This window comes from Xanthomonas cissicola (assembly GCF_008801575.1).
Taxonomy (GTDB): domain Bacteria; phylum Pseudomonadota; class Gammaproteobacteria; order Xanthomonadales; family Xanthomonadaceae; genus Xanthomonas; species Xanthomonas cissicola.
Map to the genome: position 1 here is coordinate 115,343 of NZ_VZPL01000004.1, position 46,568 is coordinate 161,910.

40 protein-coding genes (1 of these 40 cut by a window edge) are annotated in these 46,568 nt (G+C 64.8%); 35 read left to right on the forward strand and 5 right to left on the reverse strand.

The window, feature by feature from the left end:
* The 34 genes from F7R02_RS03170 to F7R02_RS03345 form a co-directional block, all read left to right on the forward strand.
* Positions 1-776 carry the 3' portion of a ketoacyl-ACP synthase III gene (locus F7R02_RS03170; protein WP_033483627.1) on the forward strand. Its footprint begins 262 nt before the window's first position, so only the last 776 of its 1,038 coding nucleotides appear in the window; its start codon lies off the left edge, out of view; the stop codon is at positions 774-776.
* Positions 773-1,537, forward strand: coding sequence for an SDR family NAD(P)-dependent oxidoreductase (locus F7R02_RS03175; RefSeq protein WP_033483629.1), 765 nt, complete (start codon positions 773-775; stop codon positions 1,535-1,537). Before F7R02_RS03170 ends, F7R02_RS03175 begins: the two co-directional genes overlap by 4 nt.
* Positions 1,534-2,268, forward strand: coding sequence for an SDR family NAD(P)-dependent oxidoreductase (locus F7R02_RS03180; protein WP_078590977.1), 735 nt, complete (start codon positions 1,534-1,536; stop codon positions 2,266-2,268). Before F7R02_RS03175 ends, F7R02_RS03180 begins: the two co-directional genes overlap by 4 nt.
* Positions 2,265-2,918 carry an acetyltransferase gene (locus F7R02_RS03185; protein ID WP_005914424.1) on the forward strand — a complete coding sequence of 218 codons (654 nt, stop codon included), beginning with the start codon at positions 2,265-2,267 and terminating at the stop codon, positions 2,916-2,918. Before F7R02_RS03180 ends, F7R02_RS03185 begins: the two co-directional genes overlap by 4 nt.
* 3 nt (positions 2,919-2,921) lie before the next feature.
* Entirely contained in the window at positions 2,922-4,067 is a 1,146-nt protein-coding gene (locus tag F7R02_RS03190) for an aromatic ring-hydroxylating oxygenase subunit alpha (RefSeq protein WP_078590978.1), read from the forward strand.
* Positions 4,057-4,680: an LbetaH domain-containing protein gene (locus tag F7R02_RS03195; protein ID WP_078590979.1), complete on the forward strand. Its 624-nt coding sequence runs from the start codon at positions 4,057-4,059 to the stop codon at positions 4,678-4,680. Before F7R02_RS03190 ends, F7R02_RS03195 begins: the two co-directional genes overlap by 11 nt.
* 14 nt (positions 4,681-4,694) lie before the next feature.
* The gene (locus tag F7R02_RS03200) at positions 4,695-5,912 is read left to right on the forward strand and encodes an FkbM family methyltransferase (protein WP_078590980.1); all 1,218 of its coding nucleotides are present in this window, start codon (positions 4,695-4,697) and stop codon (positions 5,910-5,912) included.
* A gap of 27 nt (positions 5,913-5,939) precedes the next feature.
* A complete protein-coding gene (locus F7R02_RS03205; protein WP_033483722.1) occupies positions 5,940-7,310 on the forward strand; it encodes a polysaccharide pyruvyl transferase family protein in 1,371 nt (456 codons plus the stop codon).
* Between the two features lie 23 nt (positions 7,311-7,333).
* Positions 7,334-10,831, forward strand: a complete 3,498-nt coding sequence (locus tag F7R02_RS03210) for a glycosyltransferase (RefSeq protein WP_078590981.1) — start codon at positions 7,334-7,336, stop codon at positions 10,829-10,831.
* A gap of 464 nt (positions 10,832-11,295) precedes the next feature.
* Entirely contained in the window at positions 11,296-11,667 is a 372-nt protein-coding gene (gene fliE, locus F7R02_RS03215; protein WP_005918157.1) for a flagellar hook-basal body complex protein FliE, read from the forward strand.
* Between the two features lie 13 nt (positions 11,668-11,680).
* Entirely contained in the window at positions 11,681-13,405 is a 1,725-nt protein-coding gene (gene fliF, locus F7R02_RS03220; protein ID WP_005921334.1) for a flagellar basal-body MS-ring/collar protein FliF, read from the forward strand.
* A 10-nt stretch (positions 13,406-13,415) separates the two neighbouring features.
* Entirely contained in the window at positions 13,416-14,405 is a 990-nt protein-coding gene (gene fliG, locus F7R02_RS03225) for a flagellar motor switch protein FliG (protein ID WP_005918162.1), read from the forward strand.
* Positions 14,402-15,022, forward strand: coding sequence for a FliH/SctL family protein (locus F7R02_RS03230; RefSeq protein WP_005918165.1), 621 nt, complete (start codon positions 14,402-14,404; stop codon positions 15,020-15,022). The genes fliG and F7R02_RS03230 overlap by 4 nt, the downstream gene beginning before the upstream one ends.
* Positions 15,019-16,395 (forward strand): flagellar protein export ATPase FliI, encoded by a 1,377-nt coding sequence (gene fliI / locus F7R02_RS03235; protein WP_078590982.1) that lies wholly within the window; start codon positions 15,019-15,021, stop codon positions 16,393-16,395. Before F7R02_RS03230 ends, fliI begins: the two co-directional genes overlap by 4 nt.
* A gap of 3 nt (positions 16,396-16,398) precedes the next feature.
* A complete protein-coding gene (gene fliJ / locus F7R02_RS03240) occupies positions 16,399-16,854 on the forward strand; it encodes a flagellar export protein FliJ (protein ID WP_039511884.1) in 456 nt (151 codons plus the stop codon).
* Positions 16,851-18,140, forward strand: a complete 1,290-nt coding sequence (locus F7R02_RS03245) for a flagellar hook-length control protein FliK (RefSeq protein WP_078590983.1) — start codon at positions 16,851-16,853, stop codon at positions 18,138-18,140. Before fliJ ends, F7R02_RS03245 begins: the two co-directional genes overlap by 4 nt.
* 165 nt (positions 18,141-18,305) lie before the next feature.
* Positions 18,306-18,857: a flagellar basal body-associated FliL family protein gene (locus F7R02_RS03250; RefSeq protein ID WP_172397277.1), complete on the forward strand. Its 552-nt coding sequence runs from the start codon at positions 18,306-18,308 to the stop codon at positions 18,855-18,857.
* Between the two features lie 10 nt (positions 18,858-18,867).
* The gene (gene fliM / locus F7R02_RS03255) at positions 18,868-19,881 is read left to right on the forward strand and encodes a flagellar motor switch protein FliM (RefSeq protein WP_008577203.1); all 1,014 of its coding nucleotides are present in this window, start codon (positions 18,868-18,870) and stop codon (positions 19,879-19,881) included.
* Complete coding sequence (fliN, locus tag F7R02_RS03260; protein ID WP_007969679.1) at positions 19,878-20,216, forward strand: flagellar motor switch protein FliN; 339 nt, start codon at positions 19,878-19,880, stop codon at positions 20,214-20,216. Before fliM ends, fliN begins: the two co-directional genes overlap by 4 nt.
* Positions 20,213-20,620, forward strand: a complete 408-nt coding sequence (fliO, locus tag F7R02_RS03265) for a flagellar biosynthetic protein FliO (RefSeq protein WP_078590984.1) — start codon at positions 20,213-20,215, stop codon at positions 20,618-20,620. The genes fliN and fliO overlap by 4 nt, the downstream gene beginning before the upstream one ends.
* Position 20,621: 1 nt before the next feature.
* Positions 20,622-21,467, forward strand: coding sequence for a flagellar type III secretion system pore protein FliP (gene fliP, locus F7R02_RS03270; protein WP_005921349.1), 846 nt, complete (start codon positions 20,622-20,624; stop codon positions 21,465-21,467).
* A gap of 841 nt (positions 21,468-22,308) precedes the next feature.
* Positions 22,309-22,578 (forward strand): flagellar biosynthetic protein FliQ, encoded by a 270-nt coding sequence (locus tag F7R02_RS03275; RefSeq protein WP_005917968.1) that lies wholly within the window; start codon positions 22,309-22,311, stop codon positions 22,576-22,578.
* 13 nt (positions 22,579-22,591) lie between these two features.
* Positions 22,592-23,383: a flagellar biosynthetic protein FliR gene (fliR, locus tag F7R02_RS03280; RefSeq protein ID WP_005917965.1), complete on the forward strand. Its 792-nt coding sequence runs from the start codon at positions 22,592-22,594 to the stop codon at positions 23,381-23,383.
* Positions 23,384-23,584: 201 nt separating this feature from the next.
* The gene (locus F7R02_RS03285) at positions 23,585-26,536 is read left to right on the forward strand and encodes a diguanylate cyclase domain-containing protein (protein ID WP_439333405.1); all 2,952 of its coding nucleotides are present in this window, start codon (positions 23,585-23,587) and stop codon (positions 26,534-26,536) included.
* A 377-nt stretch (positions 26,537-26,913) separates the two neighbouring features.
* On the forward strand, positions 26,914-29,835 hold the full coding sequence (locus F7R02_RS03300; protein ID WP_078590987.1) for a diguanylate cyclase domain-containing protein: 2,922 nt from the start codon (positions 26,914-26,916) through the stop codon (positions 29,833-29,835).
* Positions 29,836-30,106: 271 nt separating this feature from the next.
* Positions 30,107-32,194 (forward strand): putative bifunctional diguanylate cyclase/phosphodiesterase, encoded by a 2,088-nt coding sequence (locus tag F7R02_RS03305; protein ID WP_078590988.1) that lies wholly within the window; start codon positions 30,107-30,109, stop codon positions 32,192-32,194.
* Positions 32,195-32,338: 144 nt separating this feature from the next.
* A complete protein-coding gene (gene flhB / locus F7R02_RS03310) occupies positions 32,339-33,469 on the forward strand; it encodes a flagellar biosynthesis protein FlhB (protein ID WP_078517093.1) in 1,131 nt (376 codons plus the stop codon).
* 17 nt (positions 33,470-33,486) lie between these two features.
* Positions 33,487-35,559: a flagellar biosynthesis protein FlhA gene (gene flhA, locus F7R02_RS03315; protein ID WP_029828960.1), complete on the forward strand. Its 2,073-nt coding sequence runs from the start codon at positions 33,487-33,489 to the stop codon at positions 35,557-35,559.
* Between the two features lie 664 nt (positions 35,560-36,223).
* Entirely contained in the window at positions 36,224-37,924 is a 1,701-nt protein-coding gene (gene flhF, locus F7R02_RS03320; protein ID WP_151210046.1) for a flagellar biosynthesis GTPase FlhF, read from the forward strand.
* Positions 37,911-38,795, forward strand: coding sequence for a MinD/ParA family protein (locus F7R02_RS03325; RefSeq protein WP_005918202.1), 885 nt, complete (start codon positions 37,911-37,913; stop codon positions 38,793-38,795). The genes flhF and F7R02_RS03325 overlap by 14 nt, the downstream gene beginning before the upstream one ends.
* The gene (locus F7R02_RS03330) at positions 38,792-39,559 is read left to right on the forward strand and encodes an RNA polymerase sigma factor FliA (protein WP_005918198.1); all 768 of its coding nucleotides are present in this window, start codon (positions 38,792-38,794) and stop codon (positions 39,557-39,559) included. Before F7R02_RS03325 ends, F7R02_RS03330 begins: the two co-directional genes overlap by 4 nt.
* Before the next feature lie 22 nt (positions 39,560-39,581).
* A complete protein-coding gene (cheY, locus tag F7R02_RS03335; RefSeq protein ID WP_002813536.1) occupies positions 39,582-39,974 on the forward strand; it encodes a chemotaxis response regulator CheY in 393 nt (130 codons plus the stop codon).
* On the forward strand, positions 39,974-40,600 hold the full coding sequence (locus tag F7R02_RS03340; protein ID WP_005918195.1) for a protein phosphatase CheZ: 627 nt from the start codon (positions 39,974-39,976) through the stop codon (positions 40,598-40,600). The genes cheY and F7R02_RS03340 overlap by 1 nt, the downstream gene beginning before the upstream one ends.
* Before the next feature lie 2 nt (positions 40,601-40,602).
* The gene (locus tag F7R02_RS03345) at positions 40,603-42,261 is read left to right on the forward strand and encodes a chemotaxis protein CheA (protein ID WP_011051239.1); all 1,659 of its coding nucleotides are present in this window, start codon (positions 40,603-40,605) and stop codon (positions 42,259-42,261) included.
* 259 nt (positions 42,262-42,520) lie between these two features.
* Here the strand turns inward: F7R02_RS03345 and F7R02_RS03355 are convergent, their stop codons facing one another.
* The 5 genes from F7R02_RS03355 to F7R02_RS26845 form a co-directional block, all read right to left on the reverse strand.
* Positions 42,521-43,423 carry an XVIPCD domain-containing protein gene (locus tag F7R02_RS03355; RefSeq protein WP_167520955.1) on the reverse strand — a complete coding sequence of 301 codons (903 nt, stop codon included), beginning with the start codon at positions 43,421-43,423 and terminating at the stop codon, positions 42,521-42,523.
* A gap of 104 nt (positions 43,424-43,527) precedes the next feature.
* On the reverse strand, positions 43,528-44,229 hold the full coding sequence (locus F7R02_RS03360) for a hypothetical protein (RefSeq protein WP_235857305.1): 702 nt from the start codon (positions 44,227-44,229) through the stop codon (positions 43,528-43,530).
* A gap of 101 nt (positions 44,230-44,330) precedes the next feature.
* Positions 44,331-44,948, reverse strand: coding sequence for a hypothetical protein (locus F7R02_RS03365; RefSeq protein ID WP_078589744.1), 618 nt, complete (start codon positions 44,946-44,948; stop codon positions 44,331-44,333).
* An 86-nt stretch (positions 44,949-45,034) separates the two neighbouring features.
* Positions 45,035-45,451, reverse strand: a complete 417-nt coding sequence (locus tag F7R02_RS03370) for a SymE family type I addiction module toxin (protein ID WP_078589745.1) — start codon at positions 45,449-45,451, stop codon at positions 45,035-45,037.
* Positions 45,448-45,717: a hypothetical protein gene (locus F7R02_RS26845; protein WP_139370917.1), complete on the reverse strand. Its 270-nt coding sequence runs from the start codon at positions 45,715-45,717 to the stop codon at positions 45,448-45,450. Before F7R02_RS26845 ends, F7R02_RS03370 begins: the two co-directional genes overlap by 4 nt.
* Positions 45,718-46,332: 615 nt before the next feature.
* On the opposite strand from F7R02_RS26845, the gene F7R02_RS03385 reads away from it, so the two are divergent.
* Positions 46,333-46,568, forward strand: a 236-nt coding sequence (locus tag F7R02_RS03385) for a transposase (protein WP_151210044.1), incomplete at its 3' end; no start/stop codon positions are given.

Genomic DNA, 46,568 nt, shown 5'->3' on the forward strand with positions numbered 1-46,568 from the left:
AATCACCCGACTACCCCATCCCAGCCACGGCCATCATCATGCAGCACCGGCTGCAATTGCCACAGACCGCTATCGCCTTCGATGTCAATCTCGGCTGCTCCGGCTATCCCTTTGGCCTGCACCTGGTGGGCAGCATGATTGCGGCGGGCACCATCAAAAAAGCGCTTCTGCTGGTCGGCGACCGCTCCGCCACACTTCTGGACCCATTGTTCTCCGACGCGGGCACCGCCACGGCGCTGGAGTTCGACAAAAATGCGCCACCAATGCATTTCGACTTGAACAGCGATGGCAGCGGCTACCGGGCCATCATGTTGCCCATAGGCGGACATCGCGAGCCTTACGGACCTCAGCATATCTCTCCTACACGTGACGAAAATGGTGTGCTGCACTGGCCAGGTGAGCTCATTCTGGATGGCCCGGCCGTATTGAGCTTCTCGACCCAGCGAGTGCCTCCAGCGGTGGAAAGATTGCTTGAGTATTCCGGTGCAGCTAAGGACAGCGTTGATTTCTTCGTTTTCCATCAGGCCAACAAAATGATCAACGAAACCATCCGCAAGAAGTTGGCGCTGCCTACAGAGAAAGTGCCGTCGACCCTGCGAGACTTCGGCAATACCAGCGGCGCTTCCCTGCCCATCACCATGACCGTCCGTCTGAACGACACGCTGATCAAGGCCAGGCACCGCCTGTTGCTTGCCGGCTTCGGCATTGGCCTGTCCTGGGGCACAGCCATCGTGGACGTCGAGAATGCAGTCTTTCCGGCACTGATCGAAGCATGAACGCCGAGCGCGATCCGTTTTCCCTGGAAGGCAGGCGCATCCTGGTGACTGGTGCTTCGTCAGGTATCGGTCGACAAATTGCCATCACTTGCTCACAAATGGGAGCCTGCGTCGTCATCACCGGGCGCAATACCGCGCGGTTGCAGGACACATTCAACCAACTGGAGGGCCAAGGCCACACGCAAGTGGTGGCGGACTTGGCGGAACAGGAAGGCATTGACCGGGTCGTTGGTGCAAGCGGCATCATCAATGGCTTGGCACACGCAGCTGGCATGTCCAAGCTGACTCCCTTTCGAATGATCGGTCATGCGCACCTGGACGAGACATTTGCAAGCAACACCTACGCACCCATGCTACTGACGCGAAACCTATTGGCGAAGAAGCAGATCGCGCCGGGCGGATCGCTCTTATTTATTGCCTCAATTGCCTCACATATCGGCCCGCTGGCGAGCAGCGCATACGCTGCCAGCAAAAGCGCCCTGCTGGGCATGATGCGCTCGCTGGGTATGGAAGTGGCCAAGCAAGGCATGCGCGCCAACTGCATCGCACCGGGTTACGTACGCACTCCTCTGCTGGATGGCTTGCAGGGAAGCGGCGGCAATATGGACAGCCTGTTTGACTTGACGCCACTTGGCATGGGCGAGCCGGAAGACGTGGCTTATGCAGCAGTGTTCTATCTTTCGGATGCCAGCCGCTGGATCACGCGCAACCACTTCATTCTTGATGGCGGTTTTTCTGTACCGATGGACATCTACGCATGAGTAACGCGGCGCAACGCGCTTTTTCACTGGATGGCAAGACCATTTTGGTCACAGGCGCTTCATCGGGCATCGGCAGGCAGATTGCCGTTTCCTGCGCGCGACGCGGGGCGTGCTTGGTCATTACCGGACGCGACGCAGATCGCCTTCAGGAAACCTACAATCTGCTAGAGGGGCAAGGGCATCTCCAGGTGCTGGCCGACCTGACCGACGCCGAAGGCCGTGACCGACTGGCACAGGGCGTTTCCAGCCTAGATGGCTTGGTCCACTGCGCTGGCAGGCAGCGCTTGAGCCCTATCAGGCAGTTGACCGAGAAGCTCATGACCGATGTCTATGCAGTCAATTTCCTGGCCCCTGTCATGCTCACCCAGCGGCTGTTGCAGGCCAACGCTCTTGCGCCTCAAAGTTCCATCGTCTTCATGCTTTCCACTGCGGCCCATATCGGCACACCTGGGGTAGGACCATATTCGGCCATGAAGTCAGCCCTGCTCGGCATCATCCGTTGCCTGTCCATGGAGCAGGCCAAACGCAAGATTCGGGTCAATGGCATGTCTCCCTCTGCAGTCGTGACGCCCATCTGGGACGCAACCCATCTAGAAGCACAGCGAAAACGCCATCCGCTCGGATTAGGTACCCCGGAGGACGTGGCAAACGCTGCAATCTATCTATTGTCCGATGCCAGCCGCTGGGTAACCGGGACCAGTTTGGTAATGGACGGTGGGGCTGTCCTGTGACCTATTCCGTGCTCATCGTCGGCGCGGGCGGCTGGGGCCGCGAGGTCCTGGAGCAAATGCAAGGTGATATTGCACATGGCAAGGAATGGGAAGTCACCGGATTCCTGGACAGCCGCGAGCATATTCTCGATGGCTTCGATACTGGGGTACCCATCGTCGGCGACCCTTTGACATACGTGCCGCGTGGCAACGAGGCTTTTGTCTGCGCGCAAGGCGACCCATTGGAACGGCGGAAGTACATTCAGCCGCTGCTTGCGAAGGGGGCCTCGTTCATCCCGATCTGCACCGAGGCGCACCTCAGTCGCCGCGTGCGTCTAGGCACAGGTTGCTTTCTCGGCAACCAGGTCCACGTTGGGCCCGATGTGTGGATCGGGGATTTTGCAAATCTGCTCACTTGGTCGGTGATTGGACACGATGTTCGCATTGGCAATTATGCTCATGTGGGCGCACAGGTTTTCATGGGCGGCGGCGTGCAGATAGGCGACTTCGCAGTCGTGCACCCGCGTGCCACCCTGGTGCCCGGTATCAAGGTAGGTGAGCACGCCGTCGTCGGCACCGGTGCAGTCGTGCTCAAGGATGTGCCAGCGGGCGCCACCGTGTTCGGCAATCCGGCCAAGATCGTATTCCACAAGAACATGACGATGGACTGATCCATGCGATCCAGGATGCACCCCAACTATTACTTGTCGCAGGAAATCTTTGATCGCGAGCGGCGCAAGATCTTCCGCAAGGTGTGGTTGTTCGCAGGGCTTAAGACGCTGCTGAAGGATCACAATTGCTTTATCACACGCAAGATCGCGGGTGTTCCTCTGGTGATCCAAAACTTCAACGGGCAAATCCGTGCGTTTGAGAACGTCTGCCTCCACCGCAGTGCACTGATTCAAACCGGTACTATCGGTTGCCGGCCTTTGGTGTGCCCCTACCACGCGTGGAGTTACGACGAACAAGGCCGGGTAAAGAACATCCCGGACTGCGATGCGATCTACCACCTGGACAATAGTGAAAAGGCCAACTTGAAGCTGCGCGAATTCTCACTGCGCGCCATCGGCAACCTGCTGTTTGTCAACCTCGATCCCAACCCAATGCCAATCGAGGAGCAGTTTTCGGCAGACTTCATCGCCTTGCTGGAAAGCAGCTCCAACGCCTATGACACCGAGGTCATGGTGACCACATGGCATGGCCGGTACAACTGGAAGCTGGCCTACGAGAATCTGCGGGACGCCAACCACCCGCGCTTTGTTCACCCCAAAACCTTGGCCAAAAGCGTCAACTTCACTCCACAGGTAAACGAGGAACAAGCCAAGGAGTCCATGGAGACCTTGCAGGATACATCGCCCGCAGCGCTGAGGCGCGAGATGCGCCGCTTCAGTTTCGGCGGCCCGGAAGCCACCATCCCCAACCTTAAGCACTTCGGCTGGCACGATAAAGTGGAACGCTGGGGCAATCAGGATGCCTACTTCAACTGGTTGGCTTTCCCGAACTTGCATATCGCAAGTGCGAACGGCGGCTACTCCTTCACGCTGGAACACCACATCCCGATCGCGCCGGACAGGACCGACTTGGAAATCTATTGGTTCAGCGCACGCAAGAAGCGGCCTTATGGGTTTTCCGGCCAGGTGTTACTGGCACAAATGCACGGCAGCAAAACGGTGGTGGGCGAGGACGTGGACATCATGGAGCGGGTGCAGGCCGCATTGCACACAGACGCTCCGCTGCCCACCCAGGGCGTCTACGAATCCATGAATCGCCTGGTCGAACGCTGGTATGAAACCCTGATGGAAACCGAACATGAAATCTAGGTGGATCATCGGGAGCAGCGAATACCTCGACCTGGCCTTTCATGCTTGGAAGCAGGCGCGTCGGGAAGAGAACGTCATCAGGATCGAGGTGCCACAAGACTCCGAACACGAATTCGATCTTGGCGTGCTGGATGGACTGAATCCCACCGACGGGGCCATGTTCGTGGCGTTCGACGAACGCTTCGGCAACTTCAAGCGCATGGAACTGATGCAGGCAGCGATGGAGCGTGGCTTCAAGCTGGAGCCGTTCATCCACTCCAGCGCAGCCATCGGCGCTGACACGGCCATTGGGCTCAACGCATTCGTGAGCGCCAATGCTGTCGTTGGGCACAGGTGCAGGATCGACTATAACACCGTCATCCATGCCGGCACGCACCTCGGACCCGCATGCCGCGTTAAATCTTCATGCTGGATAGAGAATGGTGTGCAAATCGGCGCGGGTGTGGAGATCGGCGGCAATAGCGTTCTGCGGACCGGCGTCATCGTGCGCGGGGGCGTCAAGGTCGGACGAAGCTGCGAACTTGGCTGGCCGCGTGTCTATTCCGAGGAAGTGCCTGCCAAAACCTATTTCGACGCCCGCTACGACACTCCAATCCATGTTTATGGAATTTAAGCCAGGGACAAATCATGCAAACCGGCATTCAATTCAAACTAGATATAGACCCGCAGGCAATGGAAGAAACGTTTCAGGTTGCAGCTGAGGGCCTGACTAGTGATCCGATGTTTGGTATTCCCGAGGACGTTCGCCATCTCATTGCCAAATTTGGCGACGAAGTCAAGGTGATTGTTTTAGGAACTCAGGGGTTCGGCTCGCATTTGCTGAACCTGAAACAGGAGCGGCATTGCAATGTGATCGCCTCGGTTGACGACTTCCGCTATCACTCTGGTGCACTATATTACGGCACTCCCATTATCTCGACGGACAAATTCATTGAACTGGCTAAGTCTGGCGACACCATCGCCCTCAACACCTGCCGATACGATGGACCCAAGCGATTTTTTGACCAGGTCTGCAGGCAGCACGGGATTGCTCATATCAACTTTGAACAGGCTGTTCGCGCTTTCGGTCTACAGGGGCGTGTAGATTTCCGGGTGGACGACTGGGGACGGGAGATCGTGCGTAACGTTCCCAGGTTTCAGCGCTTGGCAAACCGCTTTTCCGATGCCTACTCGGCACAAACCCTGTTCTCTGTCCTCAACTTCCACCTGACCTGTGACCCTGAGTACTACCACGAAATCGAGCGCCCCTACACCACTTTGTACTTCCGCTCCGGCCTTCTGCAATTTGGCAGCACGGAAAAGATGGTTGATTGCGGCGCCTCAATCGGCGAGTCACTCGCAGGCCTGATTGGTGTTACCAAGGGACAATTTTCGCGTTCGTGGATGATTGAACCAGATCGGATCAACATCGGCACACTTACGAACGTGTTACGCCGCTACGAAGGCACATCTCTGGCGTCGAGAATCAGTCTGCACGGCTGCGGCGTAGGCGAAGTACGAGACAGGGTTCCGTTCAACCACGAGGGCGGCCACGGTGGCTTCGTCAAGCCTTCAAGTGAAGTTTTCGAACCGGCGGACATCATCGATATATTCCCCATCGATGATGTCATCGACGATGCACCCACCTTCATCAAGATGGACATAGAGGGCTCGGAACTTTCGGCACTGAAAGGCGCGCAGGGTGCGATTGCTCAGTGCAAACCCAAAATGGCGATCTCTGCCTATCACAGGGCTACCGACCTGCTGGATCTAAGCGATTTCGCCCTATCTCTGAACCCGGATTACAGGATCGGCCTACGCCATCACACGCCAGATCGCTGGGATACCTGCCTTTATTTTTATTAACGCTCTGCCTTAAAAATGAGCGGATCGATGACTGACCCAAGCAAGATTTTCCTTTTCAACTCGGCCCTTCCTGAATCTCTGGAGATCTCGGATTTCCTGAAGGGCATGGGGCCGTCCCAAGACAATATCAGAGGCCAGAACATCGGCAACGGCTACATCGCCTATGGTTTTTTGAAGGCGCTGTTTGGGCGCCCGGTGAAGCTTGACCACATTTCCAATGCACTGGAAGCAACGCTATCCGATCAACTTGCAGAAGAGATCAATGCAAAGTACTCGCATCTCGTCTGGACCATGAAGGATGACATCCGGGAGGACTTCTCGGGCCTTCCCATTGAGCGAATTACGCACTTTCTCGAAAAAATCATGATCCCGGTTGTACCGGTGAGCCTTTGCGCGAACTCATTCAACGGCTACGACCCGGGCTTGGCCAAGCGCTTAAGCCCCAATCAGAAGCGTTTTTTCTCCCTTCTTTCCGAAAAGTCCAAGTTGATTGGTGTTCGCGGATATTATTCCGCCGAGATCTTGAATAGCCTCGACATAAAGAACGTCAAGGTAATTGGATGCCCGAGCTACTTCGAGAACGGACCTATCCGGACTCTGCACAAAAAACCATGGAATGCGGATAAGGTCGTCACTACGGCCACATTCTTCAATTCCGGGCTGCCGCGGACATCCCATCTGCTGCAGGATGAATTGTATTTCATCAACTTACTCTACCTTGAAAAAGCACTGCCATCGACCCTCAACATCACAGCGCAACCTTTCAATCTCGATGAAATACCCACGTCCTTCCAACTATTGGCCAAGGCCATGGCTGGACGACTGGAATTTTTCTCTGATTACAGCCGATGGGCCACGTTCTTCAAAAGCAACGACCATTGCCTCACGATTGGAACCCGGCTTCACTCCGGAATCCTGTCGATCAATAGCGGCGTCCCCGCCATCGTGACCAATCCGGATTCCAGGGCCAGGGAAACTTGCGAATACCTCCGCATCCCTTATGACCCAAGCCTGCACAGCCGAAGCAACATCCGTGAAGTTTTCGAGAACCTCGACCTCTCGGAAATGAACAACGCTTACCCTGCTTTGCATAAGGAATTTCTTGATTTCCTCGACGCAGTTGGCCTTACGCCTTGCACGCTATCTCATGAGAGACCGTGCTTTGAATTTCCGGATCTGAAGAAGAGCACTAGCCCGTCAGTTGCAGCTGAGCTACATGAAGCCTACACCGAACTCGTAGAGAATCTGGACCGCGAGCTTGTTGTCCGGAGAGAGCACGGCGGAGAGATATCTCGACGCTTGGTAAATAAATTCCAACTCCTAAGACGGCGCTATCCTGGGCTGACGCGCAAGGAGTATCTGGATTACCTCAGCCGGTTTTCGGGTGAAGCAAAGTGACACCGAATCTTGTCAGCATCGTCATGCCGACCTACAAGCCGCGCTACTTCGCGCAGGCGCTGGAGAGCGTGCTGGCGCAGACCTATCCGGCGTTGGAGCTGATGATCTGCGACGACAATGCCGATGGCGCCATTGAGGCTGCGCTGGCGTCCAGGTTGGCGGATGCGCCCTTCCCCGTTCGCTACCACCGCAATACGCCGCGGCTTGGCGAGCTGGTCAGCACGATCAAGGGGATTGGCCTAGCGCAGGGCGAGTACATCAAGTTCCTGCATGACGACGATGTGCTGCAGTCCGAATGCATTGCTCAGTTGGTCGAGGCGATCGAGCGCAACACGGGCACGGCGATGGCATCGTCGCGGCGGGTGCGCATCGATGACGACGGGCAGCCGCTGCCGGACATTCTGGCCACCTGCTTCCCGTTTGCCGACGACGTGCTGATCGACGGGCCGGAGCTGGTGTCGTTTCTGGCCGACAACACCATCAATTTCATCGGTGAGCCGAGTTGCGTGCTCGCGCGGCGTGCGGATCTGTTGGCGTTGGGCAACGACCTGATGGCCTTGAACGGCAAAGCCATCCATTGGGTCGGCGATCTGGCGATCTACGTTAAGCTGCTGCGCCACGGCAACCTGGCGATGCTGGCCAGCCCGCTCACGCAGTTTCGGGTCTCCAGTGCGCAGTTCAGTCAAGGGGGGCGCGACCAGCCCGGCATCGGCGATCAGGGGCATGAAGACTTGCGCCAGGGCATCCGCCAGCTCGGCTGGCGACGCGAGAGCGGCGATAACCGGCAGGTGCGCGTGGCCCCGCTCAGTCCGCACAAGGCGCGCGTGTTCAAGCCGGTGGATCTGGTCAATGCGTTGATGCAAAGCGCCGGCATGGCCGAGCGCGTGTCGCCGACGACCTGGCTGGGCGTGCGCCATCCGAGCACGGTGCAACGTGCATTGATCCAGGCGCGCCTGCGGGCGCATTCCGGCGGGCCGCGCATCGCGGTGCTGCTGATCGACCGTCACGGCGATGCCGCAGCGGTCGCTGCAACGCGCGACAGCCTGGACGCGGTCGCTTGCTATCAACAGCATCGAACCTGGGTCGTCAGCAGCTCGCCGCAGCAGGTTGCCGCGCACGGCGAGCGTGGTGTGCTGATCGGGGCGCACGGCCTGGCAGCAACGCTCAACCGGGTGATCGCCGCACAGGATGCGATCGATTGGGTGCTGCTGGTCGATGCCGGCACCCTGTTCACCGCCAGCGGGTTGATGATGCTGGCGCTGGAAATGCTGGCGTTACCCGACGACTGCCAAGCCGTCTACGCCGATGAAGTGATGGCGCTGGACAACGGCCAGTTGGGGCTGGCGCTGCGGCCGGCGCTGTATCTGGACATGCTGTTGAGCGCACCGGCGACGCTTTCGCGGCACTGGGCGTTCCGGCACCGCGCGCTGTTGGCCGATGGCGGTTTTCCCACCGGGCCCGGCGCGGCATTCGAGCTGGATTACCAGCTCGGCCTGATCGAGCGTTACGGGTTGGCCTGCATCCGTCATATTGCAGAACCCATCCTGATCGCATCGGCCACGCCGCAGCACGACGACGAAGACGAGCGCCGGGCGATTGCGCGCCATCTCGCCGAACGCGGTTACGTGGACGCCCTGGTGCACAGCGCCGGTCCCGGCCGGCATGCGGTGGACTACCGCCATGCGCAGCAACCGCTGGTGAGCATCATGGTGCTGGTCGATGGCCGGCTGCCGCAGGTACAGCGCTGCCTGGAAAGCATTCTTGCCAAGACCAGCTATCCGCATTACGAGGTGTTGCTGCTGGATCGCGGCACCACCGAGCCGGATCTGCATGGCTGGCTGAGCGGCATCGAGAATCTGGGCATGCAGCAGATCCGCTTGCTGCGCTTTGCCGCCGAACCACCGCGTGAGGCGGTATGCAATGCCGCGGTGGAGCACGCACGTGGGGAGGTGGTGTTGTGGCTGGCAGCGGGTGCGGCGGTGATGAAGGCCGATTGGCTGGAGCAATTGCTCAACCACGCGCTGCGCCCGGAGGTCGGTGCGGTCGCGGGCAAGCTGCTGCGCGGCGACGGCACCGTGCATCACGCCGGACTGCTACTGGGCCTGGGGGCACCTGCAGCGCGCGCGTTCGAAGGTGCGGCATTCGATGAATCGGGCTATCTGCAGCGTCTGCAACTGGACCAGAACTACAGCGCGTTGAGTGGCGAATGCCTGATGCTGCCGCGCCAGCTGTTTGTGGACGCCGGCGGCTTCGACCTGGAGCCGGCGCTGGCGCAGTGGAGCGATGTCGACCTGTGCCTGCGCTTGCAGCAGGCCGGCTATCTCAATGTCTTCGCGGCACGTGCGCAGCTGTTGATCGATCCGCCCGACACCACGCCCGCCACGTCACTCGACGAGGAAGCGATGTACGCGCGGTGGCTGCCGATGATGGCCAACGACCCAGCCTATAACCCGGGATTTTCGCTGGACTCCGGTGCCGGCTTCGCGCTGGCCGACCCGCGCGCGAGCTGGCGGCCGTTGCAGTCGTGGCGACCGCTGCCGAGCGTGATCGCGTTGCCGGCCGATATCGAAGGCAGCGGCCACTACCGGGTGATGCAGCCACTGCGCGCCTTGCGGGAGGCCGGAATGGCCGAAGGGGTGTTGTTAAACGGCTACCTGGAGATCAGCGAGCTGACGCGCCAGGATCCGGACGTGGTGATCCTGCAACGCCAGGTCGGCGAAGCGCGGCTGGACGCCATGCGGCGCATGAAGGCGTTGTCGCGCGCGTTCAAGGTGTACGAACTGGACGACTACCTGCCCAATCTGCCGCTGAAGAACGCGCACCGCGAGCACATGCCCAAGGACATCCTGAAGACGGTGCGGCGCGGGCTCGGCATGGTGGACCGTTTCGTGGTGTCCACCCCTGCCCTGGCCGAGGCGTTCGCCGGGTTGCACAGCGATATCCGGGTGGCCGAAAACCGCCTGCCGCCCCATTGGTGGGAACATCTGCCGGCGCGAGGCGAGCGCCAGGGTGGCAAGCCGCGGGTGGGTTGGGCCGGCGGCGCCAGCCATACCGGCGACCTGGAGCTGATCGCCGATGTGGTGCGGGAATTGGCCGACGAAGTGGAATGGGTGTTCATGGGGATGTACCCATTCGCGCTGCGCCAGCACATCCATCACTTCCAGCCCGGCGTGCCGATCGACCGCTACCCGGCCGCGCTGGCAGCATTGGACCTGGATCTGGCGCTGGCACCGGTGGAGCAAAACCTGTTCAACGAGTGCAAGAGCAATCTGCGCTTGCTCGAATATGGGGCATGCGGGTATCCGGTGATCGCCAGCGACGTGCGCTGCTACCAGGGCAGCCTGCCGGTGACGCTGGTGAAGAACCGCTACCGCGACTGGATCGGCGCCATTCGCGAGCATCTGGCCGACCCGGACGCGTCAGCGGCGAAAGGCGCAGCGTTGCGCGAGGCGGTGCACCGCGACTGGATGTTGAGCGGCAGCCATCTGGATACCTGGCGCGCCGCCTGGTTGCCGGGCTAGCGCGCGGTTACGCTGGTTTTGACGGTGTTGCCCTCATCCGGCGCTGCGCGCCACCTTCTCCCGCTAGCGGGAGAAGGAAAGCCTGGCTGCGCTTGATTTTCAGGGTGTACTGCAAAAGCCCGGCTGCACGTGATCTGTCGGTTGCACTGCAAGTGGCCATCCATCGGCTCCCGTCCCCGCTTGCGGGGAAGGAGCCCAAAGGGCGGATGGGCGCGTGCGTCGGCACGCTGGCGCCGCGTGAAGAAATGCCCGGCTGCGCTTGATCTGTCGGTTGCACTGCAACTGGCCATCCATCGGCTCCCTTCCCCCGCCTGCGGGGGAAGGTGCCCGAAGGGAGGACGGGGGCCATCACGCTGCGCCCCGGCCACGACAGGCGCGACAGAAACGTACCCGCGCCGGAATCCCGGCGCCATTTCGGCACGCCGCTTGCATTGGTGTCACTGCCTCCCTGGCTGACCGCACCCATGAGCGACTCCGTTACCTCCATCCTCTCGCAGATCCGCAGCTACCAGACGCAGATGGGCCAAGGCTCGATGGGCGCGGTAGGCGATGCGGCGCGTGGCAACCAGATCCAGGGACTGGCCGGCACGCAGGGAACACCGGCGACGCAGGCACCGAGCTTCAGCGAGACCTTGCGCGGCGCCATCGGCGGCGTCAACGAGGCCCAGCAGAAGGCCGGCGCACTGTCCAAAGCATTCGAAATGGGCGACCCCAATGCCGATCTGGCTCGGGTCATGGTCGCCTCCCAGCAGTCCCAGGTGGCCTTCCGCGCAACCGTGGAAGTACGCAACCGTCTCGTCCAGGCTTATCAGGACGTCATGAACATGCCGCTGTAAAGGTTGACGACACATGGCACTCGCGATCAGCAAAGAAAACATGAACCAGAACGCCGAAAAGGCGGGGCAATGGTTCGACCGTGTCCGCAGCCTGCAGATCACCCGCAAGCTGACCATGATGGCGATGATCGCCCTGGCGGTCGCGGCCGGTCTGGCGGTGTTCTTCTGGTCGCAGAAGCCTGGCTATCAATCGCTGTACACCGGCCTGGACGAAAAGGGCAATGCCGAAGCGGCCGACCTGCTGCGCACTGCGCAGATTCCCTACAAGATCGACCAGGGCACCGGCGCCATTTCGGTGCCGCAGGACCGTCTGTACGACGCCCGCCTCAAGCTGGCCGGCTCCGGCCTGACCGGCAAGGAAACCGGCGGCGGCTTCGAACTGATGGAAAAGGACCCGGGCTTCGGCGTCAGCCAGTTCGTGGAAAACGCCCGCTACCAGCACGCGCTGGAAACCGAACTCTCGCGCACCATCGGCACCCTGCGCCCGGTGCGCGAGGCCCGTGTGCATCTGGCCATTCCCAAGCCCAGCGCCTTCACCCGCCAGCGCGATGTGGCCAGCGCCTCGGTGGTGCTGGAACTACGCGGCGGCCAGGGCCTGGAGCGCAACCAGGTCGATGCCATCGTCAATCTGGTGGCCTCCAGCATTCCGGACATGACCCCCGAACGCGTCACCGTGGTCGACCAGAGCGGCCGCATGCTCTCCATCGCCGACCCCAACAGCGATGCGGCCCAGCACGCTGCCCAGTTCGAACAGGTGCGCCGCCAGGAAAGCTCTTACAACCAGCGCATCCGCGAACTGCTGGAGCCGATGACCGGCCCGGGCCGGGTCAATCCGGAAACCAGCGTGGACATGGATTTCTCGGTGGTCGAAGAGGCCCGCGAGCTCTACAACGGCGAGCCGGCCAAGCTGCGCAGCGAGCAGGTCAGCGACACCAGCACCAGCGCTACCGGCCCGCAGGGCCCTCCGGGCGCCACCAGCAATAGCCCCGGCCAGCCGCCGGCACCGGCAGTCGCCGGCGCGCCGGGCACTGCGGCGGCGGCCAACGGCCAGGCCGCCGCCCCAGCCACGCCCACCGAAAGTTCCAAGAGCGCCACCCGTAACTACGAATTGGACCGAACCTTGCAACACACCCGCCAGCCGGCCGGTCGCATCAAGCGCGTCTCGGTGGCGGTGCTGCTGGACAACGTCCCGCGCCCCGGCGCCAAGGGCAAGATGGTCGAACAGCCGCTCACCGCCGCCGAGCTCACCCGTATCGAAGGCCTGGTCAAGCAGGCAGTGGGTTTCGACGCGGCACGCGGCGACACGGTGTCGGTGATGAATGCCCCGTTCGTGCGCGAAGCGGTGGCTGGTGAAGAAGGTCCGAAGTGGTGGGAAGATCCGCGCGTGCAGAACGGTCTGCGCCTGCTGGTCGGTGCGGTGGTGGTGCTGGCGCTGCTGTTCGGTGTGGTGCGCCCCACCCTGCGTCAGCTCACCGGCGTGACCGCGGTCAAGGACAAGCAAGGCAAGGCTGGCAAGGATGGCACTCCACAGAGCGCCGACGTGCGGATGGTCGACGACGATGACGACCTGATGCCCCGCCTGGAAGAAGACACCGCGCAGATCGGTCAGGACAAAAAGACCCCGATCGCTCTGCCAGACGCCTACGAAGAGCGCATGCGCCTGGCGCGCGAGGCAGTCAAAGCCGATTCAAAACGTGTCGCACAAGTCGTGAAGGGATGGGTCGCCAGTGAAGCCTGATACACAACCGATGACCGGAGTACAGCGCGCCGCGGTGCTGTTGCTGTCGCTGGGTGAGAGCGACGCGGCCGAAGTGCTCAAGCACATGGATCCCAAGGAGGTGCAGAAGATCGGCATCGCCATGGCCACCATGACCGGCATCTCGCGCGACCAGGTCGAAAAGGTGATGGACGAGTTCAACGGCGAACTGGCGGGCAAGACCTCGCTGGGCGTGGGCGCCGACGACTACATCCGCAATGTGCTGATCCAGGCGCTGGGCGCCGACAAGGCCGGTGGCCTGATCGACCGCATCCTGCTGGGCCGCAACACCACCGGCCTGGACACCTTGAAGTGGATGGACCCGCGTGCGGTTGCCGACCTGGTGCGCAACGAACACCCGCAGATCATCGCCATCGTCATGGCGCATCTGGACAGCGACCAGGCCGCCGAGGCGCTGAAGCTGCTGCCCGAGCGCACCCGCGCCGACGTGCTGCTGCGCATCGCCACCCTGGACGGCATCCCGCCGAATGCGCTGAGCGAGCTCAACGACATCATGGAGCGTCAATTCGCCGGCAACCAGAACCTGAAGTCGTCCAACGTGGGCGGCATCAAGGTGGCGGCCAACATCCTCAACTTCCTGGACACCGGCGCCGATCAGGGCGTGCTGGGCGAGATCGGCAAGATCGACGCCGACCTGGCCGGCAAGATCCAGGACCTGATGTTCGTGTTCGACAACCTGGTGGACCTGGACGACCGCGGCCTGCAGACGCTGCTGCGCGAAGTCTCCGGCGAGCGCCTTGGCCTGGCCTTGCGCGGCGCCGACGTCAAGGTGCGCGAAAAGATCACCCGCAACATGTCCCAGCGCGCGGCCGAAATCCTGCTCGAGGACATGGAAGCGCGCGGCCCGGTGCGCCTTGCAGACGTGGAAGCGGCACAGAAGGAAATCCTCACCATCGTCCGCCGCCTGGCTGACGAGGGCGCCATCAGCCTGGGCGGCGCCGGTGCGGAGGCCATGGTATGAACGAGGTGGTCACCCGCTGGCTGGCCCCGGACCTGCAGCTTGCCCCGGCCCTGCCCGAACCTGACTACGAAGAACCGGCCATGCTCGAGCCGGTGCTGCGCCCGCCGACCCTGGAAGAGATCCAGGCCATCGAAGATGCCGCCCAGCACGAAGGTTTCGCGCGCGGGCATGCCGAAGGCTTCGCCCAGGGCCAGTCGGAAGTGCGCCGGCTCACCGCGCAGATCGACGGCATCCTGGACAACTTCACCCGCCCGCTGGCGCGGCTGGAAAACGAAGTGGTCGGCGCGCTCGGCGAATTGGCCGTGCGCATCGCCGGCCAGCTGGTCGGCCGTGCCTACCAGGCCGACCCGCAGCTGCTGGCCGACCTGGTCGGCGAGGCAGTCGATGCGGTTGGCGGTGCCGGCCGCGAAGTCGAAGTCCGCCTGCACCCGGACGACATCACCGCGCTGCTGCCGCATCTGGCGCCCAGCAGCACCACCCGCGTGGCCCCGGACATGAGCCTGAGCCGCGGCGACCTGCGTGTGCACGCCGAAAGCGTGCGCATCGACGGCACCCTGGACGCGCGCCTGCGAGCCGCGCTGGAGACGGTCATGCGCAAATCCGGAGCGGGTCTGTGAGCGCCCTGTTCGGCGCCACCCCGGCCGATTGGCTGGATGCACGCAATCTGCGCCTGGCCACGCGCCTGGGCACCCTCGGCCTGGAGCCCACCGCCGGCCGCACCCTGATCCGCGAAGGCATCCTGCGCCGCGCGGTCGGCCTGACCCTGGAAGCGACCGGCTGCGAGGCGCCGATGGGCGCCACCTGCAAGGTCGAGGTCGATGGCGGCTGGGTCGATGCCGAAGTGGTCGGCTTCGCCGGCGAACGTACCTACCTGATGCCCAGCGCCGAACTGCATGGCCTGCTGCCGAATGCGCGCGTGGTGCCCTCGCGGCGCCGCGGCGGCGTGGAAGTGGGCGAAGGCCTGCTCGGCCGCGTCATCGACAGCGACGGCACCCCGCTGGACGGCAAGGGCCCGATCCGCGCCGAAGGCAGCGTCAGCATGGCCGGCGTGTCGATCAACCCGCTGGCGCGCGAGCCCATCACCACCTCGCTGGACGTGGGCGTGCGCGCCATCAACGCCATGCTGCCGATCGGCCGCGGCCAGCGTGTGGGCCTGTTCGCCGGCTCCGGTGTCGGTAAATCGACGCTGCTCGGCATGATGACCCGCTTCACCTCGGCCGACGTCATCGTGGTCGGGCTGATCGGCGAACGTGGCCGCGAAGTGCGCGACTTCGTCGAAACCACGCTGGGCGAGGAAGGCCTGCGCCGCGCCGTGGTAGTGGCCGCCCCGGCCGACCGGCCGCCGTTGGCGCGCCTGCATGGCGCCTACCGCGCCACCGCCATCGCCGAATGGTTCCGCGACCAGGGCCTGAACGTGTTGTTGCTGATGGATTCGCTGACCCGTTTCGCCCAGGCGCAGCGCGAGATCGGCCTGTCGGTCGGCGAGCCGCCAACCACCCGCGGCTACCCGCCGTCGGTGTTCGCCAAATTGCCGGCGCTGGTGGAACGCGCCGGCAACGGCGCCAAGGGGCGCGGCTCGATCACCGCCTTCTACACCGTGCTGACCGAGGGCGACGACCCGCAGGACCCCATCGCCGACGCTGCCCGCGCCATCCTGGACGGCCATATCCTGCTGTCGCGTCGGGTTGCCGACAGCGGCCTGTATCCGGCCATCGACCTGGAATCCTCGGTCAGCCGCGTGGTGCAGGACATCGCCGACGACACCTGGCGCCTGCGCATCCGCAAGCTCAAGCGTTTGCTGTCCGCCTACACCGCCAACCGCGACCTGATCGCCATCGGCGCCTACCAGCGCGGCAGCGACCCGGCCACCGACGAAGCCCTGGCGCGCTGGCCGGAGATCGTCGAATTCCTTGGCCAGGATGTGCACAAGGCGTCGGTTCTGAGCGACAGCCTGTCCGCGCTGCAGCAGCTGGTGGAACCGGAGAATTAATCCATGATGCAATCCAAACGGATCGACCCCCTGCTGCGCCGCGCCCAGGAACAGGAAGACAAGGTCGCGCGCGACCTGGCCGAGCGTCAGCGCGCCCTGGACACCCACCAGTCGCGCCTGGAAGAGCTGCGCCGCTACGCCGAGGAATACGCCAACAGCCACATGGCCGGCACCAGCGCCGCCGCACTGACCAACCGCCGCGCCTTCCTGGACCGGCTCGACAGCGCCGTGCTGCAGCAGGCGCAGACCGTGGAAACCAACCGCAACAAGGTGGAAGCCGAGCGCACCCGGCTGCTGCTGGCCAGCCGCGAGAAGCAGGTGCTGGAGCAACTGGCGGCCAGCTACCGCGCGCAGGAGAACAAGGTGATCGAACGCCGCGACCAGCGCGAGATGGACGACCTTGGCGCGCGTCGTTCGCGCCTGGCCCGCAGCGAAGACACCCACGGAGAATCCGCATGAACCCCTTGTCCGCTTTTGCCGCCGGCCTCGGCGCACTTGCCGGCACCGGCAAGAAATCCAGCTACAGCGATCCCTCGTCCGAGCCGGACGCTGGCCAGGACCGGTTCGCGCGCATGCTCAACCCGGCCAACACGCCGAACCAGGCCCCGCCGCAGGCGCCCGAGCGCGTGCCGGCCAAGCAGGCTGCGCCCAAGCCCAACCAGTCCGACAAGAACCGCAGCGACGAGGACACCCGCGACGATGCGGCCGGCGATGCCACTGCCCGGCCGCGGGCGCAGGACGGCGATGCCAAGCAGGCCAAGCCAGGTGCCGCCAAGGACGCGGCAACCACCGACAAGAGCACAGCCGCCACTGCCAGCAAGACCGGCAAACCGGCCAAGGCCGCCGCGACCGGCGAAGACGCGCCCGCAGAAGCGGCCATCGCGACCGATGCCGGCTGGCCGCCGGCTGGCCTGGGTGGCTTCGGCATGGGCCTGCTGGCGCAGGCGCTGCCGGGTGGCGACGTGCTGGCGGCCGCAGCAGCCGCACTGACGGCCAGCATGGCCGGCGCCAACGGCGCGACGGCGACCGCCACCGCACTGCCCACCGATGCAACCGCAGCCGCCGCCACTGCAAACGCCGGCGCCGCCCTGCCCGCACTGGGAGCGCTGGTGCCGGCCGCTGCAGGCGCCAAGCCGACCTCGACCACCGCCGTAAGCGGCGATGCGCAGACGGCCGCGTTGATGAGCATGGCCGCCAAGGCGCTGGAGCCGGCCGCCGACGACAGCGCCGCTGCCGCAGCGCCGGACGCCCCGGCGTTCGTGTTGCCGACCACCACCGCGCCGGCACTCACCCGCCTGCAGGATGCCGCACCGATCTTCAGCGCCTCGCCCACGCCCACCCCGGACCTGGGCAGCGACAATTTCGACGATGCCATCGGCGCGCGCATGAGCTGGCTGGCGGACCAGAAAATCGGCCATGCCCACATCAAGGTGACTCCGAACGAGATGGGTCCGGTCGAGGTGCGCCTGCATCTGGAGGGCGACAAGGTCAACGCCAGCTTCACCGCCGCCAATGCCGACACCCGCCAGGCGCTGGAACAGAGCCTGCCGCGGCTACGCGAAATGCTCGGCCAGAATGGCTTCCAGCTTGGCCAGGCCGATGTCGGCCAGCAACAGCAGCAGTCGGCGGGCAATCGCAATGGCGGCAACGACAGCGGCAACGGCCTGACCCTGGACGACGCCCCGCCCGTCGGAATTCCGTCGGTGGTGTTACGCCAGCGTGGATTGCTGGACGCCTACGCCTGAAACGACGCGCCGGGCACACCCCGGCGCCGCCGATCCTCGCGCTCGGCCGGGGGCCGATGACGCCCTTCCACCCCCGCGGCGCAAGGCCTGCGGGGGTTTTCTGGCTTCCACGCAGCCTCCGCCAGGAAACCGACGCGGTTTTGGCATGCCAGTTGCATTGACAGGGTGAGCATTCCCCTGGAGCAGACTGTGGCAGCGGCCGAAAAAACCAAGAAGACCGACGACAAAGACGACAAGGGCGAGAAGAAGAAGGGCGGCAAAAAGCCCATCCTGCTCATCGCCATCGGCGTGGTGGTGCTGGCAGCCGCTGGCGGCGGCGCCTGGTTCTTCCTGGGCCACAAGGCCGAGGAAAAAGGCGGCAAGCACGACGCCCCCAAGGTGGCCGAAGTGCCCAAGCCGGCGCAGTACTTCCCGATGGACCCGGCGATCGTGGTCAACCTGGCCGACCCCGGCGATGGCCCGCAGTACCTGCAGGTCGAAGTGCAGCTGGTCACCCGCGACCCCGAAGAGCTCAAGCTCATCACCGAGAACGCGCCGGCCATTCGCGCGCACCTGCTGATGCTGCTGTCGCAGGTCAAGGCCACCGACGTGGCCGACCTGGCCGGCAAGCAGAAGCTGCAGAAGTCCGCCCTGGCCGAAGCGCAGAAGGTCATGACCAGCGAGACCGGCAAGAAGTGCGTCGAAGAATTGCTGTTCACCAGTTTCGTGACCCAGTAAGGCCTGCCCGATGAGCGTCAGTGATCTGCTTTCCCAAGACGAGATCGATGCCCTGCTGCATGGTGTGGATTCGGGCGCGGTCAACACCGAGCCGGAGCCGCTGCCCGGCGAGGCGCGCCAATACGATCTGTCCAGCCAGGACCGCATCATCCGTGGGCGCATGCCGACCCTGGAGATGGTCAACGAGCGCTTCGCGCGGTTGTGGCGGATCGGCCTGTTCAACCTGATCCGGCGCTCGGCCGACCTGTCGGTGCGCGGCATCGACCTGGTCAAGTTCAACGAGTACATGCACTCGCTGTATGTGCCGACCAATCTCAACCTGATCCGGTTCAAGCCGCTGCGTGGTACCGGGCTGATCGTGTTCGAACCCACCCTGGTGTTCACCGTGGTGGACAACTTCTTCGGTGGCGACGGCCGCTTCCACACCCGCATCGAAGGCCGCGAATTCACCGCCACCGAGATGCGTGTGATCCAGCTGATGCTCAAGCAGACCTTCGCCGACCTGAAGGAAGCCTGGGCGCCGGTGATGGACGTGGACTTCGAGTACATCAACTCGGAGATCAACCCGCACTTCGCCAACATCGTCACCCCGCGCGAGTACGTGGTGGTGTGCCGGTTCCATGTGGAGCTGGAAGGCGGCGGCGGCGAGATCCACATCACCCTGCCGTATTCGATGCTGGAGCCGATCCGCGAACTGCTCGATGCCGGCATCCAGAGCGACCGCAACGACCGCGACGACTCCTGGAACGTGATGCTGCGCGAGCAGCTGGACACCGCCGAGGTCACGCTCTCCAGCGTGCTGGCCAGCAAGCGCATGAGCCTGCGCCAGCTCACCGGGTTGAAGGTCGGCGACATCCTGCCGATCGACCTGCCCGCCCAGGTGCCGCTGTGCGTGGAAGACATCCCGTTATTCACCGGCGAATTCGGCGTTTCCAATGGCAACAACGCCGTCAAGATCACCGCCGTACGCCCGCCCGGCGTGCAAGCCCCACGCGCCGTTCCCTCCCAGGACCCCAGCAAATGATCAACTCCGACATCCTCGACGCCTCGCCTGCCACCTTCGACAGCCTGCAGGCCGAGCAGGACCAGAACGCCGCTGACCTCAACCTGGACGTGATCCTGGACGTACCGGTGACCCTGTCGCTGGAAGTGGGCCGCGCACGCATCCCGATCCGCAACCTGCTGCAGCTCAACCAGGGCTCGGTGGTGGAACTGGAACGCGGCGCCGGCGAACCGCTCGATGTCTACGTCAACGGCACCCTGATCGCGCACGGCGAGGTGGTCGTCATCAACGACCGCTTCGGCATTCGCCTGACCGACGTGGTCAGCCCCAGCGAACGGATCCGGAGGCTGCGGTGATCGGCCTGCTGGCCACTGCCGCGCCGGTCGCGGCCAAGGCGACCGGGGTCGGCGCGCAGGCGCCGTCCTCGCCCGGTCTGTTTGGCGCAGTCTTTGCATTGCTGTTGGTGCTCGCGCTGATCGTTGGCCTGGGCTGGTTGCTCAAGCGCATGCCCGGCAGCGGATTCCGCAGCGCCGAGGGCCTGCGCGTGGTGACCAGCCTGGCAGTCGGTGCCAAGGAACGTGTGGTGGTGGTGGAGGTGAACGGCCAGCAGTTGTTGCTGGGCGTCACCGCCGGCGGCATCAGCACCCTGCACACCTTGCCCGAACCGCTGCCGCCCACGCGCGCACCCACCCTGCCCACTTTCAAGCAACTCCCCAATTTCGCCCAGCTGCTCGCCCAGAAGCTGCGCAAGGACCCGTGACATGCTGAGCCGTTGGAATCGTTGGGGGCGCAGTGTGCGCCTGGTGCTGATCCTGCTGGTGATGAGTTGCCCGCTGCTGGCCGCGGCCAGCCCGGCCGCGCTGCCGGCAATGGCGCAGGCCGCGGCACCGGCGGCGACCCCTGCCGCGGTACCGGCCGGTTCCAATCAGTTGCCGTCGCTGCCGAACGTGAGCGTGGGCCGCATCGGCGACCAGCCGGTGAGCCTGCCGTTGCAGACCTTGCTGCTGATGACGGCGATCACCCTGCTGCCGTCGATGCTGCTGGTGCTGACCGCCTTCACCCGCATCACCATCGTGCTGGGCCTGCTGCGCCAGGCGTTGGGCACCGGCCAGACCCCGTCCAACCAGGTACTGCTGGGCCTGGCGATGTTCCTGACCGCACTGGTGATGATGCCGGTGTGGCAGAAGATGTGGGGCGCCGGACTGCAGCCGTACCTCAATAACCAGATCGATTTTTCCACTGCCTGGACGCTCACCACGCAGCCGCTGCGCGCCTTCATGCTGGCGCAGATCCGCGAGACCGATCTGATGACCTTCGCCGGCATGGCCGGCGACGGCAAGTACGCCGGTCCGGACGCGGTACCGTTCCCGGTGCTGGTGGCCTCGTTCGTGACCAGCGAGCTGAAGACCGCGTTCGAAATCGGCTTTCTGATCTTCATCCCGTTCGTGATCATCGACCTGGTGGTGGCCAGCGTGCTGATGTCGATGGGCATGATGATGCTGTCGCCAATGCTGATCTCCGCGCCGTTCAAGATCCTGCTGTTCATCCTGGTGGATGGGTGGGTGCTGGTGGTGGGGACGCTGGCTGCGAGCTTTAATGCGTCGTAGGTGTGGACGCGCGGTGCGCGCGGTAGCGCTTGTCAGTTAGTTGAATGTGTCTTGTTGAAGCCGCCGCGCAGCACAGCTGTAGTGGCCAGGCGCTTGCGGCCTCGTGCTTAGTTGTTGCTTGTTGCTTGTTGCGTCTTGCTCTTAGGTTCTAGGTTCTTGCTTCTCCGGGGCCCCATACCGCAGCGGCAGGCCATTCGGGTCAAACCCCGCAGGGGCGGCGCGCATGGATGCGCGACGTTTTTCAAAGGGACATGGACGTCCCTTTGAAAAATTCCCGAATGGCCTGCGGACCCGGAGCGCCGCAGGCGCGGAGGGCGCGAGGACGGGGTGTGCTTTCTTTTGGTTACTTTTCTTTGCACAAGCAAAGAAAAGTGACTCGCGCCCGCAGGGCGTGAAAGCATTTGATCTGTATCCGGATCAAATGGACGAACAAGAGCTACAAGCAAGTGCAAGGCTTTCGTCCCCCTTCGGGGGGCGAGTTACTTTCTTTGCTTGTGCAAAGAAAGTAACCAAAGAAACACACCCCGTCCTCGCGCCTTCCGCGCTGCGCGCTCCAGGTCCGCAATCCAGGTAGAAATTTTTGTAAGGGACATCCTTGTCCCTTACAAAAACGTCGCGCATCCATGCGCGCCGCCCTTCGGGTTGTATCTACCCGGCTTGCCGCTGCGGTATGGGGGCCCGAAAAGCCGACAGCAAGGCAACAGCAAACCGAAGCCAGAGCACAGCGACAGCGACAGCGAGTGTAACACGAGGCAACTCAGATCCCCGTTCGCCAACCAATCCCGAACCACGAATCCCGAATCCCCGCCCCTTTGGCACCCCACTTGCATCAGCACCTCTCATGAGCCCTGAAATCGCCCTGACTGAATTGCGTGGTGGCCTGGTCACCGTCCTGTGGATCGCCGGGCCGATGTTGCTGGCCGTGCTGGTGGTCGGCGTGGTGATTGGCGTGGTGCAGGCCGCCACCCAGTTGAACGAGCCGACCATCGCCTTCGTGGCCAAGGCGGTCGCGCTGACGGCCACGCTGTTTGCCACCGGCAGCATGCTGCTGGGGCATCTGGTGGAGTTCACCATTGCGCTGTTCCAGCGCATTCCACACCTGATCGGCTAGCGGGCCAGACCGGATGGATTCTGCAACCCAGATGGTGATCGATGGCCAGCGCGCGTTCGCGATGGTCGGGGCGATCATGTGGACCATGTTGCGCACCGGTGCGTTGCTGACCGCCATGCCGTTGATCGGTACACGGGCGGTGCCCGGACGGGTGCGGGTGATGCTGGCCGGGACGCTGGCGATGGTGCTGGCGCCGATCCTGCCGCCGGTGCCGGAGTGGGACGGCTTTACCGCCCAGGCGGTGCTGAGCATTGCGCGCGAGCTGGCGGTCGGGGCCAGCATGGGCTTCATGCTGAAGCTGATGTTCGAGGCCGGCGCATTGGCCGGCGAACTGGTGTCGCAGTCCACCGGCCTGTCGTTCGCGCAGATGTCCGACCCGATGCGCGGCGTGACCTCGGGGGTGATCGCGCAGTGGTTCTACATCGGCTTCGGGCTGCTGTTCTTCGCGGCCAACGGGCATCTGGCGGTGATCGCATTGCTGGTGGACAGCTACAAGGCGTTGCCGATCGGCACCGCGTTGCCCGATGCCGGCGCATTCGCCGAAGTGGCGCCCACCCTGTTCCTGCAGATCCTGCGCGGCGGGTTGACCCTGGCCTTGCCGATGATGGTGGCGATGCTGGCGGTCAACCTGGCCTTCGGCGCGCTGGCCAAGGCGGCGCCGGCATTGAATCCCATGCAACTGGGCCTGCCGCTGACGGTGTTGCTGGGGCTGTTCCTGCTGTCGAGTTTCGCCAGCGAGTTCGCCCCGCCGGTGCAACGCATGTTCGATACCGCCTTCGATGCCGCCAGAGAGCTGACGGCCTGACCCACGCTAGACAATGGACGACCACTGCAAGCACGGCAGGCCGCCAACTTGCCGGCGCCGCCGCCACTGCGACGGGGCCGCCCCTCCTGCACCCTTCCAAACCGTGACACGCCTCAAGTTTCTGGCCGCGCAGCCGCTAAAGCCCCTACACGATTGACGCTGCGTATCGTCGTCCAACACTTACCCATCCCACGGGAATCGATGCTTACTGTGCCTGCGCTGTTGGCTCCGATGCGATTGCAAGGCGCTCGCCTGCGTGCAAGGGCGTGGCTGTTGCTGGCGGCGGTGCTGATCTGCGGCACAAGTTGGGCGCAAACCTACAGCTTCCGCGATTACGCCCAGGCCGATGGCCTGCAGGGCATGACCGTCAACAGCTTGCTTGAAGACCGCCAGGGCGTGGTCTGGGTCGGCACCGAGCTGGCGCTGCACCGTTTCGAACGCCAACGCTTTACCCCGGTCGGCAAGGAGAGCGGGCTGGATGCGCGCTATATCCGCGCGCTCGGGCTGGATGCGGCCGGACGCCTGTGGGTGTCCAGCGCCAATGGCCTGTTCGTGCGCGAGGGTAACGACTTCGTGCAGGTGCTGCGCGATGGCAAGCCGATCCGCGCCGACAGCGGCAATGTCGTTGCCGCCTACGCCGATGGCGTGGTGGTGGTCAGCGAAAACAGCCTGCTGCGGCTGTCGCCCAGTGCCGCAGGCGGCTGGTCGGTCCACCCCCTGCCCTTGCAGTTGGACGATGGACGCCTCTTGCCGGCCGGCAGGGCCTTGCTGGCCGATGGAACCGCGTTATGGGCCAGCTGCGGCCAGCACGTCTGCCGGATCGATGCCGGCGGCAAGATCACCTTGCTGGCCGAGAACGACGGCGTGCCCGAACGGCAATGGCGCGCGATCTTTCGCGATCGCCTGGGCACCCTGTGGTTGCGCGGTGGCGGGCTGGTGCTCTCACGTGCTGCCGGCGAGCACGTGTTCCGCAATCGTCCGGCGCCAGCGGGCACCCGATTCGACACCCTCTCCGGTGCCACGACGCTGTCGGAAGATGCCCAGGGCCGCCTGCTGACGCGCTCGGACCGCGGCCTGGTGCGCTGGGAAGGCGACCATTGGCGCTACTTCGGCCAAAGCCAGGGGCTGCAGATCAGCCCCATGGTCGGCCCGCTGATGATGCAGAGCACCGGCCAGCTGTGGATCGGCACGCGCGGCCTGGGTGTGCAGCGCTGGCTGGGCTACGGCGCCATCGAACACTGGGACGAAAGCCAGGGCCTGGCCGAAGCGCCGACCTGGGTGAGCCAGCGGCTGCCCAGCGGTGAGCTGTTGGTCGGTGGCGATGCGGGATCCAATGTGCTCGATCCGCGTAGCGGGCGCATGCAGCCGTGGACGCTGGAGAACGGCCAACCCCTGCTGCAGTCCATTTCCATTGCGCTGTCGCCGGACGATGGTGCGGCCTGGGTGGCGCGCTCGTCCGGGGCCGTGGCGCGGCGCGACCCGCGCAGCGGCAAGACCACCGATGTGCTGCAGCTCGACCTGCCGATCAACAGGCTGATGTTCGATACGGCCGGCACCTTGTGGATCACCACCCCGCGCGGGCTGTACCGCGTACAGCGCGGCACCCCGCCGAGAGCCGAGCGCGAAACGGCGCTGCCGGCGGCCTTCGTAGGCGATATCGACCTGGATCCGCAGGGGCGGCTGTGGGCCAGCACGCGCCAAGGCCTGTTCCTGCAGGCAAAAGACGGCCACTGGCAGCGCGTGCAGGTGCGCGGCGACCTGCCTAGCCAGGATTTCTTCCTGCTCGATTTCAGCGCCGATGGCGAGGTGTGGCTGTCGCTGCGCGATACCGGGCTGTGGCATGGCCGGCTGCAGGCCGACGGCATATTGACGCTTGCCGCCGTGGACGACCCGCTGGTGGCACGGGTGATGCCCTTCATCCTGCGTCACGACAGCAAGGGCCGGCTGTGGCTGGGCAGCAGCCAGGGCCTGGATGTGTACCAAAACGGACGTTGGGCGCGGGCCACGCGCACGGAAGGGCTGTTGTGGGACGACATGTCGGCCAATGCATTTTTCGAAGATACCGATGGCAGCGTCTGGCTCGGCAGCAGCCGTGGCCTGACCCACTTGCTGGATCCGATGCGCGTGTTCGCCGCGGCGCCGCTGCGGGTGGACATCCTGCATGTGCGCCGCGGCAGCCAACCGCTGCTGCCGCAAGCCCGGGTGGCGTGGTCGCGGGTGCCGCTGGATGTGGAACTCAGCACCCCGGGGGCGGAGGGCGGCCCGGACCGCGTCAGCTTCCGTTACCGGGTCGAAGGCCATCAGGCCAGCTGGACCAGCACCTCGCTCAGCCACCTGACCTACCCGCTGCTGCCGCCAGGCAGTTACACGCTGGAAGTGCAGGCAATGGATGCCTACCAGCGCAGCAGCAGCCCGATCACCCGCTTCGGGTTCGAGCTGGTGCCACCGTGGTGGCGGGGCGTTCCGGCCATTGTCGGATACGTGCTGCTGAGCATCGCGGCGGTGATCGCGCTGCTGCGTTGGCGCACCGCCAAACTGCTGCGGCGCAAGCGCGAGCTGGAGCAGCTGGTGGCCAAGCGCACCGCCGAGCTGGAACAGGACAAGCGCGATCTGGAAGCGGCGCGCGCCGAACTCTCGCTCAAGGCCACCCACGACGAACTCACCGGCCTGCTCAACCGCGCCGGCATCCTGGCCGCGTTGCGCGAGATGCTGCTGCATGCCGAACACCACGGGCGTCCGCTGGCGGTGGTGTTGATCGATCTGGACCACTTCAAACTGGTCAACGACCAGCATGGCCATCTGGCCGGCGACGCCGTCCTGGCCGGGGTCGGCCGCCGTATGGACACGCTGATGCGCGGCGACGACCGCATCGGCCGTTACGGCGGCGAAGAATTGCTGGCGCTGCTGCCAGGCCTGAACCTGGATGCCACGCATCGGCTGGACGCCCTGCACCGCGGCATCTGCGGCGACTACCCCATCGATGGCGGCTGGCTGCATGTCACCTGTTCGGTCGGCGTGGCCTGGTTTCAGCGTGGCGAAACGCTTGAGCAACTGCTGGCGCGCGCCGACGCGGCGCTGTACAGGGCCAAGCGCAGTGGCCGCAATCGTGTCGATTACGACCACGTGCCGCTGGACACGCTCGATCAGGTGTGACGGCAGCGCAGGTGACTTAAGCCGCGCGCCGCACCCGTTCAACGCGGACGCTGAAGGCACCTGAGCGCTGACAACCGAGTGCAGCCTTCGATCAACACCAGCTGCTCCTGCCAATGACCACGCGCGGAAAGCCCTGCAGGGATTGCAGGTGAATCGTGCTTGCGCAAACGTGTGACCAGCATCCTACAACACGCGAGCAAACAACCGCGTTCGCCAGATCCTCACGCCGTCATGCTCGCTGAAGCATTAAAGAAATACGCGTCGGCCGCCGCTAGTTGTTCCAATGCAGCCTGCGATGGGGGGTTGCCGAGGCAAGCCTGAGACACCGCGCGAGGGGCGCGGACCGCATTGCCGATGCGTGGGAGACTGCAACGTCCGTGGGGTTTGAGCACCGCCAATGGAGGTCGTCGCGCCGGCGTGCACCGTTTGCCATGGTGTTGCTGTTGGCGTTGCTGTCGTTGGCCGATCTGGCCGGTGCGCAAAGCGCCAGCATCCGCCGCTATGCCCACGACCAGGGCCTGCTCGGTCTTGCCGGCACCTGCCTGCTGCAGACCCGCGCCACCTTGCTGTGGGTGTGCACCGAGAGCGGGCTGTATCGCTACAACGGGCGCATCTTCCAACAGGTCCCGCTGGATGGCCTGCGCAACGAGCCCACCACCTCGATCGCCGAAACCGCCGATGGGCGGTTATGGGTGGCCGGCTTCCAGGCCTTGTTCGTCGGCGACGAGCACGGCTTCCGCAAACTGCGGCCGGATGAAGCCGAGCACCTGGGGGAGCAGATGCAGCTCGCCAGCCTGTCCTGGGGCACGGTGCTGGCCAATGGCGGCACGCTGGAAATCCTCCAGGGCCGCGCCAACGATCGCTGGCACAGCGAACCGTTGCTGGACACGGCAACCCGGGTACGCATTCCCGAGTTGTCCAAGTCGCTGAGCCTGTCGGTGGACGGCGACACGCTGTGGGTGGGCTGCGCCCGCAAGCTGTGCGCCATCGATGCGCAGCGCAAGGTGCAGGTGTTCGGGCCCGAACACGGAGTGCCGGACGACCGGTGGTACAGCGTGTTGCGCGACCACGATGGCGGGCTGTGGGTGCGCGGTGCGGGCACCGTGCTCTATCGCGCGCGCGGGACGACCGCCTTCAGTGTTCGCTCGCTGCCGCTGCTGGATGGCAGCACGGTCGGGCGGCCGGCATCGCTGGTGATGGACCGCGAAGGACGCGTGCTGGTGCGTCGTAACGACGGCCTGGCGCGTTGGGAAAATGGCCACTGGCGCACGTTCGGCGCAGACAATGGACTACCGCCCGGCAGCAGCGATGCGATCTTGGTGGACCGCGATGGCGATATCTGGATGACCGTGGACGGCGAAGGGCTGGTGCGCTGGGCCGGCTACGAATGGATCGAAAACTGGGACGCCTCGCAAGGCATGCCGGCCGCGCCGACCTGGTCGATCGCCCGCGACGCGCAAGGCGCGCTGCTGGTCGGCAACGAGCACGGCATCGGCCGCCAGGCCGAACCGGATGAGCGCTTCGTCCCCGCCCTGCACAACGCGGGCATTCAGGTGGTGGGCATGCAGCGCAGCCAGGACGGCAGCCTGTGGACGCTGAATTCGGCAGGTCTCCTGCGCCGTACCTGGCCGGACGGGCACGGCGCGCAGATCGCCAAGCTGCCGCGCACTGCGCGTCGCCTGCTGATCGACCGCCAGGGCCGGCTGTGGATGCTCAGCGCCGGCGGCTTGTTCGTGATCGAACACCCGCTCGACGGCGGCAGCCTGCAGGAGGTGGCCGACGTGCCTGCCATCGCCTACACCGACATCCAGCAAACCGCCGACGGCACGCTGTGGATTTCCAGCTCCAACGGCTTGTTCCGGCTGCGCGATGGGCAGTGGTCCAAGGTCAAGGTCAAGGTCAACGGCGGCACGCCGGAGCCATGGATCGCCAAGTTCCACATCAGCGACAGCGGTGAGGTGTGGCTGGCGTTCTATCGCCCCGGCCTGTGGCACGGCATGTTGCTGCACGACGGCCTGGATCTGCAGGAAATCAGCGACGAGGCGCTGCGCGATGTCGGCGTGTACCTGCTGCGCGGCGACAGCGTCGGCCGGGTCTGGGTCGGCCATGCACGCGGCGTCGAGGTCTACGACGGCGAGCGCTGGGCGCATCTGTCGCAGTCGCAGGGGCTGATCTGGGATGACGTTTCCGAGGCTGCGTTTGCCGAAGATCCGGATGGTTCGGTGTGGATCGGCACCGCACGCGGCGTGAGCCACGTGAGCGACCCGGCGCGCCTGTTCGACGAACGCCAGCCCAGCGTGCGCATCGACAGCGTCAGCCGCGGCGGCATGCCGGTGCAGCGTGGGCAGCTGCTGGGCTGGAGCGACAAGCCCTTGCACATCGAGCTGTCGACGATGGAGGTCTACGACGACCCCACCCGCCTGACGGTGCGTTATCGCCTGCTCGGCCTGCACGACCAGTGGATCCAGAGCGACAACCTGTCCATCGACCAGCCACCGCTGCCCTCCGGGCATTTCCGTCTGCAGGTACAGGTGCTGGACCGCTACCGTCGCACCGCTTCGCCGATCGTCGACCTGCCCTTCGCGGTCGCGCCACTGTGGTGGCGCAGCCCGCCGGCGATCGCGCTGTATGTGTTGATCGGCGGCGGCCTGCTGATCGGCCTGTGGCGCTGGCGGCACCGCCATCTGGTGGCGCGCGAACGCATGCTGGCCGAATTGGTATCCGAGCGCACTTACCAACTGGAGCGCGAAAAACGCGAACTGGAAAACGCGCGTGCGGCGCTGGCCTTGAAGGCCAGCCACGACGCGCTGACCGGCCTGCTCAATCGCTCCGGCATCCTGGAAGCGATGGCCGAAGAACTGCAGGGCTGCGCGCACGGCGAGCATCCGCTGGCGGTGGTGTTGATCGATCTGGACCACTTCAAACAGGTCAACGACGAACATGGGCACCTGGTCGGCGATGCGGTGCTGGCCAAGGTGGGCGCGCGGCTGACGGCCTGCCTGCGCGATTCGGACAAGGTGGGCCGCTACGGCGGCGAAGAATTGCTGCTGTTGCTGCCAGGCATGAGCCAACAGAGCCAGCACCGGCTGCGCGCCATCCACGAAGCGCTCAGCCTTGCTCCGTACGAGGCGGGTGCCGCACGCCCGCTGCAGGTGACCTGTTCGGTGGGCGTGTCCTGGTTCCGCGTCGGCGACACCGCCGCCTCGCTGCTGGCGCGTGCGGACGAGGCGCTGTATCGGGCCAAGCGCTCGGGCCGTAACCGCATCGAACCGGAGGAACCGGAAAGTTCGGTGGCATGAGTCGCGCCGGCGGCCAGGCCATGCCGGCGCGCGCAGGGAGGAAGCGCACGCGTCCCATTGGCAAGCCACGGCGCGTCGGCAGTCGATGTGGGCGAACATGCCGTGATTGCGTACGCCGGCTGCGTACGCGGGCGGCCGCAGGACCTTGAAGCGTGCCGTCTTTGGCGGCAACGCGGGGTTGATGGCATTGGCCGCTTCCCCGCGCTCAAGAAGTCGCGCAAGGGGTCGCTAGGTCTTGGGCAACGCGTCTTTCGACGTAGGAACTGGATAGGTGGTCGGAACCTACAACCCTGGCATGGTGATGCTGTCGCTGGTGGTGGCCGTGCTGGCTTCCTACACCGCGCTGTATCTGGCCGCACGCACCACTGCCCGTGGCGGCGGCATCGCGGCCGCTTGGCTGATGGGCGGCGCCATTGCCATGGGCATCGGCATCTGGTCGATGCACTTCGTCGGCATGCTGGCGTTCCGCCTGCCGATTCCGGTGGGCTACGACCTGGCGCTGACGTGTTATTCGATGCTGGCGGCGATCCTGACCTCGGCGCTGGCGCTCTGGCTAACCTCGCGCGCGAACCTGCCGTTGCTCCGGTTGGGCCTGGGTGCGCTGTTGATGGGGCTTGGCATCGCGCTGATGCATTACATGGGCATGGATGCGCTGCGCATGGTGCCGGCCATTCGCTACGACCCGCTGCTGTTCGGGCTGTCGATCGCCATCGCCGTCGGCGCCTCCGGCGCCGCGTTGTGGATCGCGTTCCGGCTGCGCCACGCTGGGCAACGCTCCAGCCTGCGCCTGATCGCCGCCTCGATCATGGGCGTGGCGATCGTGGGCATGCATTACACCGGCATGGCCGCCGCCCGGTTCGCGCCCGGTAGCGTGTGCGGCGCGATTGCCGAGACGCATCTACCGTTGTCGTGGCTGACGGCGGTGGTGGTGCTGGTGACCTTGGTCCTGCTGATGCTGGCGCTGGTCATTTCGTTGCTGTCGCGCCGCTTTCAGCAGCGCACCGATGTACTGGCGCAATCGCTGGCCAAGGCCAATGCCGAACTGGCACTGGCGACGCTGCACGACCCACTCACCCGGCTGCCGAACCGCATCCTGCTGCACGAGCATCTCGTGCAGAACATCGAACGCGCCCAGCGCCAGGGGCAGCGCTTCGCGGTCATGCTGGTCAACCTGGACGGCTTCAAGGTGATCAACGACGGTTATGGTCATGCGTTGGGCGACCGCCTGCTGGTGGTGGTGGCCGAGCGTTTGAACGCACACCGGCGCGCGCATGGCAGCCTGGCGCGGCTGGGCGCAGACGAATTCGTGCTGGTGGCCGACATCGCAGACCCGGAAGATGCCGCTGCGCTGGCCGCGCATCTGGTGCAGGCGCTGGCGGTACCGTTCCTGGTTGCCAACCACGAGCTGCGTCTGAGCAGCAGCATTGGCATTGCGCTGTACCCGGAAGACGCCGGTAGCGAGCACCAGCTGCTGACGCATGCGGATGCGGCAATGACCCATGCCAAACATGCCGGCCGCAACCGCTACAGCTTTTTCGAACGCTCGATGACGGCCACCACCCGCGACCGCCTGCAGCTGCTGCAGGAACTGCCGCGCGCGCTGGAACTGGGACAGTTCGTGCTGCATTACCAGCCCAAGTACTGCGCCGAGGACGGCCGCCCGATCGGCGCCGAAGCGCTGATCCGCTGGCAGCACCCGGAACGCGGCCTGGTGCCGCCGGACAGCTTCATTCCGCTGGCCGAACGCAGCGGCATGATCGGCCTGCTCGGCAGCTGGGTGCTGCGGCAGGCTTGCCGCCAGATGCGCGACTGGCGGCAGGCCGGGCACGGCGACTGGCGGGTGGCGGTCAACCTGTCGGCCCTCCAGCTCGCCTCGCCCAGCCTGCTGGACGAAGTGGCCACCACGCTGAACGAATATGCGCTGGCCCCTGGCCAGCTCACCCTGGAAATCACCGAAACCATGGCCATGCGCGACGCCGAGGCCTGCCTGCGCACCCTGGGCCAGCTCAATGCGCTGGGCGTGCGCATCGCCATCGACGACTTCGGCACCGGCTATTCCAACCTGCTCTACCTGCGCAAGCTGCCGGCGCACGAGCTCAAGATCGACCGCAGTTTCGTCCAGGCCATGGATGGCAGCGCCGAAGACATCGCCATCGTGGCGGCCGTGGTCGCGCTGGCGCACACCATGCGCCTGCAAGTGGTGGCCGAAGGCGTGGAAACCCTCGCCCAGCGCAACACCCTGGAACGGCTGGGCTGCGACCAGCTGCAAGGCTATCTGCTGGGCCGCCCGATGGACGCCGAACGCTTCATCGCCACCGTGGTCGCCCAGCGCGACGGCCCGCGCCGCCTGGCCAGCTGAGCCGCTCACTGCCGCCCCGACTTCGCGCCACCGGTTCACCGCGGCCCCCGCTGTTCCGATTCCCCCATGCCCAATCCCGATTCCCAGCTCCACAAACTGGAACGCCGCTTGCATCGATTGGGCTGATCCCCCACCGGCACCTCCATGTCCGAGTCCGAAGACGGCGGCGAGCGTACAGAGCTTCCCACCGAAAAACGCCTGCGCGAGGCCCGTGAGCAGGGCAACATCCCGCAGTCGCGCGAGTTGTCGACCGCGGCGGTGTTCGGTGCCGGCGTGTTCGCGCTGATGGTGCTGGCCCGCGGCATCGGCGATGGCGCTGCGGTGTGGATGAAGACCGCGCTCAGCCCGGACCCGAAGATGCGCGAGAACCCGATGGCGCTGTTCGGCCATTTCGGCGATCTGCTTTTGCAGTTGCTGTGGGTGATGCTGCCGCTGATCGGCATCTGCCTGGCTGCCGGGCTGGCTGGCCCGCTGATGATGAGCGGCCTGCGCTTCTCCGGCAAAGCGATCATGCCCGACCTCACCAAGCTCAACCCCGCCAACGGGATCAAGCGCATGTGGGGCAGCAATAGCCTGGCCGAGCTGATCAAGTCGGTGCTGCGCCTGCTGTTTGTCGGGCTGGCCGCCAGCTTCTGCATTTCCAGGGGCCTGCACGGCCTGCGCTCGCTGGTGAACCAGCCGCTGGAACAGGCCATCGGCAACGGGCTGGACTTCACCAAGAGCCTGCTGTTCTACACCGCCGGCGCGCTGGTGCTGCTGGCCGCCATCGACGCGCCCTACCAGAAGTGGAACTGGCTGCGGAAGCTGAAGATGACGCGCGAAGAGATCAAGCGCGAGATGAAGGAAAGCGAGGGCAGCCCGGAAGTGAAGGGCCGCATCCGCCAGATGCAGATGCAGATGTCGCAGCGCCAGATGATGGAAGCGGTGCCCAAGGCCGACGTGGTGCTGATGAACCCGACCCACTACGCGGTGGCGCTCAAGTACGAAGGCGGCAAGATGCGCGCCCCGATCGTGGTGGCCAAGGGGGTGGACGAAATGGCCTTCCGCATCCGCGAAGCCGGCGAACAGCACCGGGTGGCGATCGTCACCGCGCCGCCTTTGGCACGCGCCTTGTATAGGGAAGCGCAAATCGGCAAGGAAATTCCCGTGAGACTCTATTCGGTCGTGGCCCAGGTGCTCTCCTACGTCTACCAGCTGCGTGGCTGGAACGGCGGCCCGATGCCGGAACTGCCGTCGCTTGAGGTGGACGAGTTCGGCAAGGGAACCAGCGCATGAGCGCCCGCCCCGCGCCGATGAATGCCCGCCGCGTCATGGAGTTGCTGCGCAACGGCCTGGGCGCCCCGCTGGCGTTGATGGCCATGCTGGCCATGCTGATGGTGCCGCTGGCCGCGCCGGTGCTGGATGCGCTGTTCACCTTCAACATCGCCATCTCGCTGATGGTGCTGCTGGCGGTGGTGTACGTGCAGCGCCCGCTGGAATTCACCATTTTCCCGATCGTGCTGTTGATGACCACGATGCTGCGGCTGGCGCTGAACGTCGCCTCCAGCCGCGTGATCCTGATCAACGGCCAGGACGGCCACGCCGCCGCCGGCAAGGTCATCGAGGCCTTCGGCCAGTTCGTGATCGGCGGCAATTACGCCGTGGGTATCGTGGTCTTCGCGATCCTGACCATCATCAACTTCGTGGTCATCACCAAGGGTGCCGGACGCGTGTCGGAAGTGACCGCGCGCTTCATCCTGGACGCCATGCCCGGCAAGCAGATGGCCATCGACGCCGACCTCAACGCCGGTTTGCTGACGCGCGAGGAGGCCAAGGCCCGCCGCGAGGAAGTGCGCGAGGAAGCCGACTTCTACGGTGCGATGGACGGCGCCAACAAGTTCATCCGCGGCGACGCCATCGCCGCCATCCTGATCCTGTTCATCAACCTCATCGGCGGCATGGCGGTGGGCATGCTCCAGCACGGCATGAGCTTCATGGATGCCGCCTCCACCTATACCCTGCTGTCGATCGGCGACGGCCTGGTGGCGCAGCTGCCGGCCCTGCTGGTCTCCTCGTCGGTCGCCTTGCTGGTGACCCGCGCCTCGCGTGCGCAGGACATGCGCGGGGCCATGGTCAGCCAGGTGTTCGGCCAGCACCGCGCCTTGGCGGTGGCTGCGGCCATCCTCGGGCTGGTCGGCCTGGTGCCGGGCATGCCGAACGTCGCGTTTTTGACGCTGGGCCTGGTCCTGGGCGTGATCGCCTGGAAGCTGTACAAGCGCAGCTTGGCAAAACCGGCGTCCGGCGATCCGGCGGCCGATCCGCAGGCGGCCGCCGCTGCGACCGCCGCCCAGGCCAGCGCCGAACTGAGCTGGGACGAACTGCGCCCGATCGACCCGCTGGGCCTGGAAGTGGGCTACCGGCTGATCCCGCTGGTGGACAAGAACCAGGGCGGCGAGCTGATGGCGCGCATCAAGGGCGTGCGCCGCAAGCTCACCCAGGACATCGGTTTCCTGGTGCCGCCGGTGCATATCCGCGACAACCTGGAACTGTCGGCCAATGCCTACCGGCTACTGGTGCATGGCGTGCCGGTGGCCACCGCAGAAATCTATTCCGACCGCGAACTGGCGCTGGACCCGGGCGGTGCGCTCGGCCAGCTCGACGGCATCCCCGGCAAGGACCCGGCATTCGGCCTGGACGCCACCTGGATCCAGCCGCACCAGCGCGCCTATGCCGAATCGATGGGCTACACCGTGGTCGACCCGGCGACCGTGGTCGCCACCCACCTGTCGCACCTGATCCGCGAACATGCCCCCGAACTGCTCGGCCACGAGGAGGTTCAGCAGTTGCTGGCGACCCTGGCCAAGACCGCACCAAAGATGGTCGAAGACCTCACCCCGAAGGCGCTGCCGCTGTCGGTAGTGGTGCGCGTGCTGCAGAACCTGCTGATCGAGAAGATCCCGGTGCGGCAGTTGCGCAAGATCGTCGAAGCGCTGGTCGAACACGCCCCGCATAGCCAGGACCCGGCCACCCTCACCGCCGCCGTGCGTACCTCGCTGGGCCGCTTCATCGTGCAGGAAATCGCCGGCATGTCGGCCGAGCTGCCGGTGTTCACCCTGGCCCCGCAGCTGGAGCGCGTCCTGCAGGAATCCACCCACGGCAACGGCGTGGCGCTGGAGCCCGGGCTGGCCGAACGCCTGCACCAAAGCCTGGCCGATTGCGTGGGCAAGCAGGAAGCCCGCAACGAACCGGCGGTGGTGCTGGTCCCCGGGCAGGTGCGCGCCGCACTTGCCCGCCTGGTCCGCCACAGCGTGCCCAGCCTGTCGGTGCTGGCCTATAGCGAAGTCCCGGAAGACAAGCGCCTGAAGCTGGTGGGCACGATCAGCTGAGACCGCCCCGGCAACCACGCACCCGTCGCGTGCCGGTTTTGTCGGGGCCGCCCGTCGCGCCCGGGTGCGCTCCTACGACATTGAAGGCAATGCCGCCCACGCGACACCCCCGTAGGAGCGCACCTGGGCGCGACCGGCGTTACCGAAACGGCCTATCGCGCCCAGGTGCGCTCCTACCAAGCGATTCCCGCGCCCGGCCGCATGCCGGTCAGCAATGGGTACCTGCCGGCAACCGACGACCCTAGCCGGCGTCGGAAAGCCGCCACCGGCCCGGACCTCCAATCGATTGCGTGGCGCCGGCCGCTTCGGGGCGTTCCAGGTGCGCCCGGCTCGGCCTCCGGCCTGCGAGCGCATCAGCCCGCCCGAAGGCGTCTGCGCCTGGCCCTTCCGGAAAAACGTCAATCAATCCATCGACTTGAAACCTTCGGACCGGATCACACGCACAGCGCCCACCCTGCCCCAATGCTCCAGCTCCACGCGCCGGAACCCCGGCACCGCGTTTTGGCACACCGCATGCATTAGCTCTGCCGAGACCACAGCCAGCACCACCGCTGCGGAACTGGACGAACGAACGGGACAGGCAACTCATGACGCTGGCAACACACCCACATTCATCGCACACCCGTCCGGCGTCCGGCGGGTCCCGTTCCTGGAGGCACTTCGCATGAAAATCAAACGCTTTGTCGCCCCGGACATGCGCACCGCATTCCGCATGGTGCGTGAAGAACACGGCCCGGACGCGGTGATCCTGTCCAACCGTCGCACCGCCGAAGGCATCGAGATCGTCGCTGCCAGCAATTACGACGAAGAGCTCGTGCAGCGCGCCCTGGAAACCGCGCGCTCGGACACCCCGGCCTCCGCACAGCACCAGCAGGCTCCCGCGCAGCAGGCGCCGGCCCCGCAAGTCCCGGCCAAGCCCGCTGCACCGGTGCACGCGCTGCTCAAGCCGTCTGCCGACGCCGAGGCCAGCCAGCGCCAGCGCGTGGCCAGCGCCGCCGACGACATGATCGCCGCCATGGCGCTGCGCCAGCCGGTCAGCGTGCCGCGCCAGGCGCCGGTCGCCGCTCCGGTGCGCACCGCCAGCATTCCTTCGCCCGCTGCCCAGGCACTCGCCCACGCGGTTGCCGTCACCGCTGCGCCGCGCCAGGAACACGCGCTGTCGGCCGTGCCGGAACAGTTGTTCGCCGACTTTTTGACGACTGCCCCGGTGCAGCGCCCGGCCGTCCCGGCCACGGCGGTGCAGGCACCCGCGCCGGTCGCGGCGGCAATGGCCACCGCCCCGGCCTTCGCTACCGCAGGCCAGGACGACGACGCCTTCGCCGATGAAGCCGACTTCGATCTGGACGATGCCCTGCCGCAGATCCTGCCGCCGGCCGCGCTGCCGCCGATCGTGGTCGCCCCGCCCGCCCCGCCGGCCCTGGCCGCCGTGCCGGTTGCCGCCACGCCCGCGCCGCAGAACGACGAAGAACTCAAGCAGCTGCGCGGCGAACTGGCGCTGATGCGGCAGATGATCGAGCGCGAGATGAACCGCCTCACCGACGAGCGCCTGCGTGGCTCGCCGGTGCGCGCCCAGGCGCTGGAACTGATGGACGACTACGGTTTCGACGCCGGCCTGACCCGCGATATCGCCCTGCAGATCCCGGCCGATACCGAATTGCACCGTGGCCGCGGCCTGATGCTGGGCCTGCTGTCCAAGCGTCTGCCGGTGGCCCCGGTCGACCCGTTGGAACGTGGCGGCGTGATCGCCCTGGTCGGGCCGACCGGCGCCGGCAAGACCACCACCATCGCCAAGCTTGCCCAGCGCTTCGCCGCCCAGCACGCCCCGCGCGACGTGGCCCTGGTCACCACCGACACCCAGCGCGTGGGTGGCCGCGAACAGCTGCACAGCTACGGCCGCCAGCTCGGCATCGCGGTGCACGAGGCCGACAGCGCCGAAAGTCTGCTGGACCTGCTCGAGCGCCTGCGCGACTACAAGCTGGTGCTGATCGACACCGCCGGCATGGGCCAGCGCGACCGCGCCCTGGCCGCCCAGCTGAACTGGCTGCGCGCCGCCCAGCAGGTCACCTCGCTGCTGGTGTTGCCCGCCAACGCCCATTTTTCCGACCTCGACGAGGTCGTACGCCGCTTCGCCCACGCCAAACCCCAATGCGTGGTGCTGACCAAACTCGACGAGACCGGCCGCTTCGGCAGCGCCTTGTCGGTGGTGGTCGATCACCAAATGCCCATCACCTGGGTGACTGACGGACAGCGGGTCCCTGACGACCTGCACCGCGCCAATGCCGCCAGTCTCGTTCTTCGCCTTGAAGATTTGCGGCGCGCTGCCGATAAGCCCTGTACTCCGGAGCACAACCATGCAGTCGCGTGAATACGCCAAGCTGACCAACGCCTTCCCCCTGTCGGCGACCCGTCCCGAGCCTTTGGGCCCGGTGCGCACCATTGCCGTGACCGGTGGCAAGGGTGGCGTGGGGAAAACCAACATCTCCGCCAACCTGGCCGTGGCGCTTGCCGACATGGGCAAACGCACGCTGCTGCTGGACGCCGACCTCGGCCTGGCCAACCTGGACGTGGTCCTGGGGCTGGCGCCCAAGTACACCCTGGCCGACCTGATCGCCGGCCGTTGCACGCTCGATGAAGTCATCATCGAAGGCCCCGGCGGCGTGCTGGTGGTGCCGGCCGCCTCCGGTCGCCGCCACATGGCCGAACTGGCCCCGGCCCAGCACATCGGCCTGGTCAACGTGTTCTCCGAACTGGAACGCGACCTGGACGTGATGGTCATCGACACCGCCGCCGGCATCACCGACAGCGTGCTGACCTTCTGCCAGGCCGCCCAGGACACCGTGGTGGTGGTCTGCGACGAGCCGGCCTCGATCACCGACGCCTACGCGCTGATCAAGGTGCTCTCGCGCGAACGCGGCGTGGACCGCCTGCAGATCATCGCCAACATGGTGCGCGACCCCAACGAAGGTCGCCTGCTGTACGACAAGCTCTCGCGCGTGTGCGAAAAGTTCCTGGGCGATGTTTCGCTGAACTATCTCGGCCATGTGCCGCAGGACGACTGGCTGCGCCTGTCGGTGCAGCGCCAGCAACCGGTCATCAAGGCCTACCCCGCCAGTCCGTCGGCGCAGGCCATCGCAGAAATCGCACGCCGTACCTCGCGCTGGCAGGCCCCGACCGTGCCGCGCGGCAACGTCGAGTTCTTTGTCGAACGCATCATCCAACGGGGAGTGGCCGCATGAGCACCGCTACCGCAACCACGGCCAGCGCCCAGTACCGCGCCGTGCAGCGCAACAACGCCAACGACGTGGTGACCCAGCACGCCGACCTGGTCCGCCGCATCGCCCACCATCTGGCAGCGCGTCTGCCGGCCAGCGTGGAAGTGGACGACCTGATCCAGGCCGGCATGATCGGCCTGATCGAAGCCTCGCGCAGCTACGACTCCGAACAGGGCGCGTCGTTCGAAACCTATGCCTCGATCCGCATCCGCGGCTCGATGATCGACGAGATTCGCAGGGGCGACTGGGTGCCGCGTTCGGTGCACCGCCGCGCCCGCGATGCCGCCGCCGCCGTGCGCAAGATCGAACAGAACACCGGCCGCGCCGCCGCCGCCACCGAAGTGGCCGCCGCCATGGAAATGCCGCTGCCCGATTACCTGCGCCTGATGGAAGATGCCGCACGTGGCCAGGTGCTGAGCTTGGAATCGCGCATCGAAGACCACGGCGAGCTGGACACCACCGCCAAGGGCGGCCCCAATCCGCAGCAGATGATGGAGCGTGGCGAATTCGGCCGCGAGCTGGGCAAGGCCATCGGCCAGCTGCCCGAGCGCGAGCAGCTGGTGCTGTCGCTGTACTACGAACAGGAATTGAACCTGAAGGAAATCGGCGCCGTGCTGGGCGTCAGCGAATCGCGCGTGTGCCAGATCCACGGCCAGGCGGTGGTGCGTTTGCGTGGCCGCCTCAAAGTCTTCGAACTGGCCGATGCCGGTGTCGAAATTGACGACTAATTTTTTGTGTTAGGAGCTTGATGTGAACAAGAACATGCGGATCCTGATCGTGGACGACTTCTCGACGATGCGACGTATCGTCAAGAATCTGTTGGGCGATCTCGGCTTCACCAATACCGCAGAGGCCGAAGACGGCAACAGCGCCCTGGCGGCGTTGCGTGCCGGCCCGTTCGATTTCGTGGTCACCGACTGGAACATGCCCGGCATGACCGGCATCGACCTGCTGCGCAACATCCGCGCCGACGCCAAGCTCAAGCACCTGCCGGTGATGATGGTGACCGCCGAAGCCAAGCGCGAGCAGATCATCGAAGCGGCCCAGTGCGGCGTGAACGGCTACATCATCAAGCCGTTTACCGCCCAGACGCTGGAAGAAAAGCTGGGCAAGGTGTTCGAACGTCTGGCGGCGACCGCCTGATGAACGCGACCATGGAAACCGATGCCGAACGTGCCGCGTTGATCGAGCGTCTGCAGAACGCACTCGATGCACTGGAAAGCGGTGACCAGGTCGCCTGGCGTCGCGAGGTGGATCATCTCGCCGCCCTGCGCACGCGCCCGATGATGCAGAGCCTGAGCCGGCTCGCCCGCGAACTCGGCCAGGCGCTGGGCGAGCTGCCCACCATCCCTGAAGAAGCCGGCGAACTGGACGATGCCTGCTCGCGCCTGGACCACGTGGTGGAAATGACCGAAAAGGCCAGCCATCGCACGCTGGATCTGGTCGAAGAATGCCGCGAGCTGGCCAACCAGCTGCGCAACGGCGGGCTCAATCAGGACCAGGGCGCGCTGCTGGAAAAGATGCGCCACAACCTGACCGAGCTGTCGCTGGCGCAGAGCTACCAGGACCTGAGCGGCCAGATCATCCGGCGCGTGGCCGGTATCGTGCGGCGCGTGCACGAAGGCTTCGGTGCGCTCGGCCTGCCGCCGAAGAACATCGAACCGAAGAAAGACGACGGCGGTCTTGCCGGTCCTGCAGTCAAGGGCCTGGACCGTCACGCGGTGTCGCAGGACGATGCCGACGACCTGCTGTCCGGATTGGGGCTGTAACCATGAGTGCTGTTCCAGACGATATTGCTGCCGATTTCATCGTCGAGGCCCAGGAAATCCTGGATCGCCTCGGCGAACAGCTGGTGTCGCTGGAACAGGCGCCAGAAGAAGCCGACCAGCTCAATGCGGTGTTCCGCGGTTTCCACACGCTCAAGGGCGGCGCCGGCTTCCTGGCAATCAAGCCGATGGTGGAGCTGTGCCACGCCGCGGAAGAAACCCTAGGCATGGCGCGCTCGGGCCAGGCGGTGCTGCAGGCGCATCACTTCGATGCCGCACAACAATCGCTGGATTATCTGCAGGCCATGCTGGACGCCATGGGCTCGGGCGAAGCCGTGCCGCACGCGCCGGCCACGTTGATCGCGCAGTTCGACGCCAAGAGCGCCCCGCCGGCGATCAAGGCCGCGCCGCAGGCGGCCGCTGCCAAGCCGGTTGCTGCCGCACACGGCGACGATGCGCATGCGCCCGCCCCCAAGGCGGCCGGCAAGGGCGCGGCCAAGACCGGCGCCGAAGCCGAACAGACCGTGCGCGTGGACACCAAGCGCCTGGACGCCATCGTCAACCTGATCGGCGAACTGGTGCTCTCGCGCAACCGTTTGAAGACCTTGCGCACCCGCCTGCGCGACGAAGAACTCGACCGCGCAGTCAGCACGCTGGACATCGCCACCGCACGCCTGCAGACCGCGGTCATGCGCACCCGCATGCAACCGGTCAGCAAGGTGTTCGCCCGCTTCCCCAAGGTGGCCCGCGACGTCGCGCGCACCTTGTCCAAGGAAGTGGAACTGGAACTGATCGGTGCCGAAACGGAGCTGGACCGCAATCTGGTCGAGGCCCTGGCCGACCCGTTGGTGCACCTGGTGCGCAACGCCATCGACCACGGCATCGAATCGCCGGCGCTGCGCGAAGCCACCGGCAAACCGCGTAGCGGCCATGTGCGCCTGTCGGCGCAGCAGGAAGGCGACTACGTCAGCATCGAAATCCAGGACGACGGCGCCGGCATCGACCCCGAGCGCCTGCGCGAAATCGCCCGCAACAAGGGCCTGATCGACGCCGAAGCCGCCGCCCGCCTGAGCACCGACGAGTGCTTGCATCTGATCTTCATGCCGGGCTTCTCGACCAAGGCGGAAGTCACCGACATCTCCGGCCGCGGCGTCGGCATGGACGTGGTGCAGTCGCGTATCCGCGAACTCAGCGGGCAGATCCAGATCCAGTCCGAACTGGGCCGTGGCAGCCGCTTCATGATCCGCGTGCCGCTGACGCTGGCGATTCTGCCGACCCTGCTGGTGCAGGCCGGCGAAGCGGTCTACGCCTTGCCATTGGCCCGCGTGGTCGAAGTGCTGCACGCACCGCAGACCTCGCTGGGCTGGTTCGACGGCCGCGCCGTGCTCGACCGCCGCTCGCACACCCTGCCGCTGATCGACCTGCGCCGCTGGCTGGGCGTACCGGCCGAACAACCGCCGCTGCTGACCGTGGTGTTGCTGCAGGCCGGCGAAACCCGATTTGGCCTGGTGGTGGACCAGGTCCGGGGCCGCGAGGAAGTGGTGATCAAGCCCCTGCCACGCGCCCTGCGCGGCCTACCCGGCTACGCCGGCGCCACCCTGATCGGCGACGGCCGCATGGCGCTGATCCTGGATGTGGATGGCTTGCGCTCCAGCGATCATTGATTTTGGGGATTTGGGATTCGGGATTCGGGATTCGGGATTCGGGAATCGGGAATCGGGAATCGGGAATCGTCAAGACGATCCTGGTCGCCTGATCTAACGACAACGGCCGCGTACTGCGGCCGTTGTCGTGTCACTAACAGCATCGCTGCCGATCTACGCCGCTACGCGCGCAGGCATGGGCGCGATGGTTTGGCGACGGCCAGGCTGGCGTGGAACTGAACCTGGAACCGTTATTTCAGAACCGTTACTTCACTAGCCCTCACACCATCCGGTGTTGAGGCGCAATCGACTGCTCTCGTTGTTGCTCCTGCTGCTGGGATTGCTGTTGGCGCTGAGTTTCGCCCAAGGCCTGTAATTGCGCCAAGGATTGCTCGACGGGCTGCGCAATCGCATCACTCGTCTTCATATGCGCCATCTTGTGAGCGGGATCGTTCAACGCACCTTCCACAACGAAGACGTTCTCGCCCTGGCGCACGGACTTGGTGTTCTCGCTCAGCACGACATGATCGATTCGCGACAGCCCGTTCTCTTTGGCTAAATACGCACTGCTTGCTGCCAGCCGTGCGCTGTTGTCGTCGTACTCGCGGCCGAGATCTTGCTCAAGGCGGCGAACGGCTTCTTCCGCTTGGTGATGCAGCGGATCTGTTGGCAGCACTCTCGCGAGCTGTGTTACTTCATGTAGTGGAGATACCTGCTCACCGGGCGGCTGCGCCTCACCAATCACCTTCTGCCAAAGTTCCTGCTTGGGCTTCGGATTGTTGTGCTCCTTATTCAACTCACTTTTAGGCACAGGAGCAGGAATGCTCTTGATATCATCTACGTTTTCTACGGGTCTGATATCCCCCTCAAAGCCTTTATCAACTCCATCTTTTGTCTTCCGGTGCAGTCCAGCGTGATTGAGCGCATCCCATGTGAAGTCGATACAACTGTTTTTAGCACCGTGATATTCCATATTGAGCCCGTGCTTGGCAGGGGCCGCGCCGAAGGCCTCCAGCTTTTCATACTGCGCCTTATCGATCTCCATCGTGCGTGAGTAATATGGTTTTTGGTAGGTATCGACGTCATTGAACGAAACTTTTCCTGGCCCGCTAGCCTCGCCATGCTTGATGGGCGAGAACCCATAACTTTTGACAGTCGTTCCGTCGTCAATCGAGTAGTACATATGGCCACCGAAGGATGTGCCTCCGGCCATCAACGGCGTACCTGCGGCAGCGACGTAGACAGTGACTGCATAGCGCTTTTCATGATCATCCATGCTCACTCCCCTCACTTTCCTCTGTAGGTGTAAGCGACAAGAAGTTGAGCATTAGCCGCAACCAGCGCCTCAGCGTTCTGATCAAAGCGCAGTTTGAGCCGATAACGGCCTGGCTGGACAGCATTGCTATAGCCGAACGCCAACTCCCTGGACGCGGTCTGTTCAGTAGACAAACCGGCGTCTTGCAGCGTCGTACCGTCCGCATCAAAAGCGAACAGACCAGGCGCCATACCATCAGCTGACAAGGGAATGGACGCCTGCTGACCTACTCCCACACGCTGACTACGCTGCAATTCCACGGAGACCGGGCCAGATGGTTCAATTCGCTCCAAGTGGAGCTCGGCCGAAACACCAGCGCTAATCAGCCTGTCAGCACTTTGGGAGACGGCAGTTGGATCGACACCGGTGATCCGCACACCGATGAAAACGGGCGGAGTCGCGTCGTCGGGCAGTGCGGGCACATCGAATTCCAGCTCTGTAGGCCCGCGATCATGTGGGGTCAAACTCCGTACCAACGGGACGACCGTTCTCATCTCTCTCTGCTCCTTTGCGATAGGCACGTTTGCAGGCGGCGGTTGCAGGCTGCAGCCAGCGATCAGGCAGGTAATCAATGCCGTGAGTGCAAAGCGCATTCGATCGTTTGCAATGGGCACGGCTTCTCTCCAGTAAGTGTTGGTGCTGCGGGGGAATTTTGACAGTTTTTTCAATGTCATCGTGTCATGCACGCCTCTCAAGTACCCCCAATGCCCTATGCATGCATTGCTTTATGAGGCCTGACAACTCTAGGCCTGAGTGACATGTCCGCTACCTCAGCTTATCGGATGTAGACCCATTCGACGCATTTGTGCGCTACCAACGCTTGCGGCTCCGCAGCCTCACCACGCGGAAAGACCTCTACTCGCATTCCTGGGCGCGTAAAGAAATCACTCATCCAGCGCCCGTCTTCGACGATGTTGCGCTCACGCGCAAATCCCATCGGCTCAAGCTGCTGGGTAAAACGGTCAAAGTCCAGGCGACAGATTTCGGTCATCGCAGGCGATGCACCGGCCACATTGCGATCGAAGCGGAATTCGAACCACCTGCCATCAAGCTTGGTTTCATCGACTCCAAATCCATAACTCCAATCCTTAGTGAGCGGGCCGAAGGCTCGATATCGGCGTTCGGCGCCTCTCACGAACTGAACCGCCTGCCCCATCGTGGAATTCAGACGTTCGGGAGTGAAGTCGGAGATGTTCTGGCTGCCCTTGATCAACACAAGCAGCTGACCAAGCAAGCCTTCCGCAGTGGGCTTGTTAGGCGGCACAGTGGTAGGACTGGATGAATTCATGGCAGATGTCTGCGTGACGGTTGCCGGAGCTGCGCCGCCCGCCGCGTGGGCGTAAGCTCCCAGAGCCAGGGTGGCGAGCAAGGCGTAGAGGGCGCGCGCGATCATGAAGCGTCCGTTGTGCGCTGGTGTGGCTGCGACGCTAGTGGCATCCGGCACCGAGGTCAATCGCAAGGGGTATGGCAGCCGCCGCATTATCGCCGCACGCTGCGCGCCTTGGCCGGCACCTCCACCGGCGGCAACACCTCCATCAGCAGTTGCCCTTCGCTGGCGGTGATGCGCAGCTTGGTGCCGATGGCGAAGCCCAGTTGTTCCAGCCATAGGCCGCTGAGGCGGACATGGGGCACGTGCTGGTCGCCGCCGTGGTCGTGGGCGCCGGGGTACTGCGTGTAGCTGACGGTGCATTGGCGCGGGCGGCGGGCGCGGCGTGGTGCGCGTAGCGTGCCGGGGCTTTGCGGGGAGGCGTCCGGGTCGGGCGGCAGCATCGGTGGCAGCTTGGTGCGGTCGGGTTCCACAACCACCCACTGCACGCGCTTGGGCGGCGTGAGGCGCGCACGCGTGCGGGTGGGCCGTGCGCTGGCAGATGCCGTGGGTGGGCGGCGGCGTGTCATGGCGCCTCCGGGTGATAGCGGGTGATGGTTGCAGCGACGTACTGCTGCAATGGCACAGCTCTGCGTGCCGACAGGCGGCGCGAGGTGTGCGGCAATACACCGAGCTGGCGACTCAGCGGATGCGCGGTATGGTCTCTTGCCTTCTCAACAGCTGCGCGTGCGACGAGCTGGCGCAGCACCTCGCCCACATCCCACCGCAGGCGGTGAGCGGAAGCTGGCAACAGATCAACCGGCACAGATGCCGGCATGGATGGTGCGGTAGACATGGCAACGCCCTCCTGGAAACAACCCAAGAACCGCCACCAACGGCGACGGGATGTCGGGAGGTTCGAAACCGCACGTAGCCGGCGGGCATATTCCCCTTGCGGGTGTTGTATTAGCCGCCCTCCCGACGCAGGCATCGCGTCGGCTTGTACCTGCAGGACGCAGGCACAAAAAACCCACCGGTTTGACGGGGGTGGGCACCGCTACGTGAGGAGTTTCGACGCTCCTTGGGCCTAGATTGCAAGTACGCGGTCTGGCGTGTCAATACACGCTGGCGGGTCTCGCGCGGCTGTGTGCGCCGCTGGCGCAGTTCCAAACGGGCCACGCAAGCCGAGCGCCGTCGCCTGATAAGTGCACCTGACCCCATCACGCTCGTCAAGACGATCCTGGTTGCCTGATCTAACGACAACGGCCGCGTACTGCGGCCGTTGTCGTTTCACTACCAGCATCGCTGCCGATCTACGCAGGCATGGGCGCGATGGTTTGGCGACGGTCATGCTGCCGTGGAACTGAACCTGGAACAGTTATTTTGAATTCGGCGAAACCGTAAGCTCCCCCGATCCGCAGACACCGCATAAGTAGATCTTTCTGGCATCGTTCCCAAGTCAGGAGGTTCCATGCGCACATCGAAGTTCACCGAGACACAGATCATCGCCACGCTGAAGCAGGCCGACGCAGGCGTTCCAGTCAAAGACATCTGTCGCCAAGTCGGCATCAGCACGGCGACCTATTACCAGTGGAAGAGCAAGTACGGCGGCTTGGAGGCGTCCGAGCTGCGGCGGGTCAAGGAGCTCGAGTCCGAGAACGCCAAGCTCAAACGGATGTATGCCGAGTTGGCGCTCGACAACGCGGC

Bases quoted from the DNA above. Each gene is read 5' to 3' on its own strand.
- F7R02_RS03245 (WP_078590983.1), top strand. From the start codon at position 16,851: ATGAACCCCTTGTCCGCTTTTGCCGCCGGCCTCGGCGCACTTGCCGGC.
- F7R02_RS03355 (WP_167520955.1), bottom strand. From the start codon at position 43,423: ATGTACTACTCGATTGACGACGGAACGACTGTCAAAAGTTATGGGTTC.
- F7R02_RS03365 (WP_078589744.1), bottom strand. From the start codon at position 44,948: ATGATCGCGCGCGCCCTCTACGCCTTGCTCGCCACCCTGGCTCTGGGA.
- F7R02_RS03345 (WP_011051239.1), top strand. From the start codon at position 40,603: ATGAGTGCTGTTCCAGACGATATTGCTGCCGATTTCATCGTCGAGGCC.
- F7R02_RS03210 (WP_078590981.1), top strand. From the start codon at position 7,334: ATGCCGACCTACAAGCCGCGCTACTTCGCGCAGGCGCTGGAGAGCGTG.
- F7R02_RS03195 (WP_078590979.1), top strand. From the start codon at position 4,057: ATGAAATCTAGGTGGATCATCGGGAGCAGCGAATACCTCGACCTGGCC.
- F7R02_RS03275 (WP_005917968.1), top strand. From the start codon at position 22,309: ATGAGCCCTGAAATCGCCCTGACTGAATTGCGTGGTGGCCTGGTCACC.
- F7R02_RS03230 (WP_005918165.1), top strand. From the start codon at position 14,402: ATGAACGAGGTGGTCACCCGCTGGCTGGCCCCGGACCTGCAGCTTGCC.
- fliR (WP_005917965.1), top strand. From the start codon at position 22,592: ATGGATTCTGCAACCCAGATGGTGATCGATGGCCAGCGCGCGTTCGCG.
- fliN (WP_007969679.1), top strand. From the start codon at position 19,878: ATGATCAACTCCGACATCCTCGACGCCTCGCCTGCCACCTTCGACAGC.
- F7R02_RS03200 (WP_078590980.1), top strand. From the start codon at position 4,695: ATGCAAACCGGCATTCAATTCAAACTAGATATAGACCCGCAGGCAATG.
- F7R02_RS03370 (WP_078589745.1), bottom strand. From the start codon at position 45,451: ATGACACGCCGCCGCCCACCCACGGCATCTGCCAGCGCACGGCCCACC.
- F7R02_RS03205 (WP_033483722.1), top strand. From the start codon at position 5,940: ATGACTGACCCAAGCAAGATTTTCCTTTTCAACTCGGCCCTTCCTGAA.
- fliJ (WP_039511884.1), top strand. From the start codon at position 16,399: ATGATGCAATCCAAACGGATCGACCCCCTGCTGCGCCGCGCCCAGGAA.
- F7R02_RS03190 (WP_078590978.1), top strand. From the start codon at position 2,922: ATGCGATCCAGGATGCACCCCAACTATTACTTGTCGCAGGAAATCTTT.
- flhF (WP_151210046.1), top strand. From the start codon at position 36,224: ATGAAAATCAAACGCTTTGTCGCCCCGGACATGCGCACCGCATTCCGC.
- flhB (WP_078517093.1), top strand. From the start codon at position 32,339: ATGTCCGAGTCCGAAGACGGCGGCGAGCGTACAGAGCTTCCCACCGAA.
- F7R02_RS03340 (WP_005918195.1), top strand. From the start codon at position 39,974: ATGAACGCGACCATGGAAACCGATGCCGAACGTGCCGCGTTGATCGAG.
- F7R02_RS03175 (WP_033483629.1), top strand. From the start codon at position 773: ATGAACGCCGAGCGCGATCCGTTTTCCCTGGAAGGCAGGCGCATCCTG.
- F7R02_RS03325 (WP_005918202.1), top strand. From the start codon at position 37,911: ATGCAGTCGCGTGAATACGCCAAGCTGACCAACGCCTTCCCCCTGTCG.
- fliG (WP_005918162.1), top strand. From the start codon at position 13,416: ATGACCGGAGTACAGCGCGCCGCGGTGCTGTTGCTGTCGCTGGGTGAG.
- fliM (WP_008577203.1), top strand. From the start codon at position 18,868: ATGAGCGTCAGTGATCTGCTTTCCCAAGACGAGATCGATGCCCTGCTG.
- fliE (WP_005918157.1), top strand. From the start codon at position 11,296: ATGAGCGACTCCGTTACCTCCATCCTCTCGCAGATCCGCAGCTACCAG.
- F7R02_RS03330 (WP_005918198.1), top strand. From the start codon at position 38,792: ATGAGCACCGCTACCGCAACCACGGCCAGCGCCCAGTACCGCGCCGTG.
- fliF (WP_005921334.1), top strand. From the start codon at position 11,681: ATGGCACTCGCGATCAGCAAAGAAAACATGAACCAGAACGCCGAAAAG.
- F7R02_RS03285 (WP_439333405.1), top strand. From the start codon at position 23,585: ATGCTTACTGTGCCTGCGCTGTTGGCTCCGATGCGATTGCAAGGCGCT.
- flhA (WP_029828960.1), top strand. From the start codon at position 33,487: ATGAATGCCCGCCGCGTCATGGAGTTGCTGCGCAACGGCCTGGGCGCC.
- fliP (WP_005921349.1), top strand. From the start codon at position 20,622: ATGCTGAGCCGTTGGAATCGTTGGGGGCGCAGTGTGCGCCTGGTGCTG.
- F7R02_RS03180 (WP_078590977.1), top strand. From the start codon at position 1,534: ATGAGTAACGCGGCGCAACGCGCTTTTTCACTGGATGGCAAGACCATT.
- F7R02_RS26845 (WP_139370917.1), bottom strand. From the start codon at position 45,717: ATGTCTACCGCACCATCCATGCCGGCATCTGTGCCGGTTGATCTGTTG.
- F7R02_RS03360 (WP_235857305.1), bottom strand. From the start codon at position 44,229: ATGACATTGAAAAAACTGTCAAAATTCCCCCGCAGCACCAACACTTAC.